This is a genomic window from Syntrophomonas palmitatica JCM 14374 (assembly GCF_001311885.1).
In the GTDB taxonomy this organism is placed as follows: domain Bacteria; phylum Bacillota; class Syntrophomonadia; order Syntrophomonadales; family Syntrophomonadaceae; genus Syntrophomonas_A; species Syntrophomonas_A palmitatica.
Genome location: NZ_BBCE01000002.1, coordinates 56883 through 114553 on the forward strand (window position 1 = coordinate 56883; position 57671 = coordinate 114553).

Sequence of the window (57671 nt, forward strand, 5' to 3'; positions counted from 1 at the left end):
ATTATGGACCCAAACAGCACGGGGAGAAGTTTATTCCCACCATAATCCGCAAGGCCCTGGCGGGAGAAAAAATCCCGGTATACGGGGACGGCCGCAATGTTCGGGATTGGCTGTATGTCCTGGATCATTGCCGGGCAATCGACCTGGTCTATCACCGAGGCCGGGCCGGCGAGATTTACAATATCGGGGCAAGCAACGAACGGGAGAACCTTAATATCGTGCGGGGCATCTGCGGAATTCTCGATCAGTCTGAACCAAGAAGACTCAGTAGATACAGGCTGAAGTCGTTTGCGGACTTAATTGCATTTGTGGCTGACCGCCCCGGACATGACCGGCGCTACGCCCTGGACACCAGCAAGATTGAAAGGGAACTGGCTGGACAGCGCGGGAGGAATTCGGCGAAGGATTGAAAAAAACCGTAGGATGGTATTTAACTAATATTCCTGATGTTAGTTTTGAAGGAAGGGCGTAAATGTTATGCATATTTCAGTAGTAACCCCTGCCTATAAGTGCAGTGAATGTATTGAGGAATTATATAAAAGGCTCATTCACACTTTTAATAATATGAATATTAATGATTATGAAATAATATTTATCAACGATGGGAGTCCAGATAATGATTGGGAAGTAATACGGCACCTGTGTCAGAAAGATTCAAAGGTAAAGGGCATCAACCTAACCAGGAATTTCGGACAGCACAAGGCTATAGCTGCAGGGCTTGATTTTGCCCAAGGTGAATGGGTAATTGTAATGGACTGTGACTTGCAGGATACGCCGGAGGAGATTTCCAAATTGTACTACAAGGCATTGGAAGGCTACGATGTAGTTTTTGGCAGGCGTTATGAAAGAAAAGACGGAGTCTTTAAAAAAGCCTTTTCGAACATTTTTAATTTGGTATTTAACTACCTTGTAGAACAAAAGACTGATAATGCTGTGGCTAATTTTAGTATTCTCAACCATAAAATAGTAGACAAAATAAAAGAAATGAAGGAAAGTACCCGTTCACATGCTTTGTTTATTTACTGGCTTGGTTATGAGGTTGCTTATGTAGATGTTAATCATTCTAAACGGTATTCCGGCAAGTCTTCTTATAATTTTAGAAAGTCTTTTAATTTAGCCCTGGATTTTGCAATATCTCAATCCAACAAACCGTTAAAAATATTTGTTAAAACTGGTTTCGGCATATCTCTTATAGCTTTTATTTATGGTATCAATTTGATAATAAAATACCTTATTTTCAAGGTTCCCGTACCCGGGTGGACTAGTATTATGGTGTCTCTGTATTTTATTGCTGGTTTGTTGTTGTCCAGTATGGGGTTGCTCGGCATATATATAGGCAAGATATTTGATGAAGTGAAAAGGCGTCCTATTTATGCCATAAAAGAACAAATCAACCTTGATTCTTAATGGGTAATTAACATTGATATTGAGAAAGGATTGTCCATGGGTTTAAATAATAGACTGCTGCTGGTTGGCGGCGGATATGCCGACATACCGCTAATTTTAGCAGCAAAAAAGTTGGGATATTTTGTAATAACTACTGGAAATAGACCCGAAGATCTCGGCCATGTTTATGCAGATGAATATTATTGTGTTGATTACTCTGATTGTAAAAAAGTCTATAAATTGGCGCAGAGTTTGAATGTATCAGCTATTTGCCCCTGCTGCAATGATTTTTCTGCTTTGTCAGCCGCCTATGCTGCAGAGAAATTGGGGTTACCCGGACATGACTCCTTTAAAACTGCAGAAATCATACACCATAAGGACCGGTTTAGACAATTTGCTATAGCAAACAACATCCCAAGTCCCCGGGCCATTGGATTTAGCAGTCAGCAGGAAGCATTGGACAGTATAGAGAAATTATCATTTCCTGTAATAGTTAAACCGGTTGATTTAACCGGCGGTAAAGGTATTTCCGTTGTTAATAGTATAGAAGAAGCTTGCCCTGCTGTTCAAAAGGCATTCGCCATTTCGAAAGCCCATAGAATAGTGGTTGAAGAATATATTTATGGAACCCGCCATGGTTTTTCAGCTTTTTTATATAAAGGAAAAGTGAACTTCTATTTTACGGATAACGAATATTATTTTCTGAATCCTTATATGGTATCGGCAGCCTCTGCACCCGGTAATGTTGCCCCAAGTGTAAAAGCGAATTTGTGTTGGCAGGCAGAAAAAATAGCATCACTGTTAGGGTTAAAGGATGGGATATTTCATATCCAGTTTATTTTAAGAGAAGATCAACCGGTGATTATTGAGATATGCCGAAGGGCTCCGGGAGATATGTATATTAAGCTGGTGGAGTATGTTGCGGGCGTGGATTATCCTTCCTGGATTGTAAAGGCCTTTGCGGGGCTGGATTGCGGAGGGCTTATGCCTTCAACTACAAGACGGTTTATTACCAGACATTGCATTATGAGTTCATAAGGGGAAATTGAAAGATATAACTTTTGAAACATCTATTAAAAAGAATATTATTGAAAAGTTTATCTGGGGCAAAAAGGGAGATATCATTGATGATGTAATGACTGCAAAGTTTGGTATTGTATTTCTGGAATTTGCCTCAATGGAAGAAATGATGACCAAGACAGAAGTCATGAACGAATTAATAAGAGTACAGGTATGTTAGTTTTGGGGGCAGATAAGAGGGGAAGGAGAAAAACAATGCCCAGGAAAGTCTTAAAATTGGGTTTTATTGGAGGAGGTCTTAATTCAGCGGTTGGCAACACGCATAGAATATCGTCTCAGCTTGATAATCGCTTTATATTAGAAGCGGGTTGTTTCAGCAGGAACTATGATATTAACCATGCAACAGCCGTTGAATATGGTATTGATCCCGACAAGGTATATGATAATTGGCGGAATATGCTAAAACAAGAGAAAAATAATCTGGATGCGGTTTGCATTTTAACTCCAACGAGTAACCATTCGGAAATGGTTATTGAGGCATTGCATTTGGGATATGGTGTCATATGTGAAAAGGCTATGGCCGCAACGTACAATGATGCCGTTCATATATGTGAAGCAGTTAATCATAATAAAGGTTTTTTAGCTGTGACATATAATTACACCGGTTATCCTATGTTGCGAGAATTAAAAAAATCATAAAGGATGGCAGGCTTGGCAACCTGCATCTAATTCAGATAGAAATGCCGCAGGAAGGTTTTGCGCGTTTGGATAAAAACGGACACATACCCAAACCGCAAAATTGGCGTTTAGAAGATGGAAGCATACCTACGATTTCCCTGGATCTAGGGGTGCATTTACATCATATCACATATTTTTTATCAGAAGAAAAACCGCTGGATGTTGTGGCTGACCAAAGTACATACGGACATTTTCAAAATGTAGTAGATAATGTTATGTGTATAGCCAGATACACAGGTAATCTGAGAACTCAGATATGGTACAGCAAGTGTGCATTGGGAAACAGCAACGGGTTGCGGGTCAGGGTATACGGCAGCCACGGAAGTGCAGAGTGGTTTCAGATGCGGCCTGAAGAACTGATAATTAGTGATATTAAGGGGAAACATGAAATCCTGGATAGAGCCGGGAGCGTTTGCTTGGCGGACGAATTGAGATACAATCGCTTTAAAGCCGGACATCCAGCAGGTTTTATCGAAGCTTTCGCCAATCTATACTATGACATTGCTGATAGTTTGATCGATTTTAATGAAAAAGGTTATTATAATTCGCCCTATGTTTTCGATGCTGTGCAAGCTGTAGAAGGTTTGGAAATGATGGAGGCAATTAATAAATCTGCTCAAAGCAGGTCCTGGCAGGCGATTATGTCAAGTTTAAACGCTCCGGCGGAGGAACTATAATGACAGGTTTACAGGCTGATAAAATTAAAAATGTGGTATTCCTGCAGTTTTCCATTTTTGTCTTAAGCCTAGGCGGGATTGCGGCTAAAAAGGCATCTGCCTTCAGCCTGGCTTCTATAGGATTCTTTGTCTATTATGGTTTAGAAATCTTAGCTATAGGGGTTTACGCTATTATTTGGCAGCAGATTATTAAAAGGTTTGATTTGTCGGTAGCCTATGCCAACAAGGGCAGCTTAATCATCTGGACCTTCATGTGGGCGGTGTTGTTTTTTCACGAGAATATTACCGTAAATAATATCCTGGGGGCTGTACTGGTAGCAGCAGGGATCATGATGGTGTTTAAAGATGCTTGATAAATACACGGGAATATTCCTGTTTTCTGTTTTCATAGCCTCCTGTGCGCAGGTAATGCTCAAGACCAGTGCCGGTAAAGAACGCGCGAACTATATCCAGGAGTATATCAACCCCTGGGTAATCGGCGCCTATATTATCCTGTTCATCTCGACCATATTGACTATCATAGCTTTTCGCAGGGTGGAGCTTAAATATGGCCCCATTTTAGAATCCTCCGGCTATATTTTTATTTTGCTATTAAGCCGTATTTTTTTTAATGAGAAAGCAACCCACAATAAGATGGCAGGCATAGCCTTGATAATAGCGGGTATATGTTTGTTTGGAACATGATCCATTAAAATTGGATGCTAAGCTGCGGGTGAAAGGCTGGGAGAAGCATGCTGCCCTTCAACGAGCCCCTGGTAACGGGCAAAGAAAACGCATACATACAAGAGGTGCTAAACCGCAAAAAGATATCAGGAGACGGTGATTTTACAGGTAAGTGCAGTACCTGGTTTGAGGATCACCTGGGATGCCGCAAAGCTCTCCTGACCACATCCGGTACTCACGCCCTGGAAATGGCGGCCTTGTTGGCTGACATACAACCGGCGGATGAAATAATCATGCCGTCATATACGTTTGTATCAACAGCCAATGCGTTTGTATTGCGTGGAGCCATAATTGTATTTGTTGACATTCGTCCCGATACCATGAACATAGACGAATCACGTCTGGAGGAGGCCATAACCAGCAAAACCAGGGCTATTGTTCCCGTACATTACGGCGGCGTTGCCTGTGAAATGGACACGATTATGGAGATTGCCGCAAGGCACAACCTTTTGGTAATTGAAGACGCGGCCCAGGGAATGATGAGCGAGTATAAGGGAAAAGACCTCGGAACAATTGGACATTTAGGCTGCTATAGCTTCCATGAGTCGAAGAACTACAACTGCGGCGAAGGCGGCTTGTTGATCATTAATGATGATAGCTTGGTGCGGCGGGCCGAAATTATCAGGGAAAAGGGTACCAATCGGTCTGAATTCTTTCGCGGCCAGGCGGATAAATATACCTGGATGGATATCGGGTCATCATATCTGCCCAGTGAACTGAATGCTGCCTGCCTGTATGCCCAGCTGGAGGTAGCCGACCATATCAACGCCAGGCGGTTGCAATTATGGCGCAGGTATTATGAAGGACTAAAACCCCTGGCTGAAAAAGGGCGGCTGGTATTGCCGCATATACCGGAAGGATGCCGGCACAATGCTCATATGTTTTTCATAAAGGTAAAAGACGGAAACGAGCGCCAAAGGTTGATAAGATACCTGCAAGAAAACGGTGTAATGGCGGTTTTTCACTATATTCCTTTGCACAGCTCGCCGGCGGGAAGGCTTTATGGAAGATTTTCCGGCCATGACAAATATACTACCAGGGAAAGCGAGCGGCTGCTGCGACTGCCCATGTACTACAACCTGGAGGAGACGGACGTAGACCGGGTGGTGGCTCTGATTGGCAGGTATTATGAGCGGGATGGCAGTTGAGATTATAATCTTATTTGGCGGGGAGGTTTGGTTATGTACCAGGGGGTGCTGGCCTTTATAGGCGGGTTGCAGTCGGTTCGTTTTTAAATGTCGTAATTTATCGCCTGCCACGAGAAGAGTCGATTGTTTTCCCCGGCAGCCATTGCACATACTGCGGCCGCCTCCTGCGGGCTTTGGACCTGGTCCCGGTGTTGTCGTATTTGGGCTTGCGAGGCCGATGCCGTTATTGTCGGGCTAGAATAAGCCTTCGCTACCCGCTGGTGGAAGTCCTGACGGCGGTTTTATATTTGTTGGTAATAATAGAATACGGCTGGTCGTGGTTAAGCGTTGCAGGAGCGCTATTAAGCGCCCTGCTTATTGCATGTGCCTTTATTGACCTGGACCATGGGATTATACCTGATGCTATAACGTATCCGGGAATTATCACGGGACTGTTTTTGTCATATTTTACTGTGGGGGTATCCTCGGCTTTATTAGGCCTTATGTTATTCGGGGGGGATATTGCTTTTGACTGCTTTATTGTCCCGAGGCGGCATGGGCGGAGGGGACATCAAGCTGGCAGCCATGATCGGAGCTTTTACAGGGCTGCAAGGCTCTATAGCCGCCTTTGTTATGTCATCACTGGCCGGAGGGTTATGGGCTCTATACCTGTTAATAACCAAAAAGGCGGATAGGAAGACTGCCATCAAGTTCGGTCCTTTTCTGGCCCTGGGAGGCTGGCTGGCGTACCTGTACGGGGAAAGGATTTTGCAAGCTTATTTTCTATTTTTAAGATAATTTTTTAAATCATCTATTCTATTTTGATAAAGGTGATTTTAAGAAATTAAGAATAAATCATATTGATTCAATCTTAAATAAAGAGAGAAACTTTATTGCGATAAACCATAAAACAGCTATTACGAGAAGTAAAAAGTATTCATAATGTAAAAGAGTATAAGCAATGATGACCAAGGGTAATAGAAAAATGCGGACAACAATTTTAATCCGTGGGTTGTTTTTAATAAACTGCGCAGCAGGTGGAGAAAATTTGTAATAATAATTGACAAAGTAACGTCCCCATTTATTTCCTAACATAAAGCGGTCACGAAATTCTTGTAAAATGCCAACAGCAGGACTGAATGGCGAACCGTAGGCGGCAGTGGCAATAAAACAATCTACGGTAGAAACTGCTGAGGCCTGCAGGTCTTCATCAGTGCGAAAATGAATAGTGTTTCCTGGCAACAAACCTACCATACTCTGATTGTTACCCCTTTCAAGAATCATATTATCCATTTTAACTGCACTGATAACAGTGTTATTTGAACCACAGGCTACCTGGTACTGAATACAGTTTTCCACCACGTTTCCAATCGAGTCTTGAATACGAGCAAATTCGAGCTGGGTTAATCGGGATATATTTTCTATTGCGATTGGAGCAGCGTTATTCTGCTGTAACATAAGTCTGCCGCTATCCATAAAAATATAATAATCTATTTGAGCGGTGCTGATATTTCCAGAATAATCATGGTTCGTACGGATTTCTACAAATTTAGCACCTCGCAGACTATTAGTAATATATTGGGCCGCTGCCTGACATTCTTTTTGGGCTTTCCATTGCTCCTCTGCCTTTTTATTACTGTTATAGATATTATTAAAAAGATTCCAGCCTAAGGTGGTTAAGACCGCCAGCAAGGCTACTGATACGATTATTTCAATTAAAGTAAAACCTTTATTATTCAATGCAGGTTTTAACATTTTGTTCACATCCAAAATAAATTATTTTGAAGACATTATTGTCCGGCTATGCCTTCCAATACAGGCATATTAGTACCATCGTGCAAGTTTTTCGCAGACCAGCTGGCCCCATCGCTGGAAATCCATACTAAGCCCTTGCCGTTTGACAAATCATTTCCTACAAGGGTATAAACACTGGTAGCTCCATTATAAATAATATTCTTTAAGGTATAATTTGCACCCAAAGAATACCAATTCCATTGTTCCGTAGCCGTTGGGTTCTGGTAAAACAGCAATCCCTTATCAGCTGGGGCAAAAAACTTGTTGCCGCAAAATGCAATATTATTAATACGTATATTTTCCTCATCGGATTTAAGCGGACCTGGATCGCTTGCCTGGTTCCAAGAATTCCACCAGTTATCGCTGCATTTCATTGATATAATTTCATTTTCATATTGATCAGCAATTCCCGCAATTCGAATGGTGCCATTGCCTACTATACGAAGGTAATTATTGTTGCCAGCATCTTGATAGAATGCAATACCCTGCAGAGAATCCAGCAGGTCTGCAGGAGAAATCGAATATTTATGCAGCAGATATTTTTCAATCTGCTTTCGGGTTTTGAAATCAACTTCACGATTACAGACTAATATTTCACTGATAGTACCTTTGAAAAACTGCCCGGTTTTTGAGGGATTACCTGAAGCGCCTATACCTGTGCCAGTATCTTGTATATTAATAGGTTGTTCCGCTGTCGCCGGGTCAGGTTTGGGATTTATTATGCTGCCGTTGATGTAACCACGAATGTCTTTTATTTTCGCATTCTCTTTATTTTTAAAGCTTAATAGTTTCAAGCTATCCGATATCATCTCCTGGTTAGGAGGCAGCGCGGTAGGTCGGAAATTCATATAACCTTGAAGTCTTACCTGCATTTCAGGGGTAATTCTAAAAGAAGATCCGGTTAAGATAGAGGGATCATTATAGTTTAACAGCAATATAAAAACGTTTTTGTTCACTTGTATCATTATTGTTCTTTGTAACAATAAAAATGGAACGACCTGAATTTCCTGGGGCAAGTGTATTAGTAATCATTAAATGGTCATCATATTCATCAAATTTTATGCCTGGATTGAACCCTGGTTCAAGTTCTGGCCCATAATAAGTGGTATTAGTCAGATTGCCCATAGCGTCATATTCTTTGAATGGTTCTCTTTTAACGGTAGCGTTATTATGATAGTTGCTTAAATCAAGCCAACGTTGGACCTTTTGTCCGTCAGTAATATTGCCGCCCCCGCTGTGTATGTCATTACCTGTTTGCAGGCCCTGGGCGGCATCTAACCAAAGTACGGGCTGAAGCCGGGAGCGAATATCATCTTGGTCCGTAAACTCATCAACCTGATTTACCCAGTGAATACCGTCTGTAGAACTGATTATAGTCCCCCTCTGCCCAATAGCTATAAACTGATTGTTGATATCATCCCATACAACATTTTTAAGGTCTGTATTTACGCCAGATGAACGCGGAATCCAATAGTCTGCCGAATAAGAAGCGGTGAGGATTGTACCCTGGTCTCCTACAGCAACAAACATCTTTTGGACTTGGGACCAACAGATGTGATTAAGATTTTGTGTGCAATTGGTTACCGCCTGTTGCCAGGGCAAACCATGCTTGAGAAAAAATATTTTTCCAGACGAACCCGCTGCCAAATATTTTGAGTTTTGCAGAGGGTCATCGCTGTCATTGTAAAATAGAATATCTTTTAATAATACGGTACCCGGGCTTGGAGGGGTCCTCATAATCCAGTATGAAGGATTCTCCGATGATATAATAATGCGGTTCAAGTTTGTGAGGGGATCTTTACCGATAGCCATTCGGTCAGGCAGAAGAATCAAAAGTATAGCATTTACCTTTTCTGTTCCAGTTTGCAGTTCTATAACGTAGGGGCTGTTTGAGCTCAGCAAGTTTAAAGGAATATCTAACCTGGCGCTGGTGCGGCTGTTAATCGATAGTGTACACCCGCTGATGTTATTGCTATTAAAGTCTACAAGCCTAAAACTAGTTAAGCCGGTTCGAAAATGGGTGTTATACCCGGTAATATTAATACTGCGTCTTAGGGCATAGGGAGGACCTGCTGCATAATTTTCAGGAAGGTAGCCTTCATTTAAACGGTAGGGATTGATACTTATATGAGGAATCCCTGCTAGAAAGTTTAAAACATCGTTTCTTTTAACATACCCTCCTACAATATTCCGTGCGGTACCACCTGAGATACGCAAAGGAAATTGGCCATTTATAATGGGAATAGTAGTTCCGTCAGCCAACAAGCATTGTTCAGTAGTGGAAGCTATTATCTCGACATAACGCTGAGCAAAGAAATGCTCAACCAAGTTGTCTTTAGTCTTTTTAATGACTATAAAACTATGTGTAATGGCTGGCAAAATAGCTATTATAATTAGAGCTATCAAAGACACGGAGACTATTATTTCGATGAGGGTTATACCTTTTTCGGTTGATAATGTCTTTTTGTCGGCTAACAATATTTTCCCCGCTTTCCTGGAGATAAAGTTAATTATCTTTTATATTAAACTCCACTGTACTACGCGGCAAAATAATCCCTGCATCAGGTGAAGCTGGATTAACAGGTATCAACAAACCTTGATTTATATAGTGCTCGAAAACCTGTTGGTGAGTGGGATAATTAGGGAAAATCCAATTAAAATTTGGAATAGAAGGGTCACGGTTGGGTTGGCTGTTTTGATTTAATAAGCTGCTTATATTAAGTGGTTGTTGCTGACCATTGATAACATTCTTTTTAAAATAGAAACTTCGATTACTATGATTATTACTCAGGCTTGAATCGATATAGACATTTCCTCTGAACTGAACCAGACCGTATGTGCCATTGGGGTCAACTTTATCGGCGTAAGTAGTGCCTGTAGGCCATAGTGAAGGATACGATGAAGCCCAGCTTGGACGGCCTGAAGCCACATCTAGATTCTGCCCCGGAATCCCATAGCCGTCAGGCACAAAAAGAGCCAAAATACCCGTGCTAACATGTATCCAGGTACCAGTTAAAACTTCATATAATATATCATCTCTAAGATAAAGGTCCTGGTTGAAAACTACGGTTTCTGCTACCAGGCCCAAGGCATTTTGGGTAAAACCGGAGTCAAGATCTACGGTCTTATTAAAGAAGATTGCCTTAGCGCCGTATCCTATACAGTCTTCATCACTTTTTAACTCAATTGTATTCGGGTCCGGATTGAACACTACTGTAGCTCCTGGCAATTCTGGATGGGGATATACGGTTTTACCGTTTGCTGACTGAGAATTTCCCCTAACAAAATATGCCCGACTGGGAGAAGATTGTATTGTAAACCATCTGTTGGGATCAATGGATGTTGGTATTTCATTTCCGTTAATCATATTAATATATTTGGATGAATTGGCTTTTAAGGTATACTTGCTTTCTGTATTGCCAACAGGTTTATATGCAGTAACCGTAATGGTATAGGTGTTTTTTAGATTAGGATCAGGGTCAGAGGATGAATTATAATCAATCTTTGCTTCTATTCTGCCACCATTTTTAGCGGGTAATGAAAAAGAAAACGGTTTCCATGTAGTATTGGGGTCTGTAGGAGGTATTGAAGAAGAATCAAGATAAACTTTATCAAAAGAAACCGAAGTATTGGTGCCCATTAGATCGTTATTGCGCCAATCCTCAATAATTGCGTCCAAGGCACTTCTAGCCAGGTAGCGGGTTTGTGAATGGACATCGAATTGCTTGCTTAGCGCATGGTAGTTTGTTGAATTTTGCAAAAGGATTCCTGCAACAAACACTGCCAAAAATAATATTCCCAAAACGAATAACATGGCTGCGCCCTTACTATTTGAAAAATGTAATCGGTTAATAAAAACAAAGGCGCGGGCATTATTTTCAGCCTTAAATGATCTCATACCTTTATTGGTAATTACTTTTGTCAACGGAAATATTTTCACATTCTTCACTCCCCCAAACATATGGATAGGGGTGCAGACGGTATGAAAAAAACAATATTATAATCTAATACAGCTTATTCAAACCGGTCTAAAATGATGATTGGCGGCTAGGGTTAAGACAAGTTGGTTATAGAACCATAAGCCAATTGTACCATAAAAACCCTAATATTCTGATAGTTTAATTAACCGACAAATAGAATAAAAATATTCGAAAAATCACCAATATTTTTTATAAAATAATTTAATATATGCTGAGACCTAATAATAAACGAAAGTGCGTTATTAAGAAAATATATCGTTTGGCTTTGATACACAAAGAATATTTGGGTCAAAAGTTCGCGAATATGCGCTCATAATTGGGTTATATGTAGTAATTTTTGGGAGATAAATTAATAGAAAATAGGAGGGAAAAAGTTACTCCATAAAGAAAAAAACACTATATAAAAAGAATAAGGAAAAATAAATGCATAATGAGAATATGTTGTTCGACAAGAGAAATTATTAAAGAATCAGCCGGGTTCAGCCTTATGGAAACCATGGCAGCGCTGGCTATTGTATGTTTAATTGCCTGCCTGGTGCTTTCTATAAGCGTAGCGGCTGCTGATTGGACTCAGCAGGCCGGCAGGGGGTTTAAGGTCGGACACTATGCTTTTTCCATCCTGGAAGCCATAAGGGCAGAGGCTGATGTATTAGATTTTGACAAACCGATTCTTTTGTCACAATTGATGCTGGCTAATCCTGAAGGCATTCCAGCTGTAATTGAGGTGAAGAAAGAGGAAGCCTTGAGTTCTGTTTATTATATCAGGGTACAGGCTGGTGACGGAGATAATTGGCCTCTGCTTAAATTGCAGACCCTGGTGCGAAAGAATGACTAAAATAATGAGAGATGAATGCGGAAATACTCTCGTAGAATTCTTGCTTAGCCTGGCGCTGGATGCGGTTATCATTGCTATTCTGCTGGGTATATTTCATATGGTTTGTATTTCTTCAGTTCAAAAACAAGCGCAAATGGATCTGCATGATTCCGCCCGCAGTTCTTTGCGCATGATTGAGTATGACCTTCTGGGGGCCAAGAAATTTGAAGTGATTTCAGGAGGGTATATATTAAAACTGATTAACAGTGAAAATGAGACAGTCCTCTATTATATGGAAGGCGAACAGTTTTACCGTTATGGTGCTGTTAAGTCCCCTATAGCAGAGAATGCTGACAGCATTAAATTCCAGATAAAGGGCAATATGCTTGAAATGAGTCTGTCATTTTATCGCGGTTCAGAGTATTACAAATTTGTAACCGCCATAACCCCCAGGTTGAATACATAGATATTTATGGATTAATCAGAGTATGGAATTTAATAGAACTCAATTTATCTATTACCCTGCTGGAATTGGGCCAGTTATATGAACAGGAAAGTTATAATGGGGGCCTGGCATATGAAGATGAATCAGCAGGGATACATAGTGCCGTTACTTATGATCCTGTCCTTCATAATCAGTATTCTTCTTATCAGTCTCCTGCAAGTCGCCTATTTTGACCGCCGGATAGAACATAATTCATTGGAGATTATGCAGGCCCAGCAGGCTGCTGATGGAGGTGCAGCCTGGGCTTGTGAAAAAATATCAGCCAATTTGCTTGCCGCCCAGAACCAAGAGAGTTTGCCCCTTAAGCCCTTGCAGGCCGTTGTTGTGCCTGTAGATATAGGCAATGCTGCGGATCAAGTAAATTTTACCATACCGGAACCCGGGGCTAAATTAGTAGATAGCGGGGCCGACTACGGTGTCTATGAGTTCAATTCAAGTGGTGTTTATAAGAACACCAGGAAAGTAATAAACGTTCGGGTAAAATACAGTTTTATTAACCATTATAAGATGGATGCCGGCGGTAATGCGTTGTTTCAGTCCCGTACTTTTCTGGATCATGGAAAAATCATTTCCTATAAGTTTGTTAATTAATACAGACTCTGGACCTTTATTAAGCCAGCCCGTTCTTTCCTGCCTGAAAAACGAATATCTTTTAAATAAAATTTAGATTGATTATTCAGAAAAAATATCAACATGGTATAATATTTACTATTATGAGAAGGCTTAGCCTTTGAACATAAAGTTTCCATACTGCCAGTTTTATTCATTATCATTTCCTATGTCTTAACCACCCATGATTGCAGGCAATGGCCATATTGGAAAATGGTTAAATCATCGGCAATTTTGTTACTAATATCATTCTGAGGAGGGGTGTACCTTTGATATTTTCACGGGCGCCTGGTATTGGACTCGATATCGGTAATAAGAAAATTAAATTAGTTCGGATTAAACGGGGTGGTCAGGGAGTAAAGCTGGTTGATTATGGATGCAAATTTTCTCCCCCGGGTTCAGTTGAAGCTGGTATGATACAGGATCCCGAACGACTGGGGGAACGATTGGGTGAACTGGTTGATGATATGAAATTGAGCAAACAGCCAGTCGTTTCAGTTGTAGCTGGTCCCCAGGTCTATATCCGCAATTTTGTCATGCCACGTATGAAATCACGGGAATTAAAGACCGCAGTTCGCTATGAGTCCAGCACTTTTCTTCCCATACCTATAGATGAAGCCGCCATAGATATTTCTCCGCTGCAGTATTTTGAAGATGAAGAAGGTAAAAAGGTAGAAGTGTTTTTTGTGGCGGTACGCAAGCTGCAGGTAGAAAATCTGCGCCTGGCTTGTGAAATAGCCGGGCTCAAATTGGCTGCCGTGGAAATAGAACCACTGGCCCTGCATCGTTTGTCATCCAGAGACCCATCCGAACAACAAGTTTTCGTAAATGTTGGCGCATCCCGTTCAACCTTTTCCGTTTTTAAAGGTGAAGCTTTGATTTTCAATCGTCACCTTTCCTTTGGTTGTTCAGCTTTTGCCCAGAGCTATCTGCATGGGCAGGACACTCCTTTTACAGGTCTGCAATCTATCGAAATAGGTTCTTCGGGAGAACACCAGTATCTGGTCAGGGATATGATCGCTGAACTAGCCCGGGCCATGGAATATTATAATATGCAAAAATCCGAGACTATTAATAACTTGTGGCTGTGCGGCGGCGGAGCGCAGCTTAAAGGGTTGGATCAGGCTTTAAGCGAAGGAATTAACTGCCCGGTATCTATTTTTGATTCGCTGAGGCGGGTTGAGATCCCCGATAATATCGATGATACGGTCAGAAAAGAATTGAAGTATGATTATGCGGTAGCCCTGGGATTAGCTGCCAGGGGGGTGATCTAATGGAAACGGCACGTCGTATTGAAATTAACCTGCTGGAAGTAGACCGGTCCGGAACCCGAAAACAGACGGCAATAATAGCAGCTTTGTTGTTGATAATAGCTTTTACCGGCATAATGGGCGGCATGTACGCTGTGGCTGTCAACCGGCTGGCGGCGGAAAAAAATCTTAATCGGGATCTTAAAAACCGCCTGATGAAATATCAACAAATAGAAGTAGCCGCTGATAATCAAAGAGAAGTTCAAAAGCAGATAAAAGATCGTATTCATAATATAGAGGAATTTGATAAAAAGCGAATCTCATATATAGATTTTCTGGAGGAAATACAAAAAACCGTACCGGAAGGGGTTTGTTTTACCCAGCTTAATATTGAAAATGGCAAATTGACCATAAACGGAACAGCCAGCAGCAAACAAGAAGCGGCTAGGTTTTTATCAGGACTGCGGGCCAGTTCATGGATCAAGGATATATCCAGTGCCACAGCCACTGGCGGCAGTGATCCTGCCAGCCCGATTACCTTCAATATTCAAGCTGATTGGAGGGCGGCACACCAATGAAAATGTCTTTGCGAGAAAAAATTATGCTGCTGGGTCTTTTTATAGTTGCTATCGTTTATTTATTTTATACCTATCTGTACGCACCTGTAACCGCTGAAATCAATACCGTCTATACCGAGAACCAGACAATGAAGAATGAATTGGAACTGTATAAAAACAATATGAAATCGAACAGCGGAATCGATAAGCAGTGGGAGCAATTGCAGAAGGACTACAATGAATTAGCCGTAAAGGTTCCTGATGAGAGCATGCTTCCCGAGGTCCTGTCTTTCCTGGACCAAATTGCTGCAGAATGCCACGTAAAAGCAGAAAACATAAGCCTGCAGCCCGCTGCGGCAGCCGCAGCCGGTACGGATGTCGAAGCGTCTCTGCAGCAGGTAAAAATACAGTTATCACTGCGGGGATCGTATTTTGACTTACTTTCCTATCTTTTGAAGATTGAAAAAGCTCCACGGTTGTACCGTATAGAAAATGCCCAAATGATTTACAGCCCTGCTCCTGCTGCGGCACCTGTGTCCGTGGGTGCAGAGGGTGAGGAAGCATCTGCGGTTCCTGCCATTCCTGCGCCGGTGATCAATGAAATAGCCATGAGTCTGAACCTGACAACGTTCTATGATAACTTTTCACTGCCAGGTTTTAAAGCCGAACTGGAAAAAGTTCAGCCTGGTGCGGGTAAGGATAATCCCTTCGGAATATAGGTTTTAATAAAATAGCAGCAGATTCTTTTTATTGCTTGACATGGTTGTACTCTGTGACTGTTTTTTCCAAGAAGCAGTCTTTCAGTACGACAATTGATTATGAAAGTCATTATTATGGTTCGGGACAGCCAAGGCTGTCCTCTTTTGGTATGCAGGATTTTTGTTCCATGGCAGAGAAAATAAGATTGCTGGGTGGGAATTTATTAATTATGCTCATAAAGACTAAGTTATCTTATCAAAGGGCAAATTAGAAACTAGTATATTATTTAAATTGCTGCGAAATAGGAAGAAAGGTGAATTTAATGCTGGATAAATCGTTGTTGACGAGGGTATTGGACGAGGCTTTAAAAAAAAGGCGCGGACTTTGCGGAAATATATGTTGAAGAAAAACAGGTCAGCAATATCGTCTGCGAAGAAGACCGTATTGATAAAGTTTTCAGCGGACGTGAGCAAGGGGCGGGCATCAGAGCTGTCAAGGACGGCAGAACTTCATATATCTATACCAACGACCTCTCTGAGCAGGGGTTATTAGAGGCGGGAAAGCGGGCGGCACATGTTGCTGCAGAAGATGGTAATAAGCAGGCTATTATATCCCTGCAAAAAAAGCTGGCGCCATACCAGATGGAATGCAAGCGTTTACCTGCCAGTATTGCCTTTGATGAAAAGATTGAAACGGTTTTACAGGCCAATCAGGCTGCCCGGGATATAAGCAAGGAAATCCGGCAGGTTACGGTAGTGGCAGGGGATCTCTTTAAACATGTTCAAATCGCCAACAGTGAAGGAGAACTTATAGAAGATCAGCGCAGTCGAGTAAGACTGGCGATTAATGTTGTGGCATCCAGGGAAGGCATAATTCAGACCGGGTTTGAGTCTGTCGGCGGGGTATGCGGCTGGGAGCTGCTTGAACAGGTGGATTTTCCGGAACTGGGAAAAAAAGCGGCTCAACTGGCGGTGAATATGTTGGATGCCCGGCCTGCTCCGGCAGGAAAGATGCCGGTCGTTATTTCGTCGGATGCTGGAGGAACCATGGTTCACGAGGCTTGCGGCCATGGACTGGAGGCTGATTTAGTGCAGAAAGGCCTTTCGGTATATCGTGACCGCCTGGGACAAATGGTAGCCGCGCCTGGGGTTACAGTTATAGACGATGCCACCCTGGAAGGCAAATACGGTTCCTTTGTATTTGATGATGAAGCCACAGTGGGGCAGAGAACGGTTTTGATAGAAAACGGCGAATTAAAACAGTACATGTATGACAGATTAACTGCGGCTCGTGACAACCAGGAACTCACCGGCAACGGACGCCGCGAATCCTACCAGCATAAACCGGTACCCAGAATGAGCAATACTTTTATCGCTCCAGGGCCGGATGAACCGGATGATATAATCCGTTCTACGGAAAAAGGCCTTTTCGTTAAGAAAATGGGAGGCGGACAGGTTAACACCACCAATGGCGATTTTGTTTTCGATGTGCAGGAGGCCTACATTATAGAAAACGGGGAGTTAAAATACCCGGTTCGGGGAGCGACTCTGACGGGAAATGGTCCGGCAGCCTGGCCAATATTGACCGGGTCGGGAAGGATCTGGGCTTTGGCATTGGCGTATGCGGGAAAGAAGGTCAAGGGGTATCGGTTTCCGATGCGCAGCCGACTATTCGCATTAAGGAAATGACGGTGGGAGGCATGGCAGCGGGCAGCCAGAACCGCCACCCGGTTATTAAGAGGATGTAATAGACATAGATACCCCCCTGCATTAAGATTTGGCATAACCAACGAATGGAGGCTGTTATGGGAACGATAGAAGAGGTTTTGAGAACAGCGGGAGAAAAAGTCCTGGAAGCGGCCAGACGAAAGGGCGTAGAGGCTGAAGCCTATTTGCTGCACGATCAGGTTTTAAATTTAGAAGTGGCAAATGACCAGATAGAAACGCTTAAAGAAGCGGAAGAAACCGGTTTGGGATTAAGGGTTTTGCGTGACGGACGATTGGGATTCGCCTATACCAGCGATTTATCAGACCAGGCCTGATGCAGACTGTAGAAGATGCTATAAGTATTTGCAGCTACGCTGAAAAGGACGAATATAATGTGCTGCCCCGGGGCGGATACAGCTATCCGGGTATGGAGCTTTTCGATCGGGAGATACAGGAGGCCAGCCTGGAGACTAAAATCGAGTTGGCGCGCACTATTGAACGTGAGGCACGTTCGCGGGATGCCCGTATTAAAATTGTTGAACGGGCCGGGTTTGAAGATAGTGATTACACCTGTCTGATTATGAACAGCAACGGCCTTTATGCTTCCGCTCGGGCCAATATATGCGGTATTTATGTATCGCTGGTAGCTGCTGAAGAGAATGATGCCCAGAACGGTTTTGCCATGATGATAAAAAAACATTTCCGTGACCTGAACCCGGTTGAAGCAGCCACTGAGGCCAGTGATCGTGCTTTGAGAAGTCTCAATGCCCGTTCTATTGCTTCTGCACATATGCCTTGTGTGATGGAATCGAATGTTTTCACACGTTTTATGGGACTGTTGGCGCAAATGGTAGATGCGGAGGCGGTGCAAAAAGGAAAATCTCTTTTTGCAGGGCGGCTAGGTGATAGCGTGGCTTCACCGCTTTTTTCGGTGGTTGATGATTCTACGCTGGAAGCGGGCATCGGCAGTTTCCCCTTTGATGGGGAGGGGGTTTTAGGGCAGAAAACACTGGTGATAGAAAAAGGGGTATTAAAAAGCTTTTTACATGATACTTATACTGCCAGCAAGGATGGGATTCAATCAACCGGCAACGGCCAGCGCGGTTCTTTCCGCGGACTTCCTTCAGTGGGGGTAAGTAATTTTATTCTGTCACCGGGAGATATAAATCCCCAGGATATAATCGGGGAAGTTGAACAGGGTTTGTATGTTACGGATGTAATAGGTATGCATACCGCTAATCCCATTTCCGGTGATTTCTCAGTAGGAGCGACCGGAATTGTGATAGAAAAAGGCCGTCTTGCCCATCCGGTACGCGGTATAACCATTGCCGGCAACCTGGGAGAACTATTCCGTGATATAGACGCACTGGGCAATGACCTGCGCTTCTTCGGAGCCCGGGGGGCGCCCACGGTCCGCGTTAAGTCATTAAGTGTTGCCGGAGAATAGAGAGGGGACTTTGTGAATGAAGAGAATTCTGGTATTAAACGGACCTAATTTAAATCTTTTAGGCAGAAGGGAACCGGCGGTATATGGTGAAACCAGTCTGGATGATATTAATGAAGAGCTGGATGCGCTGGCAGAAAAGCTGGGGCTTAAACTAGATTTTTTTCAATCCAATCATGAAGGGATACTGGTTGACAAAATTCAGGAAGCCAGTGCTTCCTACGCGGCATTAATTATCAATGCCGGAGCCCTGACACATTACAGCATAGCAATACATGACTCTCTAAAGTCTGCAGAGATTCCAGTGATTGAAGTACATCTCAGCAATATATACCAACGAGAAGAATATCGCCATCATTCCTTTATATCTCCGGTGGCACCGGCGGAATTTTCGGTTTTGGCAAAACCAGCTACAAACTGGCCCTTATAGCCGCCAGCGAACTGGTGAATTAATAACTGCTATTTAAACGTCCATATTGCAGGGAATATGATTTTGGGGGATAATTAATGAATCAGCGGCTGGACAAACTGTTGGCAAGTTTAGAACAGCGAGGACTGGGGGCCTTTTTAGTCTCCAAACCAGAAAACATCAGGTATTTGTCTGGTTTCTCCGGGGGCAGTGATGCCCGGTTATTAATATTAAAAGGACAGGGATACATATTAACCGATTCTCGGTATTTTCAGCAGGCAGCCTCCGAATGCCCCGGTTGGGAACTGGTGGAGGAGAAACCCGGCAGCCTGGAACAATTGGCCAGGATCTGTTCGCATACTGGCATATTAGGAGTCGAAGGCGCGGCCTTGAGTTATACAGATTACCGGCACATCGAACAAGCACTTCCTGGAGTAATAATGCCGGTGAACAATATAGTCGAAGATCTTCGCCTGGTAAAAGACCAGGATGAATTGGAGCATCTCCGCCAGGCAGCACGGATAGGGGACCAGGTTTTTGCGTTATTGATCAATAAGCTGCAAATCGGTATGACTGAAAGACAGGCCGCGGCGGAAATAGCTTATCAGCTTCGTTTGCAAGGCTGTGACCGTGAATCTTTTGATACTATCGCTGTTGCCGGAGAAAATGCGGCCTTGCCGCATGGACATCCCGGTGACAGGGCTCTGGTAAGCGGAGATATGCTAACCCTGGATTTCGGAGGGTTCTATCAGGCCTATGCCGGGGATATGACCAGGACTATAGGTTTTGGGAAAATATCCAAATTGTTTTGCCAAAGATATGCTTGTTTATTAGAGGCACAATTATTAGGGGTCTCTTTGGTCAGGGCTGGAGCCAAATGCCAAGAAATTGACCAGGCAGTAAGAGAGTACCTGGGAAAACACGATTTAGCCTCATATTTTATACACGGTACCGGTCATGGAGTGGGACTGGAGGTGCACGAGCAACCCAGGGTTTCTTCTCGCAGCGAAGAGGTGCTGGCAGAGAATATGGTGGTCACTATTGAACCGGGTATATATTTTCCGGGTTGGGGAGGTATACGTATAGAAGATACGGTTATAGTCAAAGAAGGGGGATGCGAAATCATAACCCTTGCTCATAAAGAACTAATAATTATCTGATGGAGGGATAAGATGATATCGGTTAATGATTTTAAAACCGGCGTGACTATCGAATTGGATGGACAGGCTTACGCGGTGGTTGAGTTTCAGCATGTTAAACCTGGTAAAGGCGCTGCTTTTGTACGTGCCAAGTTGAAGAATGTGAAGACCGGGGCGACGATTGAGAGAACCTTCCGCGGAGGCGAGAAAGTGCCTAAAGCCCACTTGGATCGCCGGGAGATGCAGTACCTGTATAATGACGGCTCCGGGTATATATTTATGGATAATGAGAATTTCGAACAGATAAGCATTACGGCTGAACAAATCGGGGACGGTATTAAGTGGCTGCTGGAGAATATGAATATACAGGTTCTAATATTCCAGGAGAATATCATCGGTATTGAGCTGCCCAATTTTGTGGAAATGACTATTATCGATACCGAACCGGGTGTAAAAGGTGATACAGCCACAGGTGTAACCAAGAATGCCACTGTCGAAACCGGAGCCACGGTTAAGGTGCCTCTATTTGTAAATACCGGAGATAAGATTCGCATCGATACCCGTATTGGTGAATACCTGGATCGGGTTTAATCATTGTAAGGGGCTACAGGTTAACAACAGACTTAAAATATTATATTTAAGTGACAGGCGGCGGATTCCTAGAAGATCTGCCGCCTTTTGTTTATTGCCCCGGCAAAACTGTAATGCATTACATATAGCTTCCTGTTCTGCTGATTCACGAGCTTCCTTTAAAGTGGGAAAAATGTCAAATGACCTGCGTTGGGTACCTCGAATTATAGCCATTTGTACTGCCTGGCTTTGAACTCCAGTTCATCTCTAAAATCCGGATGGGCTATACTAATCAAACTTCTAACCCGCCGGCTCACAGATTGACTGGTTAATCTTACCGCCCCATATTCAGTTACAACCCATTCCACATCATTACGGGAAGTAGTCACTGCAGTACCGGGTGGCAGCACGTCCAGAATGCGTGAATACAGCCGGCCTTCTTTGTCAGTTCGGGTAGATGGCAGAGCGATTATGCTTTTCCCGTTTTTGGCCATCTGACTGCCCAGCACAAAATTAACCTGACCACCGGTTGCGCTGAACTGGCGAGTGCCAATAGATTCAGATGCTACCTGCCCGGTAAGATCGACCATCAGGGCATTATTTACTGACACAATATTATCATTCAATGCGATTCGGTTGGGATCGTTGGTTTTATCAATCTGGCAGGCTAAAAAGTCTTCATTACGGTGCAGGAAGTTATATAGTTCATGCGTCCCCACCCCAAAGGTATAAATGACCTTACCCGGGTAAATGCTTTTCTTGCTGCCATTTGCCGCTCCTGATTTCACTAATTCCATCATTGAATTTGACAAAACTTCGGTATAAATACCCAGATCCCTTTTGCTTTTTAGGAAATAACCAATACAGTTAGCCAAACCGCCCAATCCAAGCTGAATTGTTGAACCATCAGGTATCATATCAACTATGATGGCGGCCATTTTTTCTTCGATCGGGGTTACGGGGATATCCGGCACCTGCGGCAGAGGCAAATCGTTTTCTACAATGGCATCGACCTGAGAAACATGAATGGCAAAAGAGTTGTTGTCACTGTAGAGCCAGGGCATATTCTTGTTTACTTCCACGGCTACGTATTCACAGCGGTTCAGCACCTTGTCAGGCAGCAATCCGCCGTAAAGCGAACGAACCATATAACCGTTTTCATCTGGAGGACTGACCATAACCGCAGCTTTGTTTACCTTAACGTCCAGGAGCCATTGGTACATGCTGCCCAGGTGTTTGGGAACGTAATCAATAGTGCCCCATTCCGGATGCTGCCTTTCGGCGCCTCCCAGAAAGACACTTTGCACATTAAAATGTTCTTTGTATTCCGGTTTCATATATTCAGGAATCTGCATGACCAGGGCGTGAGTAAAAGTAACATTGGTAATCTCACCGGCCCTGAGTGATATAGCCCGGGCTATTTCGTGCGGAACATTGCATCCCCCACACATGGATATGACATCTCCGGATTTGAAAGCTTTGGACACCTCTTCAGCCGTTGTGAGCTTGCGGCTATATTCCTCTCTCCAGTTCACAAATATCCCCCTCGTTTTAATTACATATTTCTAGAACTAACCATAGATGAACAAATTAACTAAAACGCAGCGTGGTTATGCAGTCCTGTCCGGTTTTCCAACATTAGTTGTCTCAATGTTGCATAATGTTGTTTGCATATAAAAGAGGGTAAACCCAGGTTTATCGTATGGGTGCGTAATAGTATTTGCTTGTGTCCAGAAACATTTGAACGCCCTTTCGCATCTTAACAGATCAGACTTAGCTGGTTTGCTGAATTTTTTAAATTTAAGCTTGTTTAAGAATGTATGATAATCATACTAATCTGTAGGTGATTATTTCTTTCTCGCCAACAACTGCTCCATCATGTCGTAGCTTTTTTCTAAGACTTCCATATAAAAATCAAAGCCTTTTTCCGGATCGGCCATGGCAGAACGTCCATTGCCCAGGTAGAGGCCATATGGGTCCAGAATGCGCATGATCTCAACCTGCTCCTGGCTGGGGGCTTGGGTAATCCCAACGTCAGGGCTTACCAAGAGATTCCAGGAGACGTTGTTTTTAACCTCTTCCGGTTCCAAACCAGGATGCAGCTGGCCAGATACATTTCTTTAGTTTCAGGATCGAAACGGAAAACCCCCATATCGGTAATAACCGCTGCCGGGCCTCCGCCCAGCAAACCGGCTTTTTGCCGGGAATCTCTGCCGGTTAAAAAACCGGGAGTGGTGAGATAATCAACCCGTTCAATGAACCGTCTTTTTTCCTGACGCATCATGATAAGCAGCCGTCCTACTGACGATCCGATATCGTTTCCCCCGCCGCTTCCGGCTACCCGAACCTTGGCTTTGGGATAACCGCCTATGGCAGTGGTATTAAGGTTGCCGAATTTATCTATTTGTGCGGCTCCGATTAATCCTACATCGAAAAAGCCTCTTTGCTGGTCGCCAAATAACCTCCACATGGGTATGCAGCTATAAGCCCTTTCATCAATAGTGCTGTCAGCAATACAGGTTAAAAGCCTCCGCGGCTCTGATCCGATAGCGCCGCCTTCTACAGCTATAGTCATATTAGGGGCGTGGGTAAATTTAGCGACCATTGCGGCAATCAAAGGAGGACCGATACCGACAAATGCCGTTTCCATATCGGAGAATTCCCGAGCCATGGTGGCAGCCATCAATTCCATCAGGGTATAATCATTGGCATGTTCAATCTTAGGCGACATTACTATTACCTCACTTCCCCGAATTTTTGGTAGCGCTGTTCAGCCCGAGCCAGACGCATCAAACGATCCCATCCGAGCTTTTGACAGTAACCCTCCCAGTCGTTGACACCATAGATCCATTCTTCAGCCCATTGTTCGAAACCTTCGTGCGTGCTCCAGGCTTTATTAACTTGATTCCCGTAAGGGACATCCATAGCGTAGTAATAGGAACAGCCCCGTCCGTGTGAACCAAAGGGAACCTGTACCACTGCATTCACACAATAATAGGGAATGCAAGTCAGGTTGGGATAACGACGGATCTCATCTGTAGGGACAATCTCCTCGGCTGTTATAATTACATGCTGAGCAGCCCGGGCCAGTGCGTCATCATCTCCCATGTGGCCAAGTATTTGGGCATTACCGAATTTATCACAGCGCTGGACATGGATAAAGGCCACGTCAGGATTAGCTGCCGGCACCAGGGCTACAGGCTCACCGGTATAGGGATCATCAATAATTTTAATGCGGGGATTATGAACGGGAATATCAGAACCCAGGAGCGATTTTACCGGCATAAAAGAAAGCCCCATCGAACCTGCCAGGAAACGCATACCGGTGGAAAGGTTTGAATATTCTTCGATTTCAATTTTGCGGGGAATCTCTTTTTCGAGAGCCCGGCGATATACTTCATCTGATCCCCATATACCGCCCCAGTTGTAAGCAATCTCAAATTTATCCACTAATCCTAGGCCAATAAGTATGGAATCGTGAACAAAAGACACGGAAGTATCGCTTACCAGGCGCAGGTTTTTCTTCCGTTGGCGGGCTACCTCGTGTACGGCTGCTGTGGGAGTTCGGTCTCCGATTCCACCAAAACTCAGATAAGCACCGTCTGCAACAAATTGCGCTACAGCTTCCTTAAGAGTAACTACCTTGTTAATTGGTGCTTTGCTCAGCTTCTCCTGCATTAACCTTTCCTCTCCTTCGACGGTATTTTACTTTAAATATAAAATAATTGTTGCTGGATTGTATAACTAAATTTTTTATAATATTATTTCGAATAATAAGCTTTTCAACTAAAAAGGAATATGGTTGGTCCTCGACCATATTTTCATTTCCTGGGCGGCTGATATTAAATCATCGCGGAAATCTGGATGGGCTATATTTATCAGAGATTCTGCCCGCCCCCATATGGAACGTGATTTCAAACTAGCCATGCCATATTCGGTTACCACGTACTGTACTACGGTTCTGGGAACGGTTACTATTGCGCCTGGGGATAACAGAGGTCTTATACGTGAATGCAGCTGCCCTTTCTGGTCCTGCCAGGTAGAGTTAAAGGCCAGAAAACTTTTGCCGCCCCGGGAGTGGAAAGCGCCTTCCACAAAATCCAATTGTCCGCCGGTGCCTGATATCTGCCGCAGGCCGAAGCTTTCCGAACATACCTGGGAGAACAGGTCGATTTCCAGAATGTTGTTTATGGATATTACATTGTCATTCGCTGCTATGGCGGAGGGACTATTGGTGTCGAAGACGGCCATGGAAGCACAGCGGGGGTTTTCGTGCAGAAAGTCATAGGTTTCCTTTGAACCCAGGCTGAAAGAATAGGCGCTCTTGTGTCTATCCTTGGCCTTTTTATCATTGGTAACCTTGCCTTTTTCGTACATTCTCACCATGGCGTCACAGAACATTTCACTTTGGATACCAAAGTCTCTGAGATCTGAGTCAGCTATCATGTTGCCGATAAGATTAGGAAGGGCTCCTATACCAAGCTGCAGGCATGCGCCATTAGGGATTTGCTCCATGATATAGGCCGCAATTTTCTTCTCGGCTTCATTGGGTTCTGGTGATGGAGGAAGGGTGAAAACGGGATTGTTCGCTTCAATAATGTAATCAACATCACTGATATGGATAAATTCGTCACTGCCTCCCAGGCATCGCGGCATATTAGGGTTAACCTCAACAATAGCTATCTTGCTGTTCAGGGCAATACCACGGTTGTGAGAGTTTCCCAATCCGAAGTTAAAACATCCGGATGGGTCCATAGGAGAAACCTGGGCGCACCATACATCTGCCCAGGCATGCGCAAAATCAGGGCTGTAAGCTAACATGGTAGCTTCATGGTAGTTAAAGGGGCAATGACAGGCTAATCCGAAATCTCCGGCTTTGCGGTCTATTGCCGTGAAGTACCAGCTAAAATACTGAAAGCTTTTTTGTTCAGGATCATTTTTAATTACCTCAGGAACAGGCAGGACGGTCCCTGTTCCCCTGATGGAGACCTTTTGCAGTTCCCCGACCCTTTTACCCAGAGCGATATCGAAATCAATTGGTTTGGTAGCAAACATCCCGTATTCTATGGTGTCTCCTGATTTAACCATTTGCGCGGCTTTATCCGCTGAAACCAGTTTGCTTTTGTATTCCTCCATATATGACATTTAGATACCCCCTAATCCCAGCCTATAAGCCGGTTCTCTCTCTTTACCTGGTGAGTTAAATGTGTTCACCTCGCTTTCTATACGATTAATTAGCTTTGAAGTTATAACGTTATTAAATTTTGCAAGCAAAAAACATGCCAGTTAATATAGCCCGCATCAAAGGGTTTTGTATGAATATTCAGTCAACGATGTAGTAAAAATTATACATAACATTTGGTTTTTGAATCACATAAGTATTCAAATTGAGTTTATCGGCTGTATAAAAACTTATACAGTAGTCCAGAAAATACTACACTGCCAAGTTGGTTTTAAAATCAAACACAAATGCAAATAATAAACACAGCGACTTTACACGCAAAAGGAGGGACGATTATGAGGGACATATCAGAGAAAGTGAGTTACCTGCAGGGACTTACTGAAGGAGTAAATCTAACCGATGGCAGCCCGCAGTAAAATTGTCGCTGGTATATTGGATGTGCTGGATGAAATGGCGGACATGATAAGTGCTTTGCGTTGCGATTTTGATGGGATGAAAGAATACGTGGATGATATGGATGATGATCTGTGTGAACTAGAAGAAAGCTTTATGATGCATCAGGATCATAACGTCGTCGAAACAGAATGTCCTAATTGCGGCGAAGAACTGTTCTTCGAATCTGTGCTGCTGGATGACGATGATGTAATTGAAATTACCTGCCCGAGCTGCAATGAAGTCATCTATATCAATGATGGCTCTTTCGATTTCGATTTCGATTTAGACCCGGACGAATTGGAGACTTTAGAGCGGGAAGGCCACTAATGATATAAACTCGGATGTGAATTGGTTAATCAATTGCGAAATGTGTATTTTTTTAAGAACCGGGCTGTTTGGAGATGGCCCGGCTTTTTTTATGGTTGTCCTGAATAAATGGCATATTATACCCGTAAATACAATATCTATTTAAAGCAGACAGCAAGGCCTGGCCTCTGAAATATGCCGGGAGTTCACTTACAGGCGGTGATCATTATGGCCAACCAGGATCAAAATCTGGTGCATCGAGAAATCATACCCTATTTATCACCTTATATTGGGAACTTAATGTCCAAACAAAAGGAGACGTTATTTTCACAACTGGAGGAAATCCGGCTTCGCTGCCACCAGCCATTGCTGCTTAAAATAGGTGAAGAGGATTACAGCATTGATCATAAGGGCTTAATTAGCAAAGACATAAAAAACGGTTATAAGGTAAGTGAAGATGATATTTTCCGTACTATGGCTTCAATAAGTGATAATTCAATATATGCTTTTCAAGAGGATATAAAAAAGGGTTTTCTTACCCTGCCTGGAGGACACCGGGTGGGATTGTCAGGACAGGTATTGGTTCATGACCACCAAGTACAGACTATAAAAAATTTTTCGGGAATCTGCATCCGCATAGCCCGGGAGGTGCATAATGCCTCCCATCCCATTCTGCGTTATATATGCCCTGCCTCTCAACATCGAGCCATAAACACTTTGATTATGTCTCCGCCTCGAGCGGGCAAAACCACGATATTACGTGATTTGGCTCGTATTATATCAAACGGCCATCAGGGTATTCCGCCTCATAATGTCGTGATTGTGGATGAACGCTCGGAACTGGCTGGTTGTTACGAGGGGATTCCTCAACTGGATGTAGGCCTGCGTACCGATGTGCTGGACGGATGCCCCAAAGCATTGGGAATGCAAATGGCCTTGCGGTCTCTGGCTCCCCAAGTGATAATTACCGATGAAATCGGGCGAGAGGAAGACTTCTCAGCAATTCGCGATTGTATTAATGCCGGGGTTACAGTTATAAGCAGTATTCATGCCGGCAGTTTTCAAGAACTGCAGCGAAGACCTGATATGCGGGACCTGCTTGCAACCGGAGTATTCAAAGTTGGAATATTGCTGGGGCGCGATTTTGGGCCGGGAACCATAAAAGAAATTGTCAGGTGGGATGAAGCGTGTTAGTAATCAAAACCGCCGGAGTAATCCTGATTTTAAGCGGCTGTGGGGCCTTTGGCCTGTGGGGAGCCAGGCGCATGGACAAACGTGTAGAGCAATTAAGATGTTTGCGCCATTCGCTGGCCTTCTTGGAGAGGGAAATAACCTGTGCATATACTCCGTTATCGACGGCCTTGAAGCATACTGCTCAATTCAGTGAATTCCCGGTTTCAATATTATACAGTCGGAGTGCTGCCAGGTTAGATAATAAGAACGGTTTAACCGCAGAGGAAGCATGGTTGTCGGGATTGGAAAGCTTAAAGGCAAAATGCGATCTTGATTCAGCCGACATCAAATTATTAGCAAAGGCTGGCAAACAAATCGGTATATCAAGCGCTGCTGAACAAAAAAAGCTATTTACGGTGCTGCAGGAAGAATTACATCTGCACGAAGAAAAGGCTCGGGCAAATCTTGAATCAGGAAAAAAAATACGCGCCTATGGCGGCTTCATACTGGGAGCGGCAGTGGCGATTATTTTGATTTAAATAACGGAGGTGGCCAATGAATATTGATGTGATTTTTAAAATTGCGGGCATCGGCATATTGATTTCAGTATTATCAATAGTCCTTAAACAAGCCAAGAAAGAGGAACAAGCGGAAATGTTAACCCTGGCTGGTGTGGTAGTGGTATTAATAATTGTGGTGCAGCTGATGAATCAGCTTTTTACCGTGGTTCGGTCAGTATTCAATTTGTAATATAAATGTGTTTATCAGATTTTAGCGTGGGGGAATGGGTGTGGGTATAGCACAGGTTGTTGGACTGGCCCTGGTGACTACTATCGTACTGTTAATCCTGCGCCAGGAGAAACCTGTTTTGGCGGTTTTGCTTAGTATTGTTTTCAGTGTGGTTATATTTACGATTATGATGGGCAAGATGGCTGCCATACTTGATGTTATGCAAGAACTTAGCCGCCGCAGCGCAAGTAATTATTTCTTTTTTAATACCATGCTTAAAATTCTGGGTATAGCTTATCTGGGCGAATTTGCGGCTGCCATATGTCAGGATGCAGGAGAACAGGCCGTAGCCAAAAAGGTGGAGTTTGCCGCCAAGATTATTATTACAGTTCTAACCTTGCCAATTATGGTGGCCATACTGGAATCATTAATGGAAATCTTGCCGGGCTAGGGGGTAAGCCATGAAGAAAGGCGGGTTATACATATTTATCATCTTAATGTTGTTAATTCTGCCTTCACCTGTAAAGGCCGCAGAAAACAAACCTGATATCCCCGCGTTTAGTGCGGAGGAGGCTCTGGGAAGTCTGGATTTTACTGTTCTGGAAGAGTATAAGCATCAGGTTGACGGTGAGATAAATTCTTATCTGCAGGGAAAAACCGTAAAACAATGGCTGGTGGATTTTATGCAGGGAGATTGGGAATTCAGCATTAAGGATACCATGCATCAGATTTTAAAATATTTTTTTAAAGAAATTCAGGCCAATTCAGGTTTGTTAGGTAAAATACTTGTTCTCTCCGTTATTTCAGCCCTGTTAATAAACCTGCAAAGCGCCTTTGCTTCAGGAGCGGCCCAGGTATCGTACCTGGCCTGTTTCCTGGCGCTTTGCGCCATTGCAATAGGTTCTTTCAAGGTGGTACTGGGAATCGGGCAGCATACCGTGGACAATATGGTGTCGTTTATGATGGCGATGCTCCCTCAAATGATGGTCTTAACTGCGGGACTGGGTAATATTAACGCTTCGGTCACCTTGTTTCCTTTGCTTGCGACTACGGCCACAGCCCTGGCAGCAGCAGTTAAAAACATTGTTTTCCCTTTAATTATTTTATCGGCCATCCTGCATCTGGCTAACAATGTGTCAAGCAGTTTGAAAGTCGAAAAGATGGCAAAATTCTTTACCCAGATAGCCCATTTATCCCTGGGCTTTTTTCTGACCATATTTGTAGGTGTTTTAACCCTCCGGGCCCTTTATGCTTCGGTTCTGGATAAAGTGGCCCTGCGCACTACCAGATTTATAACCGACAATGCTATTCCCCTGGTGGGTAAAATGTTTTCCGATACTATTGAGGTCGCCGCCGGTTATGTGGTTATGTTGAAACAAGCCCTGGGTATTTTCGGACTATTAACGGTGTTTTTTCTGGTCTTTTTTCCCTTATTGAAAATCGCCGCACTGGCTTTAATATATAAGTTTTCCGCCGCGGTGGTTGAACCCCTGGGGGATTCCCGTACCGCCGCTGTCCTGGAAATAATGAGCACGCATCTTTTCCTCATGTTATCATGTGTCGCCGCAGTGGCTTTGATGTTCTTTATAATGATTGCCATTGTGGCTGCTATGTCCAATAACCTGGGCCTGCTTCGCATGTGAGGGGAGGGTGGCGATGATAACCGTATTGGTTGGGATAGTAAAGAGCGTACTGGTAATAATTATCCTGGCCAGCTTTTTGGAAATACTGCTGCCGGAAGGAAGCCTGAAGCCGTTTGTGCGTTTTACCGTAGGTCTATTTGTACTCATTTCGATACTGAATCCTTTGCTGAGAGTCGCATTTACTCATCATAATTTTGAAGTGGGGTGGTGGGACGAAAAAACTCCGCCTGTGGCGGCGATACAAGAAGAGGGCCAAAAGATTAGCAAATCATTGCTGCAGAATAGCAAAAGCTCAATGCAGGAGAAGATAGAACAACAAATTAGCGCGGTGGCGGTTCTGGTTCCTGGCGTTGAAGAGGTCAGAACCCTGGCTGATATGGACGAACAAGGAAAAGTTACTTCGCTGCACCTTCTGATTAAGCCTGAGCAGAAAAACGAGGGGGAAGGGGCTGGCAAGAGGCTTAAAAATCTCTCCGGAAATAATATGCTCAGCCGGGATGAGCAAAACAACTTGGGAAAAAAGGTATCGCAATTGGTGCGAAATTTTTACGGTTTGGAAAATACGGTCATAGAAGTTGAATTTGAGGGGGGTAAATAAATGCTTGAAGAATGGATCAGGGCAGTGGCGAGAAGGTTCGGGAAGGTTTTACGCCATGGGGAGGGAAAAAACGCAAATATATTTTAATTGCTGTGATTTGCCTGGGGCTTTTGGCTTTACTGTGGCCGGTTGGAAATAGTAAAACACCTGCTCCTGCCGGACAGCAGGCGGATGCCGGGGGCAATAGATTGGACGCCAAGGCGGAAATCAGCGCAAACCTTGAATCTATACTTTCACAAATTCAAGGTGCGGGAAAGGTGGAGGTCAGCGTGTATCTTGCCTCAGATGGGATGAAAACCTACGCCAGCAACAGCCGCGATGAAACCAGAGAAACTATTGAAGGCGCCAGTGGGAATAATACCAAAAAAACCAGCGAGGAAAGCAAACAGCGTGATTTGGCCGTATCTGGAAGCAGCCCGCTTTTAATTGAAAATAAGGCTCCCCAAGTCTTGGGGGTCTTAATAGTGGCTGACGGGGCAGATTCGCCTGAGGTTAGTGAGAGGCTGGTTGAAGCAGCGTCAACCTTGCTGAATATATCGCCTTACCAGGTTAGTGTTATGCCGCGCCAAGGATAGTAATAAGGAGGAGATTTGAGATGGTGTTTAACCTCAAAAAAACCAAAAGACTGGCTGTGCCGGCGGGGTTAGTTATAGCCTTGCTGCTGGCGTCGAATTATTTTTGGCAGGGCCATGTTAAACAAGCTGACAAGGATACCCCTGTTACTATTACCCATCAACAAATACAATTAGAGTCCTCAAAGACAGGTGAAACAGCCAGCAGCTTTTGCGCACGTTACCGTTTAGAAAGAGAACGCGCCCGCAGCCGGGAATTATCCATTTTGAACGGAGTCATAGACAAAAGCGGCAGTGATATGAAGGCCAGACAGGCTGCAGCTATGAGACTGGTAGAGATCAGCCGCGATATCGATAAAGAAGTAAAGGCCGAAAATCTGGTGCGCTGCCGGGGGGTAGATGATTGCGTAGCCATCATCCAACCTGAAATTGCCACGATTGTAATTCCTGGTAAAGAGCAGGCCCAAATTGAAGATATAAAATCGATGCTGAGTCAAGTCCTGGGCTGTGAGGAGGAACAGGTATGTTTCGTATATCATTCCCGTTAGATTTGTATACATAACTGAAAGCGATTGAAATAAATCCGGGTTATCCATATAATTAATAGAGTAACGATGGCTTCATAGTGCTCAGGCTGAGGGTCTGAGCCTATTTATATTCAGGGTTTTTGGCCGCTTGCCATTCAATGAATCAGTTGGCATACGGCTGGGAGGTGTAGAATGAGCAGGATTAAAATTACCGATACCAGCTTGCGGGATGCGCATCAGAGCCTTTGGGCCACGCGCATGACCACAGATGATATGCTGCCGGTTTTGGACAGACTGGATGAGGTGGGTTATTATTCCCTGGAGGTATGGGGCGGAGCTACCTTCGACGTATGTATCCGCTATCTCAATGAAGATCCCTGGGAGCGTTTGCACATCATCCGTGAGCACATTAAGAACACCCGCTTGCAAATGCTGGTGCGGGGCCAGTCCCTGGTAGGCTATAACCATTATCCTGACGATATTGTGCAGAAGTTTATTGTTAAGGCGGCGGAAAACGGCATAGATATTTTCCGAGTCTTCGATGCTTTAAACGATATTCGCAACCTGGAAACCTGTCTTAAGACCATTCAGGAAACCGGCAAACATGCCCAGGCCTGTGTGGTCTATACGATCAGCCCTGTCCATACTATGCAGCATTTTGTTGATACCGCCTTGCGTTTACGCGATCTGGGGGCTGATTCGATTTGCATCAAAGATATGGCAGGCTTGCTTTCTCCGTATGCTTCTTACGAACTGGTCAAATCCCTTAAAGCTAACCTGGATGTGCCTATTCAACTGCATACCCATTATATAGGCGGTCTGGCTATAGCCTCAATAATAAAAGCCGTGGAAGCAGGCGTAGATATCGTAGACACCGCCAGTGTCCCTATGGCGTTCGGCCTTTCCCAGCCGCCGGTGGAAACTATCGTTCGCGCCCTGCAGGATACTGAATGGGACACCGGTATGGAACTGCATCTGCTTTTCGAGATTGCCACCCATTTTGAACAACTGCGCAAACATAAAGGCTTTGAACGCGGCGTCACTCGCATAACTGACATGAAGGTTTTCGAACACCAGGTGCCGGGAGGGATGTTCTCCAATCTGCAATCCCAGTTGGAGCAGCAAAAGGCCTCACACCGCATGGAGGAAGTTTTGGCGGAGATTCCTAAAGTCAGAGCGGATTTGGGTTATCCGCCCCTGGTTACCCCCACCAGCCAGATAATAGGGATTCAGGCAGTGGTTAATGTCTTGATGGGTGAAAGATATAAACTGTGCTCAGGCGAGGTCAAGGATTATGTGCGGGGTTATTACGGCAAACCGGCTGTCCCCATACAAGAGGAGATAAGACATAAAATAATAGGTGATGAACCAGTAATTGAAGTTAGGCCGGCTGATCTTCTGGAGCCCGGTTGGGAAAAGGCCAAACAGGAAGCGGCCCGTTTCAGTGACAAAGAGGAGGACATTCTGACTTATGCTTTGTTCCCGCAGGTAGCCTTGAAGTTTTTCGAATATCGGGCAGATATAAGTGATGAAGACATCCCGCAGATTTCACCAGGGCATGAAGTGAAAGAAGAAATACAAACAGAAGAAGAAAGGAAAATGGTGAAACCGGCGCCGCGCGGGTTATCCATACTCCGGTATATAGAGGAGATGATGAAATGAATCTGGATGATATCAGGGAGCTGATAATGCTTCTTGACCAGACCAGTATTGCCGAACTGGAGGTCCAGCAGGACAACTACCGTTTAAGCCTGCGTAAAGCAGGAACAAATGTTAAAGAGATACCAGCTCCGGCTGCAGTGGTTATGACTCAGAAACAGGAAACCAGTGAAACCAGTGCTGCTGCAGGCCATGACCTGGCCGAAGTAGTTGCTCCCATGGTGGGGACCTTCTATAGTGCTCCCTCACCCGATTCGCCAGCTTATGTCAAAATCGGTGATCACGTAGATTCCGGGCAGACCCTGTGTATCCTGGAAGCCATGAAACTCATGAATGAGATCAAATCCGAGTGCTCAGGAACCATCGCTGATATCCTGGTGAAAAATGCCGAAGCGGTAGAATATGGCCAGGTTCTGTTCCTGATCGAAAGAGATTAGGGGGGAAGACATTGTTTTCCAGGGTTTTGATTGCCAACCGGGGCGAAATAGCAGTCCGGGTTATCAGAGCCTGCCGGGAACTGGGAATAAAAACTGTTGCCGTTTATTCGCTGGCCGATCAGGAAAGCCTGCATGTTAAAATGGCGGATGAAGCGGTTTGTATTGGCAAAGCCCCGGCCCGGGAGAGTTATCTGAATATATCAAATATAATAATGGCGGCACAACATAAAGGGGTGGATGCAATCCATCCCGGTTATGGTTTTCTGGCTGAAAACGCATACTTCGCTGAACTATGTCAGGTAAATGGGCTGAAATTTATTGGTCCCGATGCGGAGACAATTCAGTTAATGGGTGATAAATCCAAAGCCCGTGATCTGGTTAAGTCGGTAGGAGTACCCCTGGTTCCCGGAAGTGACGGCCCGGTAACTACCTATGAAGAAGCTCGGGCTACAGCTTCTGCAATAGGTTATCCAGTAATGATTAAAGCTGCTGCGGGCGGTGGCGGCAAAGGGATGCGGCTGGCCCATAATGACGATTCCCTGCGCGAGGCCCTGGACATGGCGCGTATGGAAGCCGGGGCAGCATTTAACAATGATACGGTTTACCTGGAAAAATATATTGAAGAACCCCGTCACATAGAATTTCAGATTCTGGGTGATGAGCAGGGGAATCTGATTCATCTCTGCGAAAGGGATTGTTCATTACAAAGGCGCAATCAGAAACTGCTAGAGGAATCGCCATCGTCATTACTCGATGAAGAACTGCGCGCGCGTATGGGGAAAATGGCGGTAATAGCCGCCCAGGCGGCCGGCTATTACAGTGCAGGAACAATTGAATTTCTTGTAGATAAACATAAGAACTTTTATTTTATAGAAATGAATACGCGGGTACAGGTTGAACATCCGGTCAGCGAAATGGTGACCGGAGTGGATATTGTCAAGGAGCAGATCCGCATTGCCGCCGGCGAAAAACTGCGCTACCGTCAGGAGGATATAAAAATACAGGGTTGGGCTATGGAATGCCGTATTAATGCAGAAGATCCCGCTAATGATTTCCGTCCCGCGCCGGGAACGGTAGGGCAATATATTGTACCAGGTGGTCCTGGTGTCAGGGTGGAATCCTGTGTTTATTCCGGGTATACCATACCGCCTTTTTACGATTCCATGGTGGCCAAACTGATTGTCTGGGGTCAGGATCGGCCAGAAGCCATAAGCCGGATGAAAAGGGCGTTAAATGAATTCTATATTGAGAATATAACCACTACTATTCCGTTTCACTTGCAGGTATTGGATAATGCGTTTTTCCAGCGCGGTGAGGTTTATACCAACTTTATTCAACGGCGCATGAGTTTTTAAAAACAGCGCATAATTTTTTAACGATAATTTCCTGCATGTGGTAAAAATTACAAGGAAAGATTTGATAATTGTATTAGTCGTGGTAAAATAATAGAAATTTGATTAATGGAGGTGTATTATTGTGGATATGCCAAAACCGGAGATCAGCAATGAATTTGGTACTATTAGAATTGCCGATGAGGTTGTAGCCACAGTTGCAGGTTTAGCTGCGGTTGAGGTGGAAGGTGTAGCGTCGATGAGCGGTGGTTGGGGCACTGATCTCGTTGAAAAGCTGGGTAAAAAGAATTTCGGCAAAGGCATCAAGGTAGAAGTTGTAAATGAAGAAACCACCATTGATATCTATATAACAGTTGAATTTGGTTATGCTATACCAGAGGTGGCCTCCAATGTGCAAAAAGAAGTTAAAATGGCTGTTGAAACCATGACCGGACTGACAGTTGCCAATGTTAACGTACACATTGTGGGCGTATCAATGAAAAAGAATAATGCGGGTACCGAGGTATCTGCAGATGTGGACCAGGACTAAATCACATTCATGTATTGATAAACGATAACCCCTTGCTTAACCAAGGGGTTTCTGTTTATTTTTCTACTACCCCATGAGAGGGCAACATAAATATCCTTGTCTATTTTTTTTTCGCAGAACATAAACACTTTATCAAAAATGTTGCTAAGTACCCATAGATGCGGGAGATCTGGTGATCTGTGGCTATTTTCATATTGAGAAGGTGAAAAAGTGAACATTCTTCAACGTTGTCTGTTTTTTGTTTATAATCTGTTGATGGTAATAGTATCTGCAGCCGCAGCGGCTGCAGCTTTGGGCCGTCCCGAACCTGTCAGTTACATAAACCTGGCCCTGTCGACTCCTCAAAACCGCCTGGCAGTGGGGTTGGTCGCTACAATATTTCTAGTTTTGGCTTTGATAGTTTTATTGACCAATTTCAAAATGGAAGCGAAAACAAATTCTATTGTGGTGGACAGCACTCTGGCAGGGGATATATCGATTACTATTCCTGCTATAAAAGCAATTATTGTAAAAGCGCTGCGTAAAATCGAAGGGGTTAAGGAAACCACTTCGGTTATTAACAACAGCCCGGAAGGATTGATAGTCTATCTGCACATGATGATCAATCCGGATTACAGCGTACCGGAAATGTCAAAGAGTATTCAGACTGTGGTCAAGCAGTACCTTGAAAACACAGGCGGTTTGAAAGTGGCGGAAGTAAAAATACTGGTGGACGATATGAACGTTTCCAGTAAAAAAGCCGGAACATAAGGGGGCATTGCTATGTGGGAGAAAATCCTGCTTTTTGTTTTGCAGGAACACCGGGGCAAAACTATAGGTATATTACTGGGACTCCTGGCCAGTATATTATTTATAACCTATGGCTTTTGGCGTACAATTTTTGTAATTATCTCTATCCTGGCGGGGTATTTTATTGGTAAGGAGATTGACCAGAAAAAAAGCCTGGACCAGTGGATGAAAGAAATATTCAGAGAACGACAACATTAACTGAGGGAGAATACTTTTGAGTAGAAGAAAGGCAAGAGAACTAGCTTTTAAGGTTTTGTTTCAAGTAGATCAGGTAGATGCTGATCCCAAGCAGGCCTTTGATTACCTTTTGCATGAGTCGGAACTTATGGAAAAAGACCATAGTTTCTCCTGGGAGTTAACCGAAGGAACCCTGGAGCACCAGGCGGATATTGACCGCAGGATTTCTTCCTATGCAAGGGATTGGGCTATAAACCGTATGCCTTCAGTAGACCGTAATATTATGCGGGTGGCTGCCTTTGAAATTCTGTATATGGAAAATTCCCAACCAGTGGTAGCTATCGATGAAGCGGTGGAGATGGCCAAAAAATACGGCGATGAAAATTCTCCGGCTTTTATAAACGCTATCCTTGATCGCCTGCTGGGGGAATAAATTATGGCTTATTACCTCGGCCTGGACACCAGTGCCTATACGAGTTCGCTGGCGGTGGTGGACGAGAATTATCAAGTATTAATTGACAAACGTATTAACCTGGTTGTAAAACCGGGAAATAGAGGATTGCGCCAGTCTGAGGCTCTGTTCCTGCATTTAAAAAATCTGCCGCTTTTGTTTGCCGAACTTCCTGATGGTTTACATAAAACAGTGAAAGCTGTGGCTGTAAGCGCCTTCCCACGTAATGTACCCGGAAGTTATATGCCGGTATTTACTGCCGGATTAACACAGGCCCGGGTATTATCTCTTTATTCCGGTTTGCCGCTTTATGAGGTCGCTCATCAAGATGGGCATATTATGGCCGGGCTTCATGACGCCAGGGAACTTATGGATGCTCCCGGGTTTTTAGCGGTTCATTTTTCCGGTGGAACATCTGAAGTTTTAAATGTGAAAACAACCACAAGGGGCTGTTTTAGTATAGAATTATTAATGGCAGGCACTGACCTTCATGCCGGTCAGCTGGTTGACAGAGTGGGGGTAGCCATGGGCCTGGCTTTTCCTGCCGGTAAGGATATGGAGAAATTAGCCCTTCGCTCTTCAGGCAAAAACATACCTGCTATTCCTTCTGCGGTCAACCCGCGGGGTTTCTCCTTTTCGGGTCCGGAAAACCGAGCTTTGCAGCTGCTGAACAGCGGCCTGGCCCACCAGGATCTGGCTTTTGCGGTCTTACGGGTCCTGGCTAATACACTGGAAAAGGTACTGCTTAACAGTGCTGAAAAGACAGGACAAAAGGAAGTTCTTCTGGTAGGCGGAGTCATGGCCAATACACTGATTCGCGAAAGATTAATTAAACGACTGCAAGGGATGAAACTCTATTTTGCCGCACCATCTTTAAGCACTGACAATGCGGTAGGCGTGGCCATGCTGGCCTGCGCCTGCACAGGGGGGGTAATTCACCACAGATGAACACAGATGAAAATTAGTCAATAAAGCAGAATTATTTAAACCGGGCAGTATTGGGTATTGATTTGGTTGCATGCTTTGGGCTGGTAATAAAATATGCCAACACAATAGAAATTATTGGTCTTAATCTGTGACACATCTGTGTGTATCTATGGTTAATCGTTTCTTAGTAAGTCTGTGTAAACATAGAAGTCTGGGAAATTGGTGTCTATCATAATTATGGAGGTATTGTGGTGGGAGAGGCTAAAGTTTATACGGAAAAAAGATAGCAGAGAAGCTTTTAGCCGAGGTGGCGGCTGAAGTAAAGGAGCTGAAAAAACAAAATATATCGCCCCTGCTCATGACCCTGGAGGTAGGGGAAGACCCTGCATCCCAGGTTTATTTAAGCTCACAGCGGCGTGTGGCTGAAATGGCAGGTATAAGCTATGAAACCATTCAGCTTTCTGAAGGCACTTCGCAAAAAAGGTTATTAAACACGGTTGATAATATAAATCGCGATCCCTATATAAACGGTTTGATTATGCATGTGCCCCTGCCGCCTCATCTTGACACCAAGGTCGTGCAGTGGAGCATCAGCACACAAAAGGACGTGGAAGGGGTTACCCCGCAAAACCTGGGACGTTTATTCCTGGGCGTTCCGGGATTGATGCCCTGCACCGCACAGGCTATAGTGGCGCTCATCAAATCAACCGGAGTGGATCTTAACGGCAGGGAAGTTACAGTAGTGGGTCATAGTGATATTGTAGGCAAACCGTGCGCTATTATGCTTTTAAAAGAAGAAGCCACGGTAAGCATATGTCATTATGCTACAGATAAAAGAGGTTTGCTGGAAGAACATGTTAAGAGGGCGGAGATTTTAATAGTTGCCGCTGGAAAACCAGGCTTGATTAAAGGGGAATGGGTACGTGAAGGAGCAATAGTAATCGACGCGGGTATCAACTCTTTGGGAGATCGTATCGTGGGAGATGTGGATTTTGACAGCGCCAAGCAACGGGCATCCTTTATTACTCCCGTACCCGGAGGGGTTGGCGCGGTGACTGTAGCCTATCTCATGAAAAACACTGTAGAGGCATTGCGCTGGCAGATTAGTGAAAAAGGTTAGACATCAAGGAAAAACTTATAGACTTTGAGGTGTAAAAACGTGCAGATTATTAGCGGGATGGAGATTGCGCAAGAGATTAAACAATCTCTCCGGGCTGCCAATGAAAAAGAGAATATATGCCCTGTACTGGCTGTTATCCTGGTGGGAGAACAAGAAGACAGCCTTGTCTATGTAGGCTTAAAAGAAAAAGCGGCAGATTATATCCATGGCCGGTTAAGACTTGTTCGCCTGGATGCCGAGATCGAAAAGGAAACCATTTTACAGACTATTAATGAACTTAACCGAGATGACGGTATTCACGGCATTATCCTGCAGCTTCCTTTGCCTGATAAATTGGAACCATGGCGGGAAGAAATCCTGACTGCCATTATACCGGAAAAGGATGTGGATGGTTTTAACCCTTACAATAGGGGACGTTTGTTTACAGCATCCCGAGGTTACGCAAGTTGTGCGGCTTCAGGATGTCTGGAAGTAATCAGGCGGGTTTATCCTGCTTATCGAGAAAAGAATATTGTACTGGTGGGAGATTCTTTTGATCTTATTATGCCCCTGGCGGTATTGTTGATCAAGGATAATGCACAGGTGCGGGTGATCCCCGAGTATAAACCAGATCTTCCAGGAGAAGCTGATATTCTGGTAATAGAAAAGGGTGCGCCCCAGGTCTTGACAGGGGAACACTTAACAAAAGCATTATTGCTTATTGACGCCGGGTTTTACTGGCATTCCGGCACAAGCTGCGGAAATGTAGATAAAGATTCAGTAGTTAATAATGAAGGTTATCTCCTGCCTGTTCCCGGAGGATTAGGCCCGATTCTGATTGCCAAACTTATGGAAAACTTATGTATAGCCGCTCGTGGCGGTCAGGCCATATAATCGATATTTTGTACGATTTTTTTCACATAAGCCTGGGTTTCTTTATAGGGCGGAATGCCGCCGTATTTTTTTACCGCTCCGCTGCCGGCATTATAGGCTGCCAGGGCCAGAGACACGTTGCCGCCAAACTCATCCAGCTTTTGTTTCAGGTATTTAGTGCCCGCCATAATATTTTGTTCCGCGTCAAAAGGATTAACCACCCCCAGAGCCTTGCCGATTGCAGGCATTAACTGCATGAGACCCTGGGCTCCGCATTTGGAAACCGCCAGCGGATTAAATGAAGACTCCTGCTTAATAACCGCACTTATTAGACTTTCATCAACCCCGTATTTCTCACTGGCCTGCTTAATAATCTCGCTGAAGGGGATTTTAGAGCTGACTTGATTATTAATGTTCTTAACAGAATCATTGACGGGTGTTTTTTTAACTCTTAATGAACCAAGGGATGGCAAGGACTCCAACAATTCCAGCAGTTTCAACCGGCTAAAGAAATTCAGGAAAAAGTCGGACATACTAATCCTCCCCCAAATTGATAATGTCTCAGATATTAAAAGTTTACCACGAAGAAGTGATTTGGAAAATAAATAGTAAGAAAATAGACCCTAAAAAGGATTTAGGTTTCATACAAACTTACCTTAAAATCATCTCCCATAAGGGATTAGGTTAACGTTTTACCTTTAACAATGTTATGTAGTATTATCGAAGAGAATATAGCGTTGGAAGTGTTTTATGAACGAATTTCTAACTGTCAGCGAATTAAATAATTACATTGGCAGCTTGCTGGACTGTGAACCGGGCTTGCACGGCTTCTGGTTAAAGGGCGAGATTTCAGGGTTTAAGCTTTACCAGCAATCGGGGCATATGTATTTTACGCTTAAGGACCAGGAGAGCAGCATCAGTTGTGTTATGTTCAAGAGCCGGGTACGGACTTTGGGATTCCAACCAGAAGACGGCATGGAAGTTTTGCTGCGGGGTTCGGTATCAGTTTTCGCCCGACAGGGAAAATACCAGGTATATGCCGAAGAGATGCAGCCGTATGGCGTAGGAGGATTGTTTCTATATCTGGAGAAACTAAAGGCCCGGCTGGAAGCGAGGGTTGCTTTGCCGCCGATAAAAAGAGGACGGTTCCCCGGATAGTGAACCGTCTGGGTATAGTTACTTCGCAGGATGGAGCGGCCTTGCGGGATATTCTAAAAGTCGTGCGCCAGCGTCACAGTAAGGTGGAAATCGTTCTGGTGCATAGTGCCGTACAGGGCCTGGATGCGCCGGCGGAGATTGCCCGGGGCATTAGATGGTTGAACCGCCAGAATTATGTCGACCTTATTATTGTGGGACGGGGCGGGGGCTCCTTTGAGGACCTGATGGCTTTCAACAGCGAAGAGGTAGTCAGGGCTATCTGTGAATCGGTTATTCCAGTGATATCAGCCGTCGGCCATGAAGTGGATTATTGCCTGGCGGACCTGGCGGCTGATCTAAGAGCTGCTACCCCAACCCAGGCCGCGCAGCTGGCGGTACCGGATATTGACGGACTTGAGGCGGATATTAACAATTACCGCCACAGGCTTATAAGGGCCATTGACTATAAAATCTCTTATCGCAGTGAAACGCTTGACCGCATGATGATTAAAAAAATATGGACACAACCTGGTGTTTTGTTGGAAGAACGCCGGCACGATGTGCGAGAATTGCGACAGAAATTATGCCAACTGGCTGCAGAACGTTGTAAAGATAAAACCATGGCCCTGTCTTTGGCGGCTACCGCCTTGGACAAGCTGAGCCCGCTCAAGGTTTTGCAGAGGGGGTACGCCATCGCCAGCCGGGAAGGGCAAATCATTAATAAGAGCGAACAGGTTAATATTGGTGATGAAATCAATATTGATCTTTACCAGGACCGGTTGGCGGTTAAGGTTATAGGCAAGGAGACGGTGATCAGATGGCAATGAGCTTTGAACAGGCCATGAAAAACCTGGAACAAATCGTGGAAAATCTTGAATCGGGCAGTCTGGAACTCGAAGAATCGTTGAAGCTGTTTGAAGAGGGCATAGCTTTATCACGTTACTGCCAGAAGCTCTTACAGGAGGCCGAAGGCCGTATTCAGCGCCTTATAGAAAATGAAAGCGGTGAACTTATTCTCCAGGAGCTTAATATAGAAGAACAGGGCTAATTTTCACTAAGCAGCCTTTGATTAGCCTGGATTTCAGGTATTTCTTGCACGGGATTCCTGCCTTTTAAAAACAGGCTGAAAAACACAGCCATTAGACATATGGCGGCGGCTACGATAAAACAATCGTCAATAGCCTCAACCATTGAAAACATGGCCAGTTTTTTAGCTATCAGAGCCAGGCTGGCTATTTGTGAAGTTCCGCTTAACCAGCCCATACCTGCCCCGAGCCCGGCTGACCATTTTTGCAAAGCGATACCATCCGCTGTGTTAAGGTTGATTAATGCAGCCATATTGGCATAATGAAAGACCTGGCGGTGCTGCATCAGGGTTGTAAACATCGCAATACCCAGAGAAGCCGCTATCTGCAGAATAACATTGCGCAAAGCCGAGGCTTTGCTGATTAGACTTAAAGGGACTGTGGCCATGCCGGCCGTAGTGGCTGTTATCATGGAAAGTCCCATGCCAATGCCTCTAAACACCATCAGCAGACTCATAACATAAAAAGGCGTCATTTCAGTAAAATCGCTCATCATGTAAGTGGTTACCGTTACCAGGGCCAGGCCGATCAACACTACTCCCCGGGCGCGTAACGGTCGAAAATACGGCCGCTAATAGGCATCATTACCGCCGTGGCAATAGCCGAGGGAAACACGATTAGTCCGGTTTTCATGGCACTCTGGCCTAAAACGCTTTGCAAAAGCAGGGGGAACAAAAACATGCCGCCAAACATGCCGATATTTAGAGTGATACCGATCAGGGTAGAGACAGTAAATTGAAAATCCTTAAATAAACGCAGCTCTAAAAGCGGTTCGGGATGGGTAAGCTCATTATAAACAAATATTGACAAAGCCGTGGCGGCAACAGCAAATAGTGAAACAATATAGGGCGAACCCCAGCCGTGTTTGCTGCCCTGGCTGAGGGCCAGGAGGAGGCAAAACAGGCCGATGATGGAACTGATTAGTCCGGTGAAATCAAAATGTTTGCCTTTTATGGATTCAGTCTCACTTAAAAGGATAGAGGACAGAACCAGGTTTATTATGCCAATAGGCACATTGACATAGAATATCAATCGCCAGCTTACGTATTCTACCAGGTAACCGCCCAGGGTAGGCCCTATTGCGGGAGCAGCCATAGCCGCAATACCCCAGACCCCCATCACCAGGCCAATTTTATTGCGAGGAACTACCCGGTAAACAAAGGCCATACCTAACGGCGTCATTATGCCGCCTCCGATAGCCTGTATAATCCGGGCCGCGATCAGGCTGTTAATACTCCAGGCCAGGCCACAGATAGCAGATCCCGCCGTAAATAGAGCCAGGGCTATAAAATACATGCGTTTGTAGCCAAAACGATCTGCCATAAAGCCGGTGACCGGCATCACCACACCCAATGTCATTAAATAACAGGTTAATACCCATTGGATGGAATCGCTGGTGGCGTTGAATATAGCCATAATTTTGGGCAAGGCTACATTTACAATACTGCCGTTTAGAACTGCCATAAACGTGCCAATCAATATGACCGATATAACCGACCATTGAATTTTCTGATCATCTTGTGAGGGACGCATATTACGACTATCTCCCGTAAGGTTTAAGGTATGGTGTGAATTTTCACCTGAGCGGACATTCCGGGTTTAAGGGGCAGGTTCCGGTAAAGGGGAATAATCTTAACCGGCAAACGCTGGACTACCTTGGTATAATTTCCGGATGAATTTTCAGTCGGCAAAAGGGAAAAGAACGATTGGGTTGCGCTGCCAACTGAAACTACCCGCCCTGGAATGACCTGACCAGGATAACTGTCGATCTTGATATCTACTTTTTGACCGGGCTTGACGCGGCCTATTTTCTTTTCCTCTATGTTGGCCGTAATCCAGGTGGAGTCAATGTTACATATGCTTACTATGGTTTGTCCCAAACTTACATTTTCACCCGGCTGTGCCAGAAGTCTTACTACCCGGCCGCTGCAGGGAGCGACTATAACGCTGTTTTGATAATTGTAACGGGCGGTTTCATACAGAGCCTGACTCTGTTTCAAAGCGGCTGCATATGAAGGACCGGCAGTCTTCAATTTCGAACCGCTATTGGCTCTGGCCTCCTCCAATGCGGCCTGCAATGATAACATATTAGCCTGGTCGACATCGAGCAGGTCTTGAGCGCTGGCAGCTTTGCTCTTGGCGCTATCAAGCAAATCCTTGGACAATGCGCCTGACTGATAGAGGGCTTCGCTCTTTTCGAGATTTCTATTAGCATCAGCCAGAGCGATTTCGCTGTTTTTGACTTTGGCCCGGGCTGCCGCAAGGTTTTTCTCGGCCTTATCAATTGAAGCCTCAGCCGCTTTTAAATCCTCGGGAAGTTTTTCATAGTTAATTTTGGCCAGTTCTAAACCGGCCTCGGCCTGGTTGAGGGCAATCCTTAATGATGTTTGATCCAAATTAGCAAGTACCTGTCCGACTTTAACTTCTTGTTCTTCTTTAACCATGACTGACTCCAGGCGGCCTGCTACTTTAGGACTCACATCAATGATATCTCCGGTAACTTTGGCATTATCCGTAGTTATACTGGTTTTAAGCTCTTGTCTCCACCACAAACCAGCGGCAACAGCTAAAACTACAGCCCCTAAAAGAATCAGCAGGATAACATTTCTGCGTTTATGTTCGATATTTTCATGATCAACCGGGTGGGTCTGATTGTCCAAGCTAAGTTCCTCCCCCAATTATGTTTGTATCATCTTTCTACTGCTTTAGCAGGCCGTTGAATAAAACCGCCTTAAAAAACTCCTGATCTTTTTGAGGGTCATTTTTATCGCTTTTATTTTCTGCGGATTCTATGCTAAAGCCGCGTATTATATTGCGTAAGGCCCTGGCCATCCTGTAGCTGTCAGTGGTTATGAAAACACCTTGCTCTATGCCTCTATCTATTATTGCTGCCAGTAACTGCAGTTTTTTTCCCGGATAGAATTAAATTCAGACATCCAGTGCTCCGGGACGGCTTTGGCAAACAAAAGCCGGGTCAAGGATAAAAACAAACGGTTATAGGTCATAAAAAACTCATATTGCAGAGAAAGGTATTGGTTCAGAGCTGCGCGGGCATCGGTTTCAACCGCGCATTTATCATGCATATTTATATAACTTTCTTCTGTTACCTGATAAATGAGATAGTATAATATTTCTTCTTTACTATCAAAATATTGGTAAATGGTGCCTTTGCCGAATTCGGCGGCTTTGGCGATATCCTGGACTGTTACTGCTTCAAAGTCTTTATCGAGATATAATTGCCGGGCAGCATTGGCGATTAATTGTTTTTTAAATTCACGTTCAGCTTCCTTGCGTGAAATCCCGAAAACCCCCTTTAATTGACCGCGTGGTTTTAAAATTGACCAACAAGTTTTATATTAGATTTGTAAGATTCAGGTGTCAAGTGATTATTCCTTAAAAGATAATCAAAATCGAGAAAAATGGTAAAATGAATAAATCAAGTTGATTAGAGGAGCAGAACGTATGGAACTGGATGTTAAAGCATTTAAAAAAGAAATGTCTAATAGAAAGGAATATGTTGACTCCTGTTTACAAAAGTATCTGCATAACGTAGAGATTCAGCCGGCGGTTATTCACGAAGCCATGTATTACGCGGTTTTAAATGGAGGAAAACGTCTGCGCCCTATTCTCGTATTCGAAGGAGCGATTCTGGCGGGAGCCAGGCGGGAGACTGTGATGCCGTTGGCCTGTGCGGTAGAAATGATTCATTGTTATTCTTTGGTGCATGATGATCTTCCGGCTATGGATGATGATGATTTCAGAAGGGGGAAGCTACCTGCCATAAGGTTTTCGGTGAAGCTAACGCTATTTTAACTGGGGATGCCCTCTTAACGGCTGCTTTCGAATTAATGAGTCTTAATGCCCAGGTGGAAGGCATAAAGCCTGCATACTTGATAAGGGTTATCGGAGAGATAGCCCGGGCTGCTGGCAGCCGAGGCATGATCGGCGGTCAGGTGATTGATCTGCAATCAGAGGGAAAAGCAGTTGATTATGAAACCTTGCGCACCCTGCATAGTCTTAAAACCGGCGAGCTTTTTCGGGCTTCTTTACGGGCCGGAGCTATATTAACGGGTATGAATGAAGCAGGAGTTAATGCCCTGGACGATTATGCCAGGAGCTTTGGGTTGGCTTTTCAGATTACTGACGATATATTAGATATAAAAGGCAACGAAGAACTAATAGGCAAACCGGTGGGCAGTGATGAAAAGAACCATAAGACTACCTATCCCAGCCTGTTTGGTTTGGAGAAATCATATGAACTGGCGCGGGAAAGTGTAGAAGCCTGCATAGCCAGCCTGGAGCGTTTTGGACCGGAAGCTGACTTCCTGCGTCGATTAGCAGCTTATGTTCTGATTCGTGAAAGCTGAAAGGCTGAAATCGCTCAATAAACCACCAGGCTGGATTGTATTTTGGGCCTGTGATATAATAGGCATCGACAAGATGACTGGCAAAAGGTTGCAGTATTCTAGTCAGCCCTACCAGTTTGAAGACGGGGCTAAAAATCCGTTAAGGGCACAACGATGAAGCTTCTGGTGTCGGCTTTGGACGCCCAGTCCGGGGTCGTCGCTGGGAGTTAAGGGTGTGGGGGCAATCCGCAACGGCATGCGGGCATGACCCTCATATCCGTGGAGGCTTTCTATCGGAGACGATAGAAAGAAAACCTGCATTTGGTAGAAGCTGGGTGCAGTGTAGCCTGCCTTGAGTGGAGGCGGCGGATGAACGCAAAAGGGTGAAAAAGTCCCGGCCAGGACTGTATCGCCTGTTCTGAAACCGTCGGCTGCAAAAGAGGCTAGAAACTGGTGTGGGCTGCCGGGGAAAACCCCTAGACTGATTGCTTTTTAGCATAGTTTATCGAGGATTAAAGTGCGTACTAAGTGGTAATCCAGTCTCATAACCGGCGACGGTATGAAGCGGGCATAAAGGGAAACCGCCCATCTGGCAACAGTTGGGAGACCTGCTGGGAAAACCTTCTGGACCTAAGTCGCAGCGTTTACTCGCTAAACAACCTTTTGCCGGTATATTGACCGGACCTGGATTAGTATCCATGTCTGGATGTACATAATATTAAATGGATAGTGAAGGATAAAAGGTGCAGATACAGAAGACGAGCCTGATATCAGGCTGATTATCGCCTTCTTTACATTTTTTATAGCCTTGCTGGTAAGTATAGGCTCTGAAGCTCTGGTAAGGGCGGTTAACAGCGTGATAGTCGCTGTTTTTCTGCTTTTATTGATAATATTTCTGGGAATATTTTTTGATATTATAGGTACAGCATCAACCGCGGCGCTTTTGCCACCTTTTAATGCTCAAGCCGCCAAGAAATTATATGGAGCCCGGCAGGCGGTGACTCTGATTCGCAATGCCGATCTGGTCGCTAATTTCTGCAATGACGTTGTGGGGGACATTTCCGGTACTCTAAGCGGCGCTATCGGAGCAGGCATAGTGGTCAAACTTGCTCAGCAGTTTGCATTGATTGATACGGTACTGGCCGGAGCTGTAATGACCAGCATTATTGCCGCTTTGACAGTGGGAGGAAAAGCGGTGGGTAAGGGAATGGCGATTAATCATTGCAATGCAATCATATCAAGAGTAGCCAGGGTAGTGGCCTGGTGGGAAGATATCAGCGGGATGGAATTGTTTAAAAACAGAAGGTGAATATAGATGTACAAACGGATTACCGAAATTAACTCGCCGGATGATGTCAAAAAGCTGAATATAAACGGTATGTATGAATTGGCCGATGATATAAGAGAAATGCTCATTGAGAGTGTTTCCCGCTGCGGAGGGCATCTGGCTTCTAATCTGGGTGTAGTGGAACTGAGCATTGCTTTGCACTATGTTTTTGATTCTCCGCGGGACAAAATAATCTGGGATGTAGGCCATCAGAGTTACGCCCATAAAATTCTGACCGGCCGCTGGCAGCAGATGAATATGCTCAGACAGTTCGGAGGCCTGTCTGGTTTTCCCAAACAGGAAGAGTCGGTGCATGATGCCTTTAATACCGGCCACAGCAGCACCTCTATTTCTGCCGCGTTGGGACTAGCATTGGCCCGTGATATTCAGGGTGAAAAGTATTCGGTTGTGGCAATAATTGGTGACGGAGCCTTGACCGGAGGCATGGCCTTTGAAGCCTTAAACCACGCAGGTCATATAGAAAAGGATTTAATAGTAGTTTTAAATGATAACGAAATGTCCATTTCTAAAAATGTCGGAGCCATGTCTGCTTATCTTAACCGTCTGCGTACCGATCCCGGCTATTCCAAACGCAAGGAAGGGATAGAACAGGCCCTGAATAAAATTCCGGCTATTGGACCCAATATCGCCAGAGCGGCGGGCAAGTTTAAAGACACGGTGAAGTATATGATGGTACCAGGGGTGCTTTTTGAAGAACTGGGCTTTAAATACATTGGACCGGTTAACGGCCATGATCTGGAGGAATTGATTCCGGTTCTGTCTAATGTAGCCAAAATGAAGGGACCGGTTCTGGTACATACCATAACCAGTAAAGGGCGGGGTTATGAACCGGCTCTGGAGGATCCTGACCGTTTTCATGGTATCGGTCCTTTTGATATCGAAACCGGTATAACCGTACCTAAACCGATTAAAACCTATACAGAAATATTTGGAAAATTTATGTTGGAAAAAGGACGCGAGGACCCCAAAGTGGTAGCTATTACCGCAGCCATGACCAGCGGTACCGGTTTAACCGAATTTGCCCATAATTTTCCGCACAGGTTTTTTGATGTCGGTATCTGTGAACAGCATGCCGTGACTTTGGCGGCAGGTATGGCTCGGGGAGGCCTCAAACCGGTGGTGGCCATCTATTCGACATTCCTGCAGCGCGCCTATGATCAGATTATACACGATGTGGCTATGCAAAATCTTCCGGTGATTTTTGCCCTCGACCGTGCCGGGTTAGTCGGTGAAGACGGCCCTACTCATCATGGTATTTACGATCTGGCCTACCTGCGTTCGATTCCTAATATGACGGTTATGGCTCCGGCCAATGAACGCGAACTCATAGATATGCTATATACCGCTTTTACAATCAACGGTCCGGTGGCAATACGTTATCCGCGGGGCGCCGGGGAAGGATTGGAGTTGCCGCCTCAGCCCGCCAAAGTAGAAATTGGACAGTCTGTAGTCTATGAAAAGGGAGAACACCTGGTTATAATCGGCATTGGCCGCGGGGTCAACCTGGGACGCGAAGTCCGGAGCATACTTGCCAAGCAAGGTATTGAAGCATCATTGCTGGATGCTCGTTTTGTGAAACCACTGGATGAGGAGCTCATCATAAAAATGGCGGCCAATCGCGGTCGTCTGGTTTGCATTGAAGACGGATGTTTGGCGGGGGGATTTGGTTCAGCTGTATTGGAAACACTGGCGAAACATAATGTAAAAGCGGATGTGCTTTGTTTTGGTATTCCGGACGAATTTGTGGAGCATGGCCGCGTGGATCAGTTATTTGATCTATTAAATCTTGATGCGAATTCTATTAGTGAATCGATTATGAACCGCTGGCCGGAAATAACTTCGCGGGAAAAGACATGGAGGCTGCTCAAATTTGGCAAAAATCAGGCTTGATCTTCTGCTGCAGGAAAAAGGATGGGCGTCCAGCCGGGAAAAAGCCCGGGCATTTATCCTGGCGGGTGAGGTTGCAGTAGATGGCCGCGTTATTGATAAAGCCGGTACCCTCGTTGAAGAAAACGCAGAGATTGAAATTAGGCACAGCGGCTCCCGTTACGTCAGCCGCGGGGGACTCAAGCTGGAAAAGGCCATCCGGGAATTTGGATTGAATTTTGAGGATAAGCTGGTATTGGATGTAGGCGCATCAACCGGAGGATATACTGATTGCGCCTTACAGCATGGGGCTGCCCGGGTATATGCGCTGGATGTCGGGTATGGGCAGCTGGACTGGAGCCTGCGCAACGACCCGCGGGTAGTATGCATAGAACGCACTAACATTCGTTACTTTACTCCCGAAGAACTGAGCGAAAAGGTGGATATAATAACCGTAGACGTTTCTTTTATTTCCACTGCTTTAGTTTTCCCGGTAATTCAAAAACTGATAAAGCAGGACGGAGATATTGCAGTTCTGATTAAGCCGCAGTTTGAAGCAGGCAAAAACAAAGTTGGCAAAAAAGGCGTTGTCAAAGACGTTTTGGTGCACAGGGAAGTTCTGCTTCATTCCATAGAATCTGCCCGGCTTAATGGCTTAACTTGTTTGAAACTTACTTATTCACCTATTACTGGACCTCAGGGTAATATAGAATTCTTTTTGCACCTTAGACCCGGGGACGAAACCTTTGGCGATTGGGAGCATGAGGTAGTCAAAGTAGTTGAAGAGGCACATAAGGAACTGGGAGGACATTAGCTTTTGAGAATCCTGTTGGTTTGCAACCGTTACAAGCAGAGCACCCAACTGGTGGCTGAAAAACTTACTGAAGAAATTATAGGTCTAGGGGCCGGGGTGGAAATTGATGATGGTTATAATGTATCCACTACTTCCGGCTGCGACATTATCATAGTGCTGGGAGGAGACGGAACCATAATTAGAGCTGCCCGCACCTATGGCAGTTTTGGCATCCCTATGCTGGGAGTAAACATGGGAACTGTAGGGTTTTTAACGAAAATCGAAATAGAAGAACTCCATCAGCCTAATCTAAAGCGTCTGCTGGCCGGGGATTATCATATTGACGAACGTATGATGCTTAATGTGGAAGTTTTTGAGGATAATCGTTCTGTGTTAAGTGTATCTGGTTTAAATGACGTTGTGGTACGAGCAGTAGTGCCGCGCATGCTCAGTGTTGGCCTGGAAGTATCGGGCCAGGACCTTGGAATTTATCGGGGTGACGGGCTCTTAGTAGCCACACCTACAGGATCTACCGCGTATTCACTTTCTTCCGGAGGACCTGTTTGCGATCCGGCACTGGGTGTGTTTGTTGTTACTCCTCTGGCTTCTATTCATAGCAGTAAAAGACCCCTGGTAATCAACGGCGAACACAAATTAATTGTAAGCCCGATTGAAAGTGATGAAACGGTTATATGTATAGATGGTCAGGTACGCCATGAATTCAGGCCCGGCTGCCGGGTGGAAATCTCCAAATCAGAACACAAACTCAAACTGGTTGATTTGAATTCAATACCGTTCTTTGCGGGACTCAATGAAAGACTGGGCCGCATAGAGAACAGCTAAGAGCGATTCAACAAGAATAAGTGAATCCCAGGCTCATTAACCACAGATGAACACTGATAAAACACTGATGTACACAGATTGTTTTTAAGGGTTAATTAATTATCTTTAAAACATAGAATAATTCAATCGTTGATATATCTGTGTGTTTCTGTGGTATATTGTTCTGCTAAGGAGGGAGACTGTGAAACAGCAGCGTCGTTATGCCATTATAAACATCATTAACGAGAACCGCATTGAAACCCAGGAAGAACTCAGGGAGGCGCTGCTTCGTGCGGGCTACAGTGTTACTCAAGCCACCGTCTCCAGGGATATAAAGGACTTACATCTTGTAAAAGCAGCCGATGCCAGAGGGTATCGTTATGCCCTGCCCGGCCAGGTTTCCGGAGCAAATTCGCAGGAACGCATACGCAGAATTTTCACAGATTCAGTTTTGCACCTGGATTACAGTGAAAATATTATAGTTTTAAAAACCCTGCCAGGCGGAGCACAGGCAGTTGCTTCTCTCATAGATACCATGGGCAGAAAAGAGATACTGGGAACCGTAGGCGGAGACGATACGATATTGGTGGTAATAAAGCCCATTGAAGCGGTCCCGGTTATAATGGAAGAATTTAGTCGTTTGCTGCGGAACAGCATCTGAGCCATTTTAATTGCGCCCGAGATAGAGCGGGGTGAAATCAATGCGGGTGGAAAGTGATTATCTGGGGGAAGAGAATATTCCCGATGACGCTTATTATGGCATTGCCACAGCCAGAGCACAAAAAATTTATGATGTCAGCGGATACCGCTGGCAGCGGGTATTCATTAAAAGCCTGGCCCAGGTAAAGCAGGCAGCGATACTTACTTTAAAAGAATTAAATTATCTTGATGCCTCCAAAGCCGATGCCCTGCTCATTGCTTCGCGTGATCTGGAAGAGGGCAGTTTGGATAAACACATAGTAGTTGATCCGTTGCAAGGCGGCGCCGGTACAGCTACAAACTTCAATGTAAATGAGGTTTTGGCCAACCGCGCTCTGGAAATACTAGGGTACGCAAGGGGAAATTACGATATAATTAACCCCCTGGATGATGTTAATAAATTTCAATCCACCAATGACGTTATACCTACCGCTTCTCGCCTGGCAGTAATATACTCCCTGAAGGAACTTGAAAAGCAGATAGAAAACCTGCAGCGGGCTTTGCAGGATAAGGAGCAGGTCTTTGCCGGAATAATTAAATCCGGGCGGACCCAGTACCAGGCTGCCGTTCCGGTTTCCCTGGGCATGGAATTCGGCGCCTGGGCGGAAGCTATAGCTCGTGACCGCTGGAGGGTTTATAAATCCTTTGAACGTATAAAGGTTTTAAATATCGGGGGAACCGCAGTGGGGACAGGCATAACCGCACCCCGTAAATACATATTCCGGGTGATTGATAAGCTCCGCAGTATCAGCGGTTTGGGGGTGGCCCGGGCGGAAAACCTGGTAGAGGCCACCAGCAATAATGACGTTTATTCCGAGGTCAGCGGCATAATGCGCAGCCATGGCGCCAATTTGATTAAAATAGGAAACGACTTGCGGTTTCTGTCGTCAGATGCCTGTGGGGAGATAAAACTCAAACCATTGCTGCGGGGTTCGTCCATAATGCCGGGCAAGGTTAATCCGGTGGTGCCAGAGATGATGGTGCAAGCGGGTCTGAAGGTTTTGGGCAATGACAGCATTATTGCCCAGGCAGTAGCAGCCGGACATCTGGAGCTTAATGCCTTCATTCCGCTGATTACTTATACCATGCTGGAGTCTTTGGAAATGCTTACCCGTGTAGATGAACGCGCAGTAAGATATTGTATAAATGATATAAAGGCTGACGAAGGACGTATTCGTGAGAACTTTTACCGCAGCAATGCTGTGATTACGGTTCTGCTGCCTTATCTGGGTTATGGACAGGCTGAAGAGATATGGAAATTCATGCAGGAAGAACAGGTTGATGTAGTAAAAGCAAACCAGGAACTGAATTTTATAGCCGAGAGCAAACTGAAAGAGATATTACAGCCGCACAATCTATTGAGATTGGGGGAGACGGATATTGAGTGATTTAAATGAGACTCCGCGTGGTATGAGAACCGTTATTGCTTTTCTGGGGCGGCGCAATGCCGGCAAATCATCTTTGCTGAACGCTCTGGTAGGATATGACCTGGCTATTGTGTCAGATGTGGCTGGAACTACTACAGACCCGGTTCATAAAGCGGTAGAAATTAACCCCCTGGGACCATGTGTGGTTATCGACACGGCCGGCATTGATGATGTGGGGGCTCTAGGGCAAATGCGCATCGAAAAAACCCGCGAAGTGATAAAAGACAGTGACTTAGGCCTGATTATTATTGGTGATGGCAGCTGGACAGATTTTGAAGAAGAAATCTATCAGATGTTGAAAGAAAAAGATAAACCGGTAATAGCGGTAATCAACAAGGTGGATATAGACGCAGGCAAAGACTTGGAAATCCTGTTGACAAATAAAAATATAGAATATGTACGTACCTCGGTCCCTGAAGGCCTGGGTATAAAAGAACTTAAAGAAAAAATACGCGCGCAAAAAAAGGCCGAACGTTTTGAGGATTTATCGATTATAGGCGACATTATAAACGCAGGCGACCTGGTGCTCCTGGTAGTGCCTTTAGACCTTGGCGCACCCAAAGGACGTTTAATACTGCCCCAGGTACAAACCATACGGGATATTCTAGATAATGACGCTACCGCCGTTGTGGTTAAGGAAAGGGAATTGGCGGATACACTGGATAAGCTATATGTAAAACCTGGCCTGGTAATAACCGATTCACAGGTGGTTTTGAAGGCCGCCGGAGATGTACCGCCTGAGATACCCTTAACCACTTTTTCAACCATATTTACCCGTTTTAAAGGTGATCTGCGCCAGATGGTTGAAGGGGTTGGCGCAATTGACCAACTGCAAAACGGAGACAAGGTTTTGATTGCCGAGGCCTGCACACACCACGCTCTGGCTGATGACATCGGCAGGGTAAAAATACCGCGCTGGATTACGCAGTACAGCGGGAAGGACCTCAGCTTTGACGTAGCCGCGGGTCCGAATTTCCCCCCTAATATTAAAGATTACAGCCTGATTGTACAGTGCGGGGGCTGCACCATCACCCGGCGGGCTTACTGCAACCGTATAGAAACAGCTGCAGAGCAGGGTGTGCCAATAACCAATTATGGTATAGCCATATCTTACGTGCAGGGAGTCCTGCCCAGGATAATAAGCCCCTTCCCCGAACTGCGCGACCTGGCAGAAGAATTAAAGGCTTGGTGATGAAATTTGCTGCAGGAGATATACATAAAAAACCTGATCTTGATTGATGAATTGCGCATGGAATTCGGGCCGGGGCTGAACGTGCTGACCGGTGAAACCGGGGTCGGTAAATCAATTATAATGGATGCCCTTGGTTTGATAAGCGGGGAACGTATTCGCAGCGATTTGGTGCGAAACCCAGAAGAAAAAGCTCTGGTAGAGGCTGTTTTTTCCTCGATGATGATTGTGAAGCCAGTTATTACTTACGAGCCAGTGAACTCTTGAATGAGGAAGAGGATACAGTAATTATCAGCCGGGAGATTATCCCCGGCGGGCGCAGTACGGTTAAAATTAACGGCCGCAATGTAAGTCTGGGGCAATTACGAAGTATTATATCAACTCTGCTGGATATGCACTTGCAGCATGAGCACCTGAGCATATTTAAACCTTCGCTTTACTTGCAGTATCTGGACGGGTTCATAGAAGGACAGGAACAACTCCTGAAAGAATTGGGCGAAATTTACAAGCGTTTGAGCCAGCAAAGAGAACAGCTTAATAACATCCGACAAAATGAGGCTCATAAACTCCAGCAGATAGACTTTCTAAATTATCAAATACAAGAAATCGAAAAAGCAGGGTTATATCCGGGGGAAGAAGAAGAGTTATCCAGTTTGCGTTATCGCGTTCGCAATGCTCAGCGTCTGCTGGAAGGAAGTACCCGCATGTTGGATCTCATTAATGGCAGCGATTCCTCGCCAGGCGCCATCGATCTTATCGCGGCTGCTATGGATTCTAGTACATCTTTAAAAGACGAATCTGTTTTTATCGGTCTTAAAAATCAATTGGAGGAGATTTACTACTCACTGCAGGATATCTCATCAAGCATCAGCATGTATAGCCGCGGGCTGGATTTTGAGCCGGGACGACTTGACGAGATTGAAGAAAGATTATATGAAATCAAACGATTAAAAAATAAATATGGCCAGGATATTAATGCAATATTGGAATTTGCTCAGAAATCCCGTTTGGAACTCGAACATCTGACCCATAGCCAGGAAATACAGGATCAACTTGAAAAAGATCTTGCCGTGTCGGAAAGGGAATACCTGGATCTGGCGCGCCGGATCAGCAGCCTGCGTCATCAAGCCGCCTGGAATATGGAGAAAAGGGTCAAAACAGAGTTAACCCAGCTTAACCTGCCGCACCTTCAATTTCAGGTAGTGGTCAGCCCCAGTGAAAAATGGACCGCCCGTGGTATAGATCAGGTCGATTTTTTGTTTTCAGCTAATCCCGGCGAAACTCCCCGGCCTATGGAAAAAATAGCATCAGGGGGAGAAATATCACGTTTTGTATTGGCTTTAAAATCCGCCCTGGCAGATATATATAAGGTTCCCACCCTGATTTTTGACGAAATCGATGCAGGGGTGGGAGGAAGCGCGCTGAATGCTATGGCTCGTAAACTGGTTGAATTGTCTCGAAGTCACCAGATTATACTTGTTACCCACGCTCCCCAGGTAGCAAGCTTGGCCACTGTTCACTACACAGTGGAAAAAGAGGCAGCAGAACAAAGCACCTTGACCCGCACCCGCCGGTTAAACCAGCAGGAACGGGTAGAAGAAATAGCCCGCATGCTCGGCGGGGAACATTACTCCGAGATTACGTTCGCCCATGCCCGAGAAATGCTAAGAGCTGCAATACATGGTGAATGACAGGGTACTCATACCCCCTGTCCAGTCAATTCATAGTTACATCTCTTTAGCCATTTTGTCCAGCTGTACTGCCATACTGGTTATTTCTTCGATACTGGCTGTCATTTCTTCTGTGGCGGCTGCCTGTTCCTCACTTGAGCGTAGTGTAAGTTCGCTGCTTTTGGTAGTTTCACTGATTCTTTCTTTGATGCGGTCGGTCAATCCGCGGATTTTAACCACGGTCTCTTTTGACTCATCTGAAAGCTTTCGTATTTCTTCTGCAACAACTCCGAAACCTCTGCCTGCTTCGCCGGCCCGGGCTGCTTCTATGGCGGCGTTTAACCCCAGCATTTTGGTCTCATCAGCTATTTGTTTAATAAATGCCAGGACTTCGTTTATTTCTTCCGATACGTTGTAGATCTCGGTTACATTATGGTTTAGAACCTGCTGGTTGGTAGTAACCTGTGACGCTGACGCCGCCATTTCCTCAATTACGGACGATATTTGTTCCAGCCCGGAAGTTAAGTTGTTGGCCATTTCTTTTAAATCGGTTGCATGCTGACGGGGCAACCCCATACCAAAAGTACCGACTAGCTCATCCCCATCAAATATGGGATAAGTCAGCACTTGTACCGGCTTGCCGTAGAATTCAGCTGGAAGGTCCCTTATTACAGGTTTTTTGGT

The 57671-nt window shown here is 44.9% G+C and carries 64 protein-coding genes and 8 pseudogenes (2 of these 72 cut by a window edge); 55 read left to right on the forward strand and 17 right to left on the reverse strand.

Annotation, left to right across the window (positions count from 1 at the left end; all coding sequences use genetic code 11):
• From rfbB to JCM14374_RS15050, 11 genes and pseudogenes are all read left to right on the forward strand, one after another.
• Positions 1-410 (forward strand): annotated as a pseudogene (rfbB, locus tag JCM14374_RS01540) (dTDP-glucose 4,6-dehydratase) (it extends 513 nt beyond the left edge of the window).
• Positions 411-477: 67 nt separating this feature from the next.
• Positions 478-1407: a glycosyltransferase family 2 protein gene (locus JCM14374_RS01545; protein ID WP_054692566.1), complete on the forward strand. Its 930-nt coding sequence runs from the start codon at positions 478-480 to the stop codon at positions 1405-1407.
• Positions 1408-1443: 36 nt separating this feature from the next.
• The gene (locus JCM14374_RS01550; protein WP_054692569.1) at positions 1444-2424 is read left to right on the forward strand and encodes an ATP-grasp domain-containing protein; all 981 of its coding nucleotides are present in this window, start codon (positions 1444-1446) and stop codon (positions 2422-2424) included.
• A 7-nt stretch (positions 2425-2431) separates the two neighbouring features.
• A complete protein-coding gene (locus tag JCM14374_RS13920) occupies positions 2432-2626 on the forward strand; it encodes a hypothetical protein (protein ID WP_054692573.1) in 195 nt (64 codons plus the stop codon).
• A gap of 35 nt (positions 2627-2661) precedes the next feature.
• Positions 2662-3105 carry a Gfo/Idh/MocA family protein gene (locus JCM14374_RS13925; protein WP_207641561.1) on the forward strand — a complete coding sequence of 148 codons (444 nt, stop codon included), beginning with the start codon at positions 2662-2664 and terminating at the stop codon, positions 3103-3105.
• A gap of 35 nt (positions 3106-3140) precedes the next feature.
• Entirely contained in the window at positions 3141-3821 is a 681-nt protein-coding gene (locus JCM14374_RS13930; protein ID WP_439646053.1) for a Gfo/Idh/MocA family protein, read from the forward strand.
• Positions 3821-4174: an EamA family transporter gene (locus JCM14374_RS01565; protein WP_054692576.1), complete on the forward strand. Its 354-nt coding sequence runs from the start codon at positions 3821-3823 to the stop codon at positions 4172-4174. Before JCM14374_RS13930 ends, JCM14374_RS01565 begins: the two co-directional genes overlap by 1 nt.
• Positions 4167-4505 (forward strand): DMT family transporter, encoded by a 339-nt coding sequence (locus JCM14374_RS01570; RefSeq protein ID WP_054692579.1) that lies wholly within the window; start codon positions 4167-4169, stop codon positions 4503-4505. The genes JCM14374_RS01565 and JCM14374_RS01570 overlap by 8 nt, the downstream gene beginning before the upstream one ends.
• 47 nt (positions 4506-4552) lie before the next feature.
• Positions 4553-5692 (forward strand): dTDP-4-amino-4,6-dideoxygalactose transaminase, encoded by a 1140-nt coding sequence (gene rffA, locus JCM14374_RS01575; protein ID WP_054692582.1) that lies wholly within the window; start codon positions 4553-4555, stop codon positions 5690-5692.
• 14 nt (positions 5693-5706) lie between these two features.
• A pseudogene (locus tag JCM14374_RS15045) lies at positions 5707-6120 on the forward strand (prepilin peptidase); the annotation flags it as partial.
• 79 nt (positions 6121-6199) lie between these two features.
• Positions 6200-6469 (forward strand): prepilin peptidase, encoded by a 270-nt coding sequence (locus JCM14374_RS15050; protein WP_054692585.1) that lies wholly within the window; start codon positions 6200-6202, stop codon positions 6467-6469.
• 57 nt (positions 6470-6526) lie between these two features.
• Here JCM14374_RS15050 and JCM14374_RS01585 read toward each other — a convergent pair whose 3' ends face one another.
• The 4 genes from JCM14374_RS01585 to JCM14374_RS01600 form a co-directional block, all read right to left on the reverse strand.
• Entirely contained in the window at positions 6527-7426 is a 900-nt protein-coding gene (locus tag JCM14374_RS01585; RefSeq protein WP_054692588.1) for a PulJ/GspJ family protein, read from the reverse strand.
• Between the two features lie 35 nt (positions 7427-7461).
• Positions 7462-8313 carry a hypothetical protein gene (locus JCM14374_RS01590; protein WP_172674121.1) on the reverse strand — a complete coding sequence of 284 codons (852 nt, stop codon included), beginning with the start codon at positions 8311-8313 and terminating at the stop codon, positions 7462-7464.
• 70 nt (positions 8314-8383) lie between these two features.
• Positions 8384-9943, reverse strand: coding sequence for a hypothetical protein (locus JCM14374_RS01595; protein WP_054692603.1), 1560 nt, complete (start codon positions 9941-9943; stop codon positions 8384-8386).
• A gap of 28 nt (positions 9944-9971) precedes the next feature.
• Positions 9972-11405: a hypothetical protein gene (locus JCM14374_RS01600; protein WP_054692607.1), complete on the reverse strand. Its 1434-nt coding sequence runs from the start codon at positions 11403-11405 to the stop codon at positions 9972-9974.
• Between the two features lie 470 nt (positions 11406-11875).
• On the opposite strand from JCM14374_RS01600, the gene JCM14374_RS01605 reads away from it, so the two are divergent.
• From JCM14374_RS01605 to efp, 13 genes and pseudogenes are all read left to right on the forward strand, one after another.
• The gene (locus JCM14374_RS01605) at positions 11876-12280 is read left to right on the forward strand and encodes a prepilin-type N-terminal cleavage/methylation domain-containing protein (RefSeq protein ID WP_054692609.1); all 405 of its coding nucleotides are present in this window, start codon (positions 11876-11878) and stop codon (positions 12278-12280) included.
• Entirely contained in the window at positions 12273-12725 is a 453-nt protein-coding gene (locus tag JCM14374_RS01610) for a PulJ/GspJ family protein (RefSeq protein WP_054692612.1), read from the forward strand. The genes JCM14374_RS01605 and JCM14374_RS01610 overlap by 8 nt, the downstream gene beginning before the upstream one ends.
• Before the next feature lie 111 nt (positions 12726-12836).
• Positions 12837-13355, forward strand: coding sequence for a hypothetical protein (locus tag JCM14374_RS01615; RefSeq protein WP_054692615.1), 519 nt, complete (start codon positions 12837-12839; stop codon positions 13353-13355).
• A gap of 287 nt (positions 13356-13642) precedes the next feature.
• Positions 13643-14647, forward strand: a complete 1005-nt coding sequence (gene pilM, locus JCM14374_RS01625; protein ID WP_054692621.1) for a type IV pilus biogenesis protein PilM — start codon at positions 13643-13645, stop codon at positions 14645-14647.
• A complete protein-coding gene (locus JCM14374_RS01630) occupies positions 14647-15201 on the forward strand; it encodes a PilN domain-containing protein (RefSeq protein ID WP_054692625.1) in 555 nt (184 codons plus the stop codon). The genes pilM and JCM14374_RS01630 overlap by 1 nt, the downstream gene beginning before the upstream one ends.
• Positions 15198-15899, forward strand: a complete 702-nt coding sequence (locus JCM14374_RS01635) for a type 4a pilus biogenesis protein PilO (protein ID WP_054692628.1) — start codon at positions 15198-15200, stop codon at positions 15897-15899. Before JCM14374_RS01630 ends, JCM14374_RS01635 begins: the two co-directional genes overlap by 4 nt.
• A 423-nt stretch (positions 15900-16322) precedes the next feature.
• Positions 16323-16400 (forward strand): annotated as a pseudogene (locus JCM14374_RS15505) (PmbA/TldA family metallopeptidase); the annotation flags it as partial.
• Between the two features lie 120 nt (positions 16401-16520).
• The gene (locus tag JCM14374_RS01640) at positions 16521-17567 is read left to right on the forward strand and encodes a TldD/PmbA family protein (protein ID WP_369397263.1); all 1047 of its coding nucleotides are present in this window, start codon (positions 16521-16523) and stop codon (positions 17565-17567) included.
• 116 nt (positions 17568-17683) lie between these two features.
• Positions 17684-17920 (forward strand): PmbA/TldA family metallopeptidase, encoded by a 237-nt coding sequence (locus tag JCM14374_RS14255; protein ID WP_054692629.1) that lies wholly within the window; start codon positions 17684-17686, stop codon positions 17918-17920.
• On the forward strand, positions 17920-19032 hold the full coding sequence (locus JCM14374_RS01650) for a TldD/PmbA family protein (RefSeq protein WP_054692630.1): 1113 nt from the start codon (positions 17920-17922) through the stop codon (positions 19030-19032). The genes JCM14374_RS14255 and JCM14374_RS01650 overlap by 1 nt, the downstream gene beginning before the upstream one ends.
• A gap of 16 nt (positions 19033-19048) precedes the next feature.
• Positions 19049-19482, forward strand: a pseudogene (gene aroQ, locus JCM14374_RS01655) (type II 3-dehydroquinate dehydratase).
• 54 nt (positions 19483-19536) lie between these two features.
• The gene (locus JCM14374_RS01660; RefSeq protein ID WP_054692632.1) at positions 19537-20598 is read left to right on the forward strand and encodes a M24 family metallopeptidase; all 1062 of its coding nucleotides are present in this window, start codon (positions 19537-19539) and stop codon (positions 20596-20598) included.
• A 12-nt stretch (positions 20599-20610) separates the two neighbouring features.
• Entirely contained in the window at positions 20611-21168 is a 558-nt protein-coding gene (gene efp / locus JCM14374_RS01665; protein WP_054692635.1) for an elongation factor P, read from the forward strand.
• On the opposite strand, the gene JCM14374_RS15510 is transcribed toward efp, so the two are convergent.
• The 6 genes from JCM14374_RS15510 to JCM14374_RS01690 all read right to left on the reverse strand — a co-directional run bounded on the left by JCM14374_RS15510 (position 21169) and on the right by JCM14374_RS01690 (position 26292).
• Positions 21169-21381, reverse strand: a complete 213-nt coding sequence (locus tag JCM14374_RS15510) for a helix-turn-helix domain-containing protein (RefSeq protein WP_054692639.1) — start codon at positions 21379-21381, stop codon at positions 21169-21171.
• The gene (locus tag JCM14374_RS01675; protein WP_054692642.1) at positions 21372-22682 is read right to left on the reverse strand and encodes an acetyl-CoA hydrolase/transferase family protein; all 1311 of its coding nucleotides are present in this window, start codon (positions 22680-22682) and stop codon (positions 21372-21374) included. The genes JCM14374_RS15510 and JCM14374_RS01675 overlap by 10 nt, the downstream gene beginning before the upstream one ends.
• A gap of 312 nt (positions 22683-22994) precedes the next feature.
• Entirely contained in the window at positions 22995-23138 is a 144-nt protein-coding gene (locus JCM14374_RS14260) for a hypothetical protein (protein WP_242848768.1), read from the reverse strand.
• Between the two features lie 50 nt (positions 23139-23188).
• Entirely contained in the window at positions 23189-23878 is a 690-nt protein-coding gene (locus JCM14374_RS01680; protein WP_242848769.1) for a CoA-transferase subunit beta, read from the reverse strand.
• 5 nt (positions 23879-23883) lie between these two features.
• On the reverse strand, positions 23884-24825 hold the full coding sequence (locus JCM14374_RS01685) for a CoA transferase subunit A (protein ID WP_054692645.1): 942 nt from the start codon (positions 24823-24825) through the stop codon (positions 23884-23886).
• Between the two features lie 108 nt (positions 24826-24933).
• The gene (locus JCM14374_RS01690) at positions 24934-26292 is read right to left on the reverse strand and encodes an acetyl-CoA hydrolase/transferase family protein (protein WP_054692648.1); all 1359 of its coding nucleotides are present in this window, start codon (positions 26290-26292) and stop codon (positions 24934-24936) included.
• Positions 26293-26728: 436 nt separating this feature from the next.
• Between JCM14374_RS01690 and JCM14374_RS01695 the strand changes: the two genes are divergently transcribed.
• From JCM14374_RS01695 to JCM14374_RS01780, 18 genes and pseudogenes are all read left to right on the forward strand, one after another.
• Entirely contained in the window at positions 26729-27091 is a 363-nt protein-coding gene (locus JCM14374_RS01695; protein ID WP_054692651.1) for a CD1247 N-terminal domain-containing protein, read from the forward strand.
• Between the two features lie 207 nt (positions 27092-27298).
• A complete protein-coding gene (gene spoIIIAA, locus JCM14374_RS01700) occupies positions 27299-28264 on the forward strand; it encodes a stage III sporulation protein AA (RefSeq protein WP_054692655.1) in 966 nt (321 codons plus the stop codon).
• Positions 28258-28782, forward strand: coding sequence for a stage III sporulation protein AB (gene spoIIIAB, locus JCM14374_RS01705; protein ID WP_054692658.1), 525 nt, complete (start codon positions 28258-28260; stop codon positions 28780-28782). The genes spoIIIAA and spoIIIAB overlap by 7 nt, the downstream gene beginning before the upstream one ends.
• A gap of 16 nt (positions 28783-28798) precedes the next feature.
• Positions 28799-28993 (forward strand): stage III sporulation protein AC, encoded by a 195-nt coding sequence (gene spoIIIAC, locus JCM14374_RS01710; protein ID WP_054692661.1) that lies wholly within the window; start codon positions 28799-28801, stop codon positions 28991-28993.
• Between the two features lie 34 nt (positions 28994-29027).
• Positions 29028-29423, forward strand: a complete 396-nt coding sequence (gene spoIIIAD, locus JCM14374_RS01715; RefSeq protein ID WP_054692664.1) for a stage III sporulation protein AD — start codon at positions 29028-29030, stop codon at positions 29421-29423.
• Positions 29424-29433: 10 nt separating this feature from the next.
• Positions 29434-30615 carry a stage III sporulation protein AE gene (spoIIIAE, locus tag JCM14374_RS01720; RefSeq protein WP_054692666.1) on the forward strand — a complete coding sequence of 394 codons (1182 nt, stop codon included), beginning with the start codon at positions 29434-29436 and terminating at the stop codon, positions 30613-30615.
• A gap of 13 nt (positions 30616-30628) precedes the next feature.
• The gene (locus JCM14374_RS01725; RefSeq protein WP_054692668.1) at positions 30629-31213 is read left to right on the forward strand and encodes a stage III sporulation protein AF; all 585 of its coding nucleotides are present in this window, start codon (positions 30629-30631) and stop codon (positions 31211-31213) included.
• A gap of 11 nt (positions 31214-31224) precedes the next feature.
• Positions 31225-31788 carry a SpoIIIAG-related protein gene (locus JCM14374_RS01730; RefSeq protein WP_054692670.1) on the forward strand — a complete coding sequence of 188 codons (564 nt, stop codon included), beginning with the start codon at positions 31225-31227 and terminating at the stop codon, positions 31786-31788.
• 20 nt (positions 31789-31808) lie between these two features.
• Entirely contained in the window at positions 31809-32333 is a 525-nt protein-coding gene (locus JCM14374_RS01735) for a SpoIIIAH-like family protein (protein WP_054692673.1), read from the forward strand.
• 171 nt (positions 32334-32504) lie between these two features.
• Positions 32505-34408: pseudogene (gene accB / locus JCM14374_RS01740) on the forward strand (acetyl-CoA carboxylase biotin carboxyl carrier protein).
• An 11-nt stretch (positions 34409-34419) separates the two neighbouring features.
• Entirely contained in the window at positions 34420-35763 is a 1344-nt protein-coding gene (accC, locus tag JCM14374_RS01745; protein ID WP_054692676.1) for an acetyl-CoA carboxylase biotin carboxylase subunit, read from the forward strand.
• A 127-nt stretch (positions 35764-35890) separates the two neighbouring features.
• Positions 35891-36289: an Asp23/Gls24 family envelope stress response protein gene (locus JCM14374_RS01750; RefSeq protein WP_054692964.1), complete on the forward strand. Its 399-nt coding sequence runs from the start codon at positions 35891-35893 to the stop codon at positions 36287-36289.
• Between the two features lie 210 nt (positions 36290-36499).
• Positions 36500-37039, forward strand: a complete 540-nt coding sequence (gene amaP / locus JCM14374_RS01755; protein WP_054692679.1) for an alkaline shock response membrane anchor protein AmaP — start codon at positions 36500-36502, stop codon at positions 37037-37039.
• A gap of 12 nt (positions 37040-37051) precedes the next feature.
• Positions 37052-37276, forward strand: a complete 225-nt coding sequence (locus JCM14374_RS01760) for a DUF2273 domain-containing protein (protein ID WP_054692682.1) — start codon at positions 37052-37054, stop codon at positions 37274-37276.
• A gap of 16 nt (positions 37277-37292) precedes the next feature.
• Positions 37293-37688 (forward strand): transcription antitermination factor NusB, encoded by a 396-nt coding sequence (nusB, locus tag JCM14374_RS01765; RefSeq protein ID WP_054692685.1) that lies wholly within the window; start codon positions 37293-37295, stop codon positions 37686-37688.
• 3 nt (positions 37689-37691) lie between these two features.
• Complete coding sequence (locus JCM14374_RS01770) at positions 37692-38654, forward strand: Kae1-like domain-containing protein (RefSeq protein WP_054692688.1); 963 nt, start codon at positions 37692-37694, stop codon at positions 38652-38654.
• Between the two features lie 259 nt (positions 38655-38913).
• Positions 38914-39753, forward strand: a pseudogene (locus JCM14374_RS15515) (bifunctional 5,10-methylenetetrahydrofolate dehydrogenase/5,10-methenyltetrahydrofolate cyclohydrolase); the annotation flags it as partial.
• Positions 39754-39792: 39 nt separating this feature from the next.
• Positions 39793-40626, forward strand: a complete 834-nt coding sequence (locus tag JCM14374_RS01780; RefSeq protein WP_054692696.1) for a bifunctional 5,10-methylenetetrahydrofolate dehydrogenase/5,10-methenyltetrahydrofolate cyclohydrolase — start codon at positions 39793-39795, stop codon at positions 40624-40626.
• Here the strand turns inward: JCM14374_RS01780 and JCM14374_RS15065 are convergent.
• On the reverse strand, positions 40614-41138 hold the full coding sequence (locus tag JCM14374_RS15065; protein WP_054692703.1) for a lytic transglycosylase domain-containing protein: 525 nt from the start codon (positions 41136-41138) through the stop codon (positions 40614-40616). The two genes, JCM14374_RS01780 and JCM14374_RS15065, sit on opposite strands and share 13 nt — an antisense overlap.
• Positions 41139-41355: 217 nt before the next feature.
• On the opposite strand from JCM14374_RS15065, the gene JCM14374_RS14270 reads away from it, so the two are divergent.
• Genes JCM14374_RS14270 through xseB form a run of 3 tightly spaced genes read left to right on the forward strand, consistent with a single transcriptional unit; the run spans position 41356 to position 42790 of the window.
• Positions 41356-41763 carry an exodeoxyribonuclease VII large subunit gene (locus JCM14374_RS14270; protein ID WP_242848771.1) on the forward strand — a complete coding sequence of 136 codons (408 nt, stop codon included), beginning with the start codon at positions 41356-41358 and terminating at the stop codon, positions 41761-41763.
• Positions 41763-42569, forward strand: a complete 807-nt coding sequence (gene xseA, locus JCM14374_RS01790) for an exodeoxyribonuclease VII large subunit (RefSeq protein ID WP_242848772.1) — start codon at positions 41763-41765, stop codon at positions 42567-42569. Before JCM14374_RS14270 ends, xseA begins: the two co-directional genes overlap by 1 nt.
• On the forward strand, positions 42560-42790 hold the full coding sequence (gene xseB, locus JCM14374_RS01795) for an exodeoxyribonuclease VII small subunit (RefSeq protein ID WP_054692706.1): 231 nt from the start codon (positions 42560-42562) through the stop codon (positions 42788-42790). The genes xseA and xseB overlap by 10 nt, the downstream gene beginning before the upstream one ends.
• Here xseB and JCM14374_RS13300 read toward each other — a convergent pair.
• From JCM14374_RS13300 to JCM14374_RS15520, 5 genes and pseudogenes are all read right to left on the reverse strand, one after another.
• Positions 42787-43362, reverse strand: coding sequence for an MFS transporter (locus tag JCM14374_RS13300; RefSeq protein WP_157048905.1), 576 nt, complete (start codon positions 43360-43362; stop codon positions 42787-42789). The two genes, xseB and JCM14374_RS13300, sit on opposite strands and share 4 nt — an antisense overlap.
• Positions 43362-44360 (reverse strand): DHA2 family efflux MFS transporter permease subunit, encoded by a 999-nt coding sequence (locus JCM14374_RS13305; RefSeq protein ID WP_157048906.1) that lies wholly within the window; start codon positions 44358-44360, stop codon positions 43362-43364. The genes JCM14374_RS13300 and JCM14374_RS13305 overlap by 1 nt, the downstream gene beginning before the upstream one ends.
• 23 nt (positions 44361-44383) lie before the next feature.
• The gene (locus tag JCM14374_RS01805; protein WP_054692709.1) at positions 44384-45487 is read right to left on the reverse strand and encodes an HlyD family secretion protein; all 1104 of its coding nucleotides are present in this window, start codon (positions 45485-45487) and stop codon (positions 44384-44386) included.
• Positions 45488-45709: 222 nt separating this feature from the next.
• Complete coding sequence (locus JCM14374_RS14275; RefSeq protein ID WP_054692712.1) at positions 45710-45910, reverse strand: hypothetical protein; 201 nt, start codon at positions 45908-45910, stop codon at positions 45710-45712.
• A gap of 54 nt (positions 45911-45964) precedes the next feature.
• Positions 45965-46165: pseudogene (locus JCM14374_RS15520) on the reverse strand (TetR/AcrR family transcriptional regulator); the annotation flags it as partial.
• 244 nt (positions 46166-46409) lie between these two features.
• Between JCM14374_RS15520 and JCM14374_RS01815 the strand changes: the two are divergent.
• From JCM14374_RS01815 to recN, 10 genes and pseudogenes are all read left to right on the forward strand, one after another.
• Positions 46410-47194: pseudogene (locus JCM14374_RS01815) on the forward strand (polyprenyl synthetase family protein).
• Positions 47195-47981: 787 nt separating this feature from the next.
• On the forward strand, positions 47982-48482 hold the full coding sequence (locus JCM14374_RS01820) for a hypothetical protein (RefSeq protein WP_242848773.1): 501 nt from the start codon (positions 47982-47984) through the stop codon (positions 48480-48482).
• Between the two features lie 6 nt (positions 48483-48488).
• On the forward strand, positions 48489-50411 hold the full coding sequence (dxs, locus tag JCM14374_RS01825) for a 1-deoxy-D-xylulose-5-phosphate synthase (RefSeq protein WP_054692717.1): 1923 nt from the start codon (positions 48489-48491) through the stop codon (positions 50409-50411).
• A complete protein-coding gene (locus JCM14374_RS01830; RefSeq protein WP_054692720.1) occupies positions 50392-51201 on the forward strand; it encodes a TlyA family RNA methyltransferase in 810 nt (269 codons plus the stop codon). The genes dxs and JCM14374_RS01830 overlap by 20 nt, the downstream gene beginning before the upstream one ends.
• Positions 51202-51204: 3 nt before the next feature.
• Positions 51205-52023 (forward strand): NAD(+)/NADH kinase, encoded by an 819-nt coding sequence (locus tag JCM14374_RS01835; protein WP_054692724.1) that lies wholly within the window; start codon positions 51205-51207, stop codon positions 52021-52023.
• A gap of 181 nt (positions 52024-52204) precedes the next feature.
• On the forward strand, positions 52205-52663 hold the full coding sequence (gene argR / locus JCM14374_RS01840) for an arginine repressor (RefSeq protein WP_054692727.1): 459 nt from the start codon (positions 52205-52207) through the stop codon (positions 52661-52663).
• Between the two features lie 40 nt (positions 52664-52703).
• Complete coding sequence (locus tag JCM14374_RS01845) at positions 52704-54089, forward strand: aspartate ammonia-lyase (RefSeq protein ID WP_054692730.1); 1386 nt, start codon at positions 52704-52706, stop codon at positions 54087-54089.
• Complete coding sequence (gene hydF, locus JCM14374_RS01850; protein ID WP_242848774.1) at positions 54082-55320, forward strand: [FeFe] hydrogenase H-cluster maturation GTPase HydF; 1239 nt, start codon at positions 54082-54084, stop codon at positions 55318-55320. Before JCM14374_RS01845 ends, hydF begins: the two co-directional genes overlap by 8 nt.
• A 6-nt stretch (positions 55321-55326) precedes the next feature.
• A complete protein-coding gene (locus JCM14374_RS01855; RefSeq protein ID WP_054692732.1) occupies positions 55327-55584 on the forward strand; it encodes an AAA family ATPase in 258 nt (85 codons plus the stop codon).
• Complete coding sequence (gene recN, locus JCM14374_RS01860; protein WP_054692734.1) at positions 55581-57008, forward strand: DNA repair protein RecN; 1428 nt, start codon at positions 55581-55583, stop codon at positions 57006-57008. The genes JCM14374_RS01855 and recN overlap by 4 nt, the downstream gene beginning before the upstream one ends.
• A gap of 36 nt (positions 57009-57044) precedes the next feature.
• Here recN and JCM14374_RS01865 read toward each other — a convergent pair whose 3' ends face one another.
• Positions 57045-57671, reverse strand: partial view of a methyl-accepting chemotaxis protein gene (locus JCM14374_RS01865; protein WP_054692736.1) — the 3' portion only. The gene runs 516 nt beyond the window's last position; 627 of the gene's 1143 nt are visible here — the last part of the coding sequence; the start codon falls outside the window, past its right edge — the gene reads right to left on this strand; it ends in the stop codon at positions 57045-57047.

Bases quoted from the DNA above. Each gene is read 5' to 3' on its own strand.
- JCM14374_RS01545 (WP_054692566.1), top strand. From the start codon at position 478: ATGCATATTTCAGTAGTAACCCCTGCCTATAAGTGCAGTGAATGTATT.
- JCM14374_RS01550 (WP_054692569.1), top strand. From the start codon at position 1,444: ATGGGTTTAAATAATAGACTGCTGCTGGTTGGCGGCGGATATGCCGAC.
- JCM14374_RS13925 (WP_207641561.1), top strand. From the start codon at position 2,662: ATGCCCAGGAAAGTCTTAAAATTGGGTTTTATTGGAGGAGGTCTTAAT.
- JCM14374_RS01565 (WP_054692576.1), top strand. From the start codon at position 3,821: ATGACAGGTTTACAGGCTGATAAAATTAAAAATGTGGTATTCCTGCAG.
- JCM14374_RS01570 (WP_054692579.1), top strand. From the start codon at position 4,167: ATGCTTGATAAATACACGGGAATATTCCTGTTTTCTGTTTTCATAGCC.
- rffA (WP_054692582.1), top strand. From the start codon at position 4,553: ATGCTGCCCTTCAACGAGCCCCTGGTAACGGGCAAAGAAAACGCATAC.
- JCM14374_RS01585 (WP_054692588.1), bottom strand. From the start codon at position 7,426: ATGTTAAAACCTGCATTGAATAATAAAGGTTTTACTTTAATTGAAATA.
- JCM14374_RS01590 (WP_172674121.1), bottom strand. From the start codon at position 8,313: ATGAATTTCCGACCTACCGCGCTGCCTCCTAACCAGGAGATGATATCG.
- JCM14374_RS01605 (WP_054692609.1), top strand. From the start codon at position 11,876: ATGAGAATATGTTGTTCGACAAGAGAAATTATTAAAGAATCAGCCGGG.
- JCM14374_RS01610 (WP_054692612.1), top strand. From the start codon at position 12,273: ATGACTAAAATAATGAGAGATGAATGCGGAAATACTCTCGTAGAATTC.
- JCM14374_RS01615 (WP_054692615.1), top strand. From the start codon at position 12,837: ATGAAGATGAATCAGCAGGGATACATAGTGCCGTTACTTATGATCCTG.
- JCM14374_RS01630 (WP_054692625.1), top strand. From the start codon at position 14,647: ATGGAAACGGCACGTCGTATTGAAATTAACCTGCTGGAAGTAGACCGG.
- JCM14374_RS01635 (WP_054692628.1), top strand. From the start codon at position 15,198: ATGAAAATGTCTTTGCGAGAAAAAATTATGCTGCTGGGTCTTTTTATA.
- JCM14374_RS01640 (WP_369397263.1), top strand. From the start codon at position 16,521: ATGGAATGCAAGCGTTTACCTGCCAGTATTGCCTTTGATGAAAAGATT.
- JCM14374_RS14255 (WP_054692629.1), top strand. From the start codon at position 17,684: ATGGGAACGATAGAAGAGGTTTTGAGAACAGCGGGAGAAAAAGTCCTG.
- JCM14374_RS01650 (WP_054692630.1), top strand. From the start codon at position 17,920: ATGCAGACTGTAGAAGATGCTATAAGTATTTGCAGCTACGCTGAAAAG.
- JCM14374_RS01660 (WP_054692632.1), top strand. From the start codon at position 19,537: ATGAATCAGCGGCTGGACAAACTGTTGGCAAGTTTAGAACAGCGAGGA.
- efp (WP_054692635.1), top strand. From the start codon at position 20,611: ATGATATCGGTTAATGATTTTAAAACCGGCGTGACTATCGAATTGGAT.
- JCM14374_RS15510 (WP_054692639.1), bottom strand. From the start codon at position 21,381: ATGGCTATAATTCGAGGTACCCAACGCAGGTCATTTGACATTTTTCCC.
- JCM14374_RS14260 (WP_242848768.1), bottom strand. From the start codon at position 23,138: ATGCGCATTCTGGACCCATATGGCCTCTACCTGGGCAATGGACGTTCT.
- JCM14374_RS01680 (WP_242848769.1), bottom strand. From the start codon at position 23,878: ATGTCGCCTAAGATTGAACATGCCAATGATTATACCCTGATGGAATTG.
- JCM14374_RS01685 (WP_054692645.1), bottom strand. From the start codon at position 24,825: ATGCAGGAGAAGCTGAGCAAAGCACCAATTAACAAGGTAGTTACTCTT.
- JCM14374_RS01690 (WP_054692648.1), bottom strand. From the start codon at position 26,292: ATGTCATATATGGAGGAATACAAAAGCAAACTGGTTTCAGCGGATAAA.
- JCM14374_RS01695 (WP_054692651.1), top strand. From the start codon at position 26,729: ATGGCAGCCCGCAGTAAAATTGTCGCTGGTATATTGGATGTGCTGGAT.
- spoIIIAA (WP_054692655.1), top strand. From the start codon at position 27,299: ATGGCCAACCAGGATCAAAATCTGGTGCATCGAGAAATCATACCCTAT.
- spoIIIAC (WP_054692661.1), top strand. From the start codon at position 28,799: ATGAATATTGATGTGATTTTTAAAATTGCGGGCATCGGCATATTGATT.
- spoIIIAD (WP_054692664.1), top strand. From the start codon at position 29,028: ATGGGTGTGGGTATAGCACAGGTTGTTGGACTGGCCCTGGTGACTACT.
- spoIIIAE (WP_054692666.1), top strand. From the start codon at position 29,434: ATGAAGAAAGGCGGGTTATACATATTTATCATCTTAATGTTGTTAATT.
- JCM14374_RS01725 (WP_054692668.1), top strand. From the start codon at position 30,629: ATGATAACCGTATTGGTTGGGATAGTAAAGAGCGTACTGGTAATAATT.
- JCM14374_RS01730 (WP_054692670.1), top strand. From the start codon at position 31,225: ATGGATCAGGGCAGTGGCGAGAAGGTTCGGGAAGGTTTTACGCCATGG.
- JCM14374_RS01735 (WP_054692673.1), top strand. From the start codon at position 31,809: ATGGTGTTTAACCTCAAAAAAACCAAAAGACTGGCTGTGCCGGCGGGG.
- JCM14374_RS01750 (WP_054692964.1), top strand. From the start codon at position 35,891: ATGCCAAAACCGGAGATCAGCAATGAATTTGGTACTATTAGAATTGCC.
- JCM14374_RS01760 (WP_054692682.1), top strand. From the start codon at position 37,052: ATGTGGGAGAAAATCCTGCTTTTTGTTTTGCAGGAACACCGGGGCAAA.
- JCM14374_RS01770 (WP_054692688.1), top strand. From the start codon at position 37,692: ATGGCTTATTACCTCGGCCTGGACACCAGTGCCTATACGAGTTCGCTG.
- JCM14374_RS15065 (WP_054692703.1), bottom strand. From the start codon at position 41,138: ATGTCCGACTTTTTCCTGAATTTCTTTAGCCGGTTGAAACTGCTGGAA.
- JCM14374_RS14270 (WP_242848771.1), top strand. From the start codon at position 41,356: ATGAACGAATTTCTAACTGTCAGCGAATTAAATAATTACATTGGCAGC.
- xseB (WP_054692706.1), top strand. From the start codon at position 42,560: ATGGCAATGAGCTTTGAACAGGCCATGAAAAACCTGGAACAAATCGTG.
- JCM14374_RS13305 (WP_157048906.1), bottom strand. From the start codon at position 44,360: ATGCGTCCCTCACAAGATGATCAGAAAATTCAATGGTCGGTTATATCG.
- JCM14374_RS14275 (WP_054692712.1), bottom strand. From the start codon at position 45,910: ATGCATGATAAATGCGCGGTTGAAACCGATGCCCGCGCAGCTCTGAAC.
- dxs (WP_054692717.1), top strand. From the start codon at position 48,489: ATGTACAAACGGATTACCGAAATTAACTCGCCGGATGATGTCAAAAAG.
- JCM14374_RS01845 (WP_054692730.1), top strand. From the start codon at position 52,704: ATGCGGGTGGAAAGTGATTATCTGGGGGAAGAGAATATTCCCGATGAC.